Raw genomic sequence first — 54854 nt, forward strand, 5'->3', positions numbered from 1 at the left:
GTGCGCGCCGTCTGGTGCCTGAACTCCGAAGCGATCGGGCCGGTTCCGAACACGAACACCAAAAGCCAAGCACTGAGGGGGAGTTGCATGGCAATTGCGTTGAACTGCAGTGTCTCGACAAGCCGGGCGACATCGACGAAGGGCTGACCTCCTCCCTCCGGCTCGACGGCCTCCATCGGGAGCAGCACGCCGTTGAGCAGAGCCAGAACGGTCAGCGCCCCCAGCACCGCCCAGGTCGAGCGCAGGCCCTTCAACCTCAGCCATTCGAAGTTCAGAGCCCGTTTGAGCGCGGTCCCGGCCGGGGGGACGACCGGGACCGCGCGGTCATGGGAGGCGGTGTCCGCCTCGTCGGTCATCAGGGACCTCATCGACTCTCGAACTCCTGATCGGTGACGGACAGGTAGAACTCCTCCAACGAGGTCAGTCGTTCGTCCAACCAGTGCAACGGCACCGAGTGTTCGGCCGCCAGGTCCCCGACCTGGAACCTCGACAACCCTGTGATGCCGGCGGCACCGGGACCGGTGACATGGAGGGTCCCGCCTCGCTGCTCGACCAGTTGAGTCAACTTGTCCAGCGCGGGGCTCTGAACGCCGACTCGTCCGTGAGCGATCCTGGAGAGCTCTGCCATGGACGTGTCGGCGACGACTCGGCCTCTCGCCAGGACGACGACCTCGTCGGCCAACTGCTCCATCTCGGCCAGCTGATGGCTCGACACCAGAACGGCACGACCGTCGTCGGCGAAGTCCCGGAGGAAGCCACGCAGCCAACGCACGGAGTGAGGGTCGAGTCCGTTGGTCGGCTCGTCAAGGATCAGGGCACGGGGATCGCCGAGGAGTGCCTGCGCGATCGCCACGCGCTGACCCATGCCGAGGGAAAGACGCCCGAGGCGCAGCCCGGCGGCCTCCTGCATGCCGACCATGCTCAGGACCTCGCCCTCGCGTGTACCTGGAACGCCGATGCCGGCGGCCACCATCCTCAAGTGCGTCCGCACCGAGTGCTCGGGGTGTCCGGCGACGCCGCCGAGAACCGCGCCGACCACCTCGGCCGGAGCGCGCCACTGAGCGAGGGAGCGCCCCATGAACAGCGTTTCGCCGCTCCCCGGCAACAGGCCGAGCATCATCCGGATGGCCGTGGTCTTTCCCGCCCCGTTCGCCCCGAGGAATCCGGTCACCCGGTGCGGGGATAATTGCAGGGAAACACCGGAAAGTACTCGGCGTCCGCGGAAATTTTTGGTCAGGCCCTGGGAAATGACCAAAGGTGACGGGGCTGTCAGGTCAGCCATGGTTCAACCAGAAGAGAAACCCGGATACGATGAGCAGGGTGAATGAAAACAGGGCACCGACACCGAGCCTTTCCCGTCGTACCAGACACCAGAGGCTCATGCTCACGGGCGGAATCCAGCCGCAGCAGTAGAGGACCCAGCCGACCGTTCTTGCGTTCTCGGTGCGGATGAAAACAAACAAAATGAAAGAAGCGCAGACGAACAACGCCGCCATTCCCCACATGTTGTCCGCGACTTTCTGTCCGATCGGCTTCTTCATACGTTCCTCCCCCTCATGGAGCGGGGCTCCTCCCGGAGACCCGGGAGGAGCCCCGCTCAGTTCGATCAGATGACCTGTTGGGCCAGCCAGGCGATCAGCTCAGTGATGACGTAGCTCGGCGACGCCTTGATCGCCCACTTCACAGGATTGAGGTTCGAAAGGCTGTTGACCCACCTGTCGAAGGCGGCCTTCCCCTTCTTCGCGGCCTTCACGGCTTCCTTGAACAGCGGCTTGCTCTTCTTGAGCAGCTCCTTGAGCGCGCTGAGCTTGCCCTGCGCGACCCGCTCCCCCTCCGCACGGGCCAAGGCCTCGGAGCTGAGCTCGACCTCGGGATACACCTCCACCGCGGCCGACGGCGCGGCGACACCGTGCGACGACGCGACAGTGGCGACGGTCCGATGAGTGGAAACGGCCGACGCTGCGGGTGCAGCCACACCCAGAGCCACAGCGGCGACCACCGAAGCGGCGACCGCGCGTGTCTTCTTGTGCATAGTCCCTCCCCTTAATTCCATTGAGGCGCCCAAGGCGGGTCGCCCGGCCGGCCTGTCCGGCCGACGGGAATAAAGGTGCCGCACAGCAGAATGTTCTGCCCATTGGACCTTGGGGCATAGCCCTTAAGGGCACTTCTCCAGGGAGCGGTTGCCTTCGCTGTGCAGATTGGAGATCAGGGCTGCTTCGAGCCGCGTTTGGATGCCCAGTTTTCGCATCAGGTTTGTCAGGTGCGCTTTCACGGTGCGTTCCGCTATGCCGAGCCGTCTGGCGATCACGCGATTGGACGGGCCGTCAGCGAGGAGCGCGAGGACCTGGCGCTCCCGGTCCGTCAGTTGATCGAAGTCGAAATCCTGTGAGGCGCGGAGACGGCCTGCCGTTCCCTGGGCCGTTCCGGCGCCGCTGGGCGCGACGGTGCTCTTCGTCCTGTGGTCCTCCTCGGAAGAAATTTCGAAGCCAGATTTGCTGGCCGAATTTTTGGCATCCCACCTGGTCACAGTGGTTTCCCCTCCCCGTGGCACGTCGGTGCAGCGACTGTCGCCGTGGTCGCGGCGGCGCTAGATGCCCGACGGAATCCCTGAGTGATCACCAACCATCGCACCGCCACGTGCCCGGACGCCACCCTCATCTTGTTGCAATGAGGTATTCAGTGGGGGTTGATATGCGGTGATTAACATGCCGAAAAGGGGTGCCCGTGTGGCCGAGTCGTGTTGCGGAGCCGGGGGCGGCCGCGCATAGTGGCGCATCGGAAAGTGGCGGACCAGGGGGTGGGACGGGGCGATGGCCGGGCACGGGACGGACGAGCATCCGCACGGTGCTGACCGGCTGTGCGACTTCGGGGACCGCGTGTACTCCCGGGCCGTACGGCGCGGACGGGTGCCGCGCCGGGACGCGGAGCCGGTGCCCTGTCTGCTGGACCTGGCCCTGCTGCACCCGGACCCCGACGACATGGACTGGCTGGTGCCGACCGCCCCGCAGGAGGTCATGACCCGGCTGCTGCGCGGGATGCACGAGGAGGTCAGTGCGAGCCAGCGCCGGGTCGGTTCGGTCGTCGCGGCGTTCGAGTGGTACACCGGCCTGGGCCACCAGCCGCCCGTCTCCTCCTCGGCCAGGGAGGGCCCGGCGATCAGGGTGCTGGACGGGCTGGCCCGTATCCAGGCCGCGATGGACGAGGCGACGCAGGCGTGCACCACCGAGGTGCTCACGGTCCAGCCCGGCGGTATCCGGCGCGAGGCGGAGCTCTCGGAGGGCCTGCACCGGGCGACGGCGCTGCGCGGACGCGGGGTGCGGATGCGGGACCTCTACACGCATGTGGCCCGGCACGGCCAGGGCCTGCACACCTACCTGGAGCTGATGGGCGAGGCGGTGGAGGCACGGACGCTGGACGAGGTGATCGAGCGCCTCATCCTCTTCGACCGCACGGTCGCGTTCATCCCCGCCAACGCCGAGCGCACGATGGCGCTGGAGCTGCGGCACCCGGCGCTGGTGGAGTACCTGGGCACGGTCTTCGAGCGGCTGTGGCGGCTCGCCATCCCGCTGACCGCCCCGCTGCCCGACACCGGCATCGAGGGCATCTCGCACCGGGAGCGGTCCATCGCGGCGCTGCTGGCGGAGGGGCACCAGGACGCGGTGATCGCGGAACGGCTGGGCATCAGCGTCCGTACCTGCCGGGCGCACATCGCCCGCCTCTCGGAGACGCTGGGCGCGGCGAGCCGTACGCAGCTGGGGGTGCGGATCGCGCAGGTCGGCTTGGACGGGTCGCGGGGGCCGGCGGTCAGTCTGCCCGGTCGAGAATCCCCGAGCGTGCGATGAGGAACCCGAGCTGAGCGCGGCTGCCGCTGCCGAGGGTGGAGGCGAGCTTGGCGATGTGCACGCGGGCGGTGCGGACGTTCAAGCCGAGGCGGTCGGCCACGACGGCGTCGGTGTGGCCTTCGACGAGGAGCGCGGCGATGGCGCGCTGACGCGGCGTGATGCCGTTCAGCGTGGGCTGCCGGACCGCCCGGGGGTACATCGGAGTGGCGAGGCGCCAGAAGCGGTCGAAGGTGGTGGCGAGGTACCCCACGAGCGCCGGGTGGCGGACCTCCAGGGCCGAGGTGCGGTCGGCGTCGGCGGGGATGAACGCGACGGTGCGGTCGACGACGATGAGGCGTTCGGTGATCTCGTCCAGCGTCCGGGCCTCGACGTCACCGGTCAGCCGTTCGTAGCGGGCGGTGAGCGAGGGCACGTGGCGCAGGGTGTGCTGGTAGAGGGCGCGGATGCGGCCACCGCGGCGGAGCAGGGCCTGGTCGCGCCGGATCGCGGCCTCGTGGAAGTCCGGCTTGGGGTGTGTGTAGCTCTTGTGCGGCTGGACGGCCAGGAGTTCACGGGCATCGGCCATGGCCTCGTCGATGACCCGGCCGATGCGTTCCTTGTTGCTGTGGAGCGTGAGCAGGGGCGTCGTCGGGACGCCATCGTGCCGGCTCGCCCGCAGCAGCGGCTCTAACACCTCGACCAGCCGCTCCTCCCGCCGCCGTTCCCCGGCGATCCGGTCGGTCGAGGCCCGCAGGAGCCGGTGCAGGACGATGTGCGGCGCGACGAGCTCCCACCGGTTCGGGTCGTCGAGGGCGGGTTGCAGGAGGCCGAGGCCGGCAAGGTGCGCGGCCTCATCGGGCCTGTCGGCAAATACGCGCCCCTGGCGCAGTGCACAGGCGTACAGGTCCAGGTCCCCCTCGCACGGCTCCGCCGGTGCGTCATCGTGCGCGTTCCCGTTCATGCGCGGCCCGCCCCCCGACTCGGCTTGTCCTGTTCGAGGATCCCCGACTGGGCGATCAGGTAGCCCAGTTGGGCACGGCTGCCGCTGCCGAGGGTGGAGGCGAGTTTCGCTATGTGGGCCCGGCACGTGCGGACGTTCATGCCCAGACGGCGCGCGATCGCCTCATCGACGTGCCCCTCCACGAGAAGTTTGGCGATGGAGTGCTGGATGTCCGTCAGGCCGTCCGGAGCGGTTTCGTAGGGAGTGCCCGCGCTCAGCGGGACCGCTCGGCCCCACATGAACTCGAACACCTTGACCAGGTAGCGGACCAGACCGGGGTGGCGGAGTTCCAGGGCGACCTGCCGGTCATCCCGCGTGGGGATGAAGGCGACCGTCTCGTCGCAGATGATGAGGCGTTCGACCAGTTCGTCGATGGTGCGGTACTCCACCTTGCCGTCGGGGAACTGTTCCACCCAGGCGATGCGCTCCGGGATGTACCTGGCCGTGTGCTGGTAGAGGGTCTTGATGCGGACCCCGCGTTCGATCAGCGGTCTATCGCGCTCCAGTGCCTTGACGAGGCGGTGCTCCGGGTGGCGGTGGCTCGGTTGGACGGTGAGCACCTCGTGTCGGCACTGGGAGGTCGCCAGGTCGAGCGCCTCGTTGATGCGGTCCAGCCCTTCCAGCACGGTGATCGAGTGGACGGACTCCGCCACCGGGGCGCTGAGTCCCATGAACGGCTCGAGGGCGTCCGCCAGTTCCATCGACAGCCGCCGACGTTCGGCGATCTCGCGTTCTATCGGGTCCAGCCGCTGGGCCAGCACGACCGACGGGGGAACCGGGCGCAGCAAGTTCGCGTCATCGGGGTCGGGATGGAGCAGGGAGAACTCCACCAGGCAGGGGGCGACCTCCACGTCGGCGCGGGCGATACGTCCCGTGCGGAGCGCGTTCGCGTAAAGACGACTCCCTTCCACGCACAACTCCGCCATGGCGTGGGGATGCGTCCCTTTGGTCCGATTTGATGGCAAATCTCCACCCCCCAGGGTCCTGAACATGCAGGAACATGATGCACCGATCGTGTGGCCATGACGTGCCCGAATGAGCCATCGTCTTACTTGACGGGGGAAGAGGGGACCTTCAAGTGAGGACGAAGCCGACTATGCGTAAGAGAATGCTTCGCTCGGTGCTTGCTGCCGCCTTCTCCGCCGGTGTGGCCTTCGGTGTGCTGAGTGGCCTCTCCGACGCGACGAACGACGTGCAGCAGGACACCGCCTGGTCGAGTGGGGCCGTTGGTGCGGCTGACGGTGACGACGCGGTCGTCGTCCCGGCGGACACCGCGTGGAGTTGACGTGACCACTCCACCCGATGACCGTTCGTTCCGCCGTGAGATGGCCACCGCCTACCGGTCCGGCTGGCACTTCATCGACCTGGTCACCGCCATCCCCCACAGCGGTGACTCGTTGATGGTGACCGTGTTCGGTGAGCCGGTCGTGGTCACGCGGGACGAGGACGGAGACGTGCGGGCGTACCGGTGCCTGCGGCGCCCTCGGGGGGCGCCGCAGCCCGTGCGATGTGCCATCCGGTACGGAATGATCTTTGTGAACCTTGACCAGCGGGACCATGAGCAGATGGAGTCCGACTCCCCTGCTCACCGGACCGTCTCGGCCACCCCCCGCAGTGCCTGACGCGATTCCCCCGTCGTAAAAAGATCGCGCAGGTGCTTCCCCCCGCAGCGGCGTCACCGTGACCTGAACACGGTGACGCCGCTGCAGTTTCCGGCAGTATTTCCGGGTATCGGATGATCGCCCGATGGCCGGAACCCGTCGCCCGGCGGTCCGAACGGCCCCCGCTCGCCCTATGTGCCCTACTCACCCCATCCGTGTCATCCGCGCCCCATCGCGCGGGTGAGCGTGATCTCGATGGCGACCCGGGACGGGTTCGGCGACGGCTGCCGTCCGTAGCGTTCCGCGTACCGCCGCTCCGCCTCCTCGACGTGCTCCCGCTCGGTGCGGACCACGGCCCGCCCTTCCAGCGTCGCCCACCGCCGGCCGTCCACCTGGCAGACCGCGACGGCCGCGCCCTCCGGCCCCGCCGCCAGTACATGGCGCACCTTCGCGCTCGCCTCGTTCGTGATCACCCGAGCAAGTCGTGCCCCGGGGTCGTATGTCACTCCGACGGGTACCAGATGCGGGGTGCCGTCCGGACGGATGGTGGTCAGCGTGCACAGGTGCCGTTCGCGCCAGAAGCTGAGATACGGGGCGTCCGGATCGCCCGGATCCACCGAGTACGAGTGGTTCATGACCCCGGAACCTAGCCCCCGCCGTACTCCCGTCCTCACCTTGAGTGGAATAGACTCAAGTTTGTGTACGCTGACCGAGTCAGCCAGGCCGGGCTGCCGAGCCGGCCATGAGGGCCGCTGTACGGTCGTCGCAAGGAGGAGAACGGACACGTGGACGCCGAGCTGACCAACCGGAGCCGGGACGCGATCAACGCCGCCGGAAACCGGGCCGTGACCGAGGGACACCCCGACCTCACCCCCGCCCATCTGCTCCTGGCCCTGCTGCAGGGACAGGACAACGAGAACATCACGGACCTGCTCGCCGCGGTCGACGCCGACCAGGCGGCCGTACGCGCCGGAGCCGAGCGCGTCCTCGCCGGCCTGCCGAGCGTCACCGGGTCCACCGTCGCGCCGCCCCAGCCGAACCGCGAACTGCTCGCCGTCATCGCCGACGCCCAGACCCGCGCGCGTGACCTGGGGGACGAGTACCTCTCCACCGAGCACCTGCTCCTCGGCATCGCCGCGAAGGGCGGCGCCGCCGGCGAGGTGCTGGCGGGGCAGGGCGCCACCGCGAAGAAGCTGCAGGATGCCTTTCAGCAGGCGAGAGGAGCACGCCGGGTGACGACAGCCGACCCCGAGGGCCAGTACAAGGCCCTGGAGAAGTTCGGGACCGACCTCACGGAATCCGCCCGCGAGGGCAGGCTCGACCCGGTCATCGGACGGGACCAGGAGATCCGGCGGGTCGTGCAGGTGCTGTCCCGCCGCACCAAGAACAACCCGGTCCTCATCGGTGAGCCCGGCGTCGGCAAGACCGCCGTCGTCGAGGGGCTCGCCCAGCGGATCGTCAAGGGCGACGTGCCCGAGTCGCTGAAGGACAAGCGGCTCGTCGCGCTCGACCTGGGCGCGATGGTCGCCGGGGCCAAGTACCGCGGAGAGTTCGAGGAGCGGCTGAAGACCGTCCTCGCGGAGATCAAGGAATCCGACGGGCAGATCATCACCTTCATCGACGAGCTGCACACGGTGGTCGGCGCCGGGGCCGGCGGCGACTCCGCCATGGACGCCGGCAACATGCTCAAGCCGATGCTCGCCCGCGGTGAGCTGCGCATGGTCGGCGCCACCACCCTCGACGAGTACCGCGAGCGGATCGAGAAGGACCCGGCGCTGGAGCGGCGCTTCCAGCAGGTGCTGGTCGCCGAACCGTCCGTCGAGGACTCCATCGCCATCCTGCGCGGCCTGAAGGGCCGCTACGAGGCCCACCACAAGGTGCAGATCGCCGACAGCGCCCTGGTGGCCGCCGCCACCCTCTCCGACCGCTACATCACCTCCCGCTTCCTGCCCGACAAGGCCATCGACCTCGTCGACGAGGCCGCTTCCCGCCTCCGTATGGAGATCGACTCCTCGCCCGTCGAGATCGACGAACTCCAGCGCGCCGTCGACCGGTTGAGGATGGAGGAGCTGGCGATCGGCAAGGAGACCGACGCCGCCTCCCGCGAGCGCCTGGAGAAGCTGCGCCGCGACCTCGCCGACAAGGAGGAGGAACTGCGCCACCTCACCGCCCGCTGGGAGAAGGAGAAGCAGTCCCTCAACCGCGTCGGCGAACTGAAGGAGAAACTCGACGACCTGCGCGGCCAGGCCGAACGGGCCCAGCGCGAAGGCGACTTCGACACCGCCTCCAAGCTCCTCTACGGCGAGATCCCGGCCCTGGAACGCGACCTGGAGGCCGCCTCCGAGGCCGAGGAGGAGGTAGCCAAGGACACCATGGTCAAGGAGGAGGTCGGCGCCGACGACATCGCCGACGTCGTCGCCTCCTGGACCGGTATCCCCGCCGGCCGCCTGCTGGAGGGCGAGACGCAGAAGCTGCTGCGCATGGAGGAGGAGCTGGGCAAGCGGCTCATCGGCCAGCTCGAGGCCGTACGGGCGGTGTCCGACGCCGTACGCCGCAGCCGCGCCGGGATCGCCGACCCCGACCGGCCCACCGGTTCCTTCCTCTTCCTCGGCCCCACCGGCGTCGGCAAGACCGAACTGGCCAAGGCGCTCGCCGACTTCCTCTTCGACGACGAGCGGGCGATGGTCCGCATCGACATGTCGGAGTACAGCGAGAAGCACAGCGTGGCCCGCCTGGTCGGCGCCCCGCCCGGCTACGTCGGCTACGAGGAGGGCGGCCAGCTCACCGAGGCCGTGCGCCGCCGCCCCTACAGCGTGGTGCTGCTCGACGAGGTGGAGAAGGCCCACCACGAGGTCTTCGACATCCTGCTCCAGGTCCTCGACGACGGACGGCTCACCGACGGCCAGGGCCGCACGGTCGACTTCCGCAACACGATCCTGGTGCTCACGTCCAACCTGGGCAGCCAGTTCCTGGTCGACCCGATCAGCACCGAGGAGCAGAAGAAGGAACAGGTCCTGGAAGTGGTCCGGTCCTCCTTCAAGCCGGAGTTCCTCAACCGGCTCGACGACCTGGTCGTCTTCTCCGCACTGACCAAGGCCGAGCTGGAGCGCATCGCCGCACTGCAGCTCGACCGGCTGACCAAGCGCCTCGCCGAACGCCGGCTCACCCTGGACATCACCCCCGAGGCGCTGGCCTGGCTGGCGGAGGAGGGCATGGACCCGGCCTACGGCGCCCGTCCGCTGCGCCGGCTGGTGCAGACCGCCATCGGGGACCGGCTCGCCAAGGAGATCCTCTCCGGCGAGATCAAGGACGGCGACACGGTCCGCGTGGACCGCTTCGGCGAGGGCCTCCTGGTGGGCCCGGCCACGGGCAAGACGCTGTAGTACGCCCGGGCGACGGTCTCCATGGTCACCGAGGTGTGATCATGGAGACCGGACCGTGGTGGAAGCCCATCGGCCAGGCAGGTTGCCCGGCACGGGCCAAGAGAGAGAGGGTGGGGAATACGTCTGGTCCCACATCCACGGCCGGACGCCAGACGACCGCAGGAGTGTCCCAGCATGTCCATCGACCCGTCCTCGATTCCCAATTTCGGGGGCCAGCCCGAGCCGCAGCCCCAAGGACCGGCGGGCCCCGTCGTCCCGGATCAGGACCTCGTGAAGCAGCTCCTCGACCAGATGGAGCTCAAGTACGTCGTCGACGACGAGGGTGACCTCGCGGCGCCGTGGGAGCAGTTCCGCACCTACTTCATGTTCCGTGGGGAGGACGACCAGCAGATCTTCTCCGTGCGGACCTTCTACGACCGCCCGCACCAGATCGAGGAGAAGCAGCAGCTGCTCGAGTCGATCGACGACTGGAACCGCCGCACTCTGTGGCCCAAGGTCTACACCCACACCCACGACGACGGCACCGTCCGTCTCATCGGTGAGGCCCAGATGCTGATCGGCATGGGCGTCAGCCTGGAGCACTTCGTCTCCTCGACGGTCAGCTGGGTGCGGGCCGCGATCGAGTTCGACAAGTGGCTCGTCGAGCAGCTGGGCCTGGAGCAGGAGATCAACGACGCGGAGAAGCCCGACGACGAGTAGGGAGCCCTTTTCCCACGCGCACGCGTGAAGGAGCCCGGCCCCGGAGCGACCCCACGGTCACCCGGAGCCGGGCTCCTCCGTTTCCCCTGACAGGCCGTGCTGTCCGACCGCCTCTCACCCGGGACGGCAGAGGGCGCGGTCGACGAGGTCGCGCAGGATGTCCTCCTGGCGGTCCGCCGTGTCCGGGTCTCCCGGGCGGCTGTGCGCGGAGGCGGTGACGCTGCGACGGCCGTCCGTCGTGGTGGCGGCCCGGACGAGGTAGCCGAATCCGCTTCCCCCGTGACCGAGGTAGCCGCCGCCGCAGGACAGGGGCGTGAAGAACAGTCCCAGGCCGCTTCGGGTGCCCGCGGGATGGCCACTGTCCTGGGGCATGGGGACGGTGGTCCGCATGGCGGCGAGGGTGGCGGGTTCCAGCAGCCGGCCGCGGACCAGGGCGGTGAAGAAGCGGTTGAGGTCGCGGGCCGTGCCGGTCATCGCTCCGTCGGCCCCGAGGTCGAAGGGACGGTAGGGGATCGTGGTGTCGACCATCGGACCGTCCGGGGTGAACTGCTGGTGGTTGGCCGCGTGCGGCTGCGGCAGGAAGGGCCGGGTGCCGGGGATGTCCGTGTGCCGCAGCCCGAGGGGGCGCAGGACGCGGTCGCGGACCTCCTGCTCCCAGGGGCGGCCGGTGACCTTCTCGATGATCATCCCGGCGAGGACGTAGTTCGTGTTGGAGTACTTCCAGTCCGTTCCCGGTGGGAAGGCGGGCTCGTGGCGCATGGCCAGGGCGACCAGCTGTGCGGGCCGGTAGGCGTGCCACCGATGGGCGTAGTACGTCTCGGCGCCCGGGTCGGGGTACACGTCGGCCGTGTAGTCGTACAGCCCGCTGGTGTGCTGCAGCAGGTCGCGGAGCGTGATCGCACGGCCGTCGTTGCCGGCGCCGGTCACCACCCCGGGCAGTAATCGCTCCACCGTCCGGTCGAGCGACAGCCGTCCTTCTTCCACCAGCTGCAGCACGACGGTCGCGACGAACGTCTTGGTGACACTGCCCAGACGCAGATGGCCGTCCTCGGGAACCGGGCGGCCACCGACCAGGTCCCCCACACCGGAGCGGGCGGTGACGGTCCCCCGGGGAGTTTCCAGACGGACCGAGACCCCCGTGACCCCGGCATCACGCAGCGCGTCGGCGTCCTGCTGCACGGACCGGTCCACGGCGGAAGGACGCGGCGCGGGTGGCGAGGCCGCGGCGGGCGGGACGGCCGACACGGCCAGCGCCAGGACAGCGGCGGACAAGGACAATCGACGAAGAACCATGCCCCGAGGCTAGGAACAACCCGCCCCACCGCCCATCCGGCCGACCCCCCCCCCGCCGCATCGGGGGCCACCGGGATGGACACGTGCCCGGAAGGAACCAGAGCCGTCCTGTCCCGGAACCCGAAGGCCGTTGCAGCCAGGGCTGCTGCTCCGGGGTGTCCGCGCGTCACACACCGGGACGCGCCCGACACGGTGTCGACCACGGCCGTACACGCGGAGTGCGCCGAGGGGAATCCGACCACCGCGTCCCGGCTGCTTCCGGCTCTGATGACGCAGGCGGACGGCGCCAGGTCGCTTCTGCTCGCGCTGTCCGACGCCGCTGCACCGGGCGCCAGGGAGGCTGTGCACCGGGCGATCGTTTCGTGGCGGGCGACTGCCCGCATCGACGCCGACCCCGACCAGCTCGGGGCAGCACTCCGCCCGCTCGGTGATGTGGACTTCGGCCCGGCCGAGGTGTGCGAGTGAATTCAGGAAGGGCGACCGGGTGAGCGTCCCGCCGCTGAGTGGCTGGAATGTCATCCGCTGTCGCGTGTCAACCGGAACCGTCAACACCAGATGTGCGGCAGGCATGCGACCAAGGAACGGAAGGGATTCGAACCGGAGTAGTGGGAACATGAAATCATCAGTGGGGGCCGGGGTCGCTATTTGGTCAGCCCGGAGACCTCGACCGTAATCCTGGTGTACGCCTTCACGCGACATCCGATGGACACCGAATGGCCTCCGGTGCTTCACGTTTACCGGAAGGCGGAGTGATATCGGGCGGCCCTGCCCGACGCCCACCGATGACGGGATCTGCACTACGAAGCCCCACCGTGCTCCATCCCGGTCCGTATCCGGCGGCATCGCGTCCGCGATGCCGAGCGGAACCGACTCCAGCCCGGTGGTCTCGGTGAAAGTTGAACGGAGTGCCGATCGGAAATGGTCGACGCGGCGGCCCCGCGGCCTGACACGAGGAAGACCTCTAAGGGAAACGCCCCCGGAATCCCGTCGAAAGCCGCAGGTGGAGATCGTCCATACCTCATGGCAGGTCCGGTGCTCATGGGTTTGGAAATACCGGCGATTCGGCCATGCGACATATCTCGTCCAGCCACTTATCGAAGTACCGATCACATCGGCTGCGGCTGCGGTACTGTGCAGTCGACCGCAAAACAAAAAGGGGAAAAGCATGTCTCGAATCGGAAGCACCTCCTCGCGCTTATGGACCGCCGCTGCGGCCCTGGCACTCACCGCGGGAACCGCCTTCCTGACCGCGAGTCCGGCGGCAGCCGACTCCAGCCAGTGCCCGTCCGGGTCCTTCTGTGTGTGGGAGCAGTCCAGCTACCGGGGCGACTTCAGGCACTACACCTCGTCGAACCCCAATGTGGGCGACTACATGAACGACCGCATGACCTCGTACTGGAACCGCACCGGTAAGACGGTCAGCGTCTACGAGCACTCCAACTACGTCGGGTGCATGTTCACGATCGCGCCGGGCAAGTCCGAAGCGGCCGTGGCCTCGCACTTCAACGACAAGATGACTTCCCTTCGCGTCGGCAGCGGCTGCTGACACCACCCGGAGGACGGCGGTGTTCACGGAACCGAAGCAGTGAGCGCCCCGTGAGCCCAACGCGCCCCCAGCCCGAACCGGGCTGGGGGCGTACTTTCCATGGAGTGGCGGGAGCGTCCGCCCCGCCGTCAGCTCCGCGACGTACGGCGAACAGCGGCCGGAGGAACTGCCGGAGAAGCGGCTGGGCAAGCCGCTCCGGCACGGCTCCGAAGTGGCGTCCCGGTTCGGACAGCCCGTTCCGGAGCTGCCCGCGCTCGACCCGGGGCCGGCGGTAGTCCAGGGCAATGCCCTGACGGGTGCGGCGGATCGCCGCGCTGGAGACCTGACCGGCCTGCCTGCTCGGCCCGGTGGTGGTGGCTGCCGTCTCGGCGTTGCTCCTGCTCCTGCTCAACCGGGATGCGGAGTCCCTTCACCGTACAGACCGGTGAAATCCCCATTCGGGGCGAAAGGGGCGTGATTTCAGGGCGCCAGGTGTCGCAGGCGGCTGGTGGCCTCGTGGAGGACGTCGTCCCTCTTGCAGAAGGCGAAGCGGACCTGGCTGCGGCCGGCTTGTGGGTCGTCGTAGAAGACGGAGTTGGGGACGGCGACGACGCCGCAGCGTTCGGGGAGGGCGCGGCAGAAGGCGTAGGCGTCCTTCTCGCCGAAGGGGGCGATGTCGGTGGTGATGAAGTACGTGCCCCGGGGTTGGTAGACCTCGAAGCCGGCCGCGCGCAGGCCGTCGCCGAGCAGGTCGCGCTTGCGCTGGTGGTCGGCGCGGAAGGCGTCGAAGTACGCGTCCGGCAGGGCGAGGGCCTCGGCGACGGCGTACTGGAAGGGGCCCGCGGAGACGTAGGTCAGGAACTGCTTGGCCGAGCGGACCGCGGTGACCAGTGCGGGCGTGCCCGTCACCCAGCCGACCTTCCAGCCGGTGAAGGAGAACGTCTTGCCCGCGCTGGAGATGGTCACCGTGCGCTCCCGCATGCCGGGGAAGGTGGCCAGGGGGATGTGTTCGGCGTCGTCGAAGACCAGGTGCTCGTAGACCTCGTCCGTGACCACCAGCAGGTCGCGCTCCACCGCCAGCGCGGCGATCGCGGACAGCTCCTCGCGGGTGAGGACGGTGCCGGTCGGGTTGTGCGGGGTGTTGACCAGCAGCAGGCGGGTGCGGTCGGTGACGGCGTCGCGCAGCTCGTCGAGGTCGAGGCGGAAACGGCCCTCGCGCGGGCGCAGGGTGACCGGCACGCGGGTGGCGCCCGCCATGGCGATGCAGGCCGCGTACGAGTCGTAGTACGGCTCCAGGGCGATCACCTCGTCGCCGGGTTCCAACAGCGCGAGCAGCGCGGCGGCGATCGCCTCGGTGGCGCCGGCGGTGACCAGGACCTCCGTGTCGGGGTCGTACGACAGGCCGTAGCGGCGCTGCTGGTGCGCGGCGATCGCGGTGCGCAGCTCGGGGACGCCGGGGCCGGGCGGGTACTGGTTGCCGCGGCCGTCCCGCAGCGCCCGCACCGCCGCCTCCCGGACCTCCTCGGGGCCGTCGGTGTCGGGGAAACCCTGACCGAGGTTGATGGAACCGGTCCGCAGTGCCAGGGCGGACATCTCCGCGAAGATCGTGGTCCCGAACTCGGCGAGCCGGCGGTTCAGGAGGGGGCGCGCGCTGGAGGTCATGCCGGTCATCCTGCGCCGAACCTCTGGAGTTCCTCAAGTCTGCTTTGGCTCGCGCGGGCAGCGGGCATCTCCCGTCCACACGCGTGAGCGAGGCACCCACGGGGGGCTGCTTCGGGGGATTCACGGGGGACGAAAGGACGGTGACGTCATGGTCATCGGCATCACCTTGGTTCTGCTCTTCGCGCTGGTCTTCGTGCTGTACAAGGCGTTCGCGGTGGCACCGGGACGCCCTTCCGGCCGCCGGGCGGGGGCGTCCGGGCGGCGGCGCGACAGCTGGTGGGCCGGGGATTCAGGGGGGAGTTCCGGCGGGGCAGGGGGGAGTCACGGCGGGGTGTCCTGCGGAAGTGACTCGTCCTCCGGCGGCTCGTCCTGCGGGGGCGGGTCGTCGTGCGGGGGCGGCGGCGGATGCGGTGGAGGCAGCTGACGGGGGGCGGCCCGCCTCCGTACGGGGGTGACGCGTCCGCGACGGTGGGGTCCGCGCCCAGGTGCGGGCCCCACCGTGCAGTGCGCCCGCGTACGCGCCCGCGTATGTGCCAGGTGTGCGCTGGGTTGAACAGGTGATCTGGAGAGCCCCCGAGGGGATGGAAAGCTCACGAAGTTGGGTAAAAACGCTGTGGCAGCACCACAGTTCGTGATTCCCTCTAAATCACCGACACAGCCCTCGGACTCCCCGCGGATCCCCTTTCCGGCCGGCCGGGGCTGACGGGCCGAACTCCCCGGCGTGACCGGGGTGCGGCGGTCCCTCCATCTCCCTCTCCTGCCCCTCCTTGTCCGCTTGCGGAGCCGATTCATGCTCACGACTCTGACCACCTCCTACACCGACACGCGCGCGGCCGACCTCGCCTGGGCCCTGGGGCGCGAGCCGCTCCCCGCGCTGGCCACGCTCGACCTCGAACTGACCGGGGCAAAGGTCCAGTTGAGGCTCCTCGGCGCGTCCCACCAGGTGCTGCTGGAAGAGGATCGGGGCATCTGTTCGGAGACGGTGGCCTGCCTTCCGGGCAGCAGTACGCCCCTTCCGCTGGGCGTCGCCAAACAGGTGGGCGACTGGGAGTACGAGTTCGCCGCCCGTGTGGAGATGCTCTCCCCCGGTTCCTTCGGGGGCCGCGCACAGGAGTTGCTCGCCCTGGTCTCCGACCATCCGCACGGTCTCGCCGGGGTGTTCCCCGGGAGTCCGCACGCGTTCACCGCGATGCTCGCCCAGCGCCACGAGAACCAGGTCCACTGGCGGACCTGGCACGCCTATCCCCAGGACGGCCAGTTGGTGATGACCCGGACGAGGGTGGGCGTACGGGTGAAGGCGGCCGTCTGAGGGGCATTGCGAGGGCTCCGTCAGCGTGAAACAAACACCACACGTGTGGGTGACGGTCCGCACCGGAGGCGTAACGTAACGTCGCAGGGGTGATCGAATCGCAGGCCCCCGGCCCCGTCCCGCCCCGCGCAACCCCGGGGCAGGCCGGGCGGCAACGGCGGCAGCCCCTCGGACAGCTCGCTGAAGCTGCCGGTGCGGCAGGGCACCGGCCGGTTCCTGGTCCTCGCCGGCGTGTTCGTCTGCGCCGCCTGCGGACTCGTGTACGAGCTCGAACTCGTGGCGCTCGCCTCGTACCTGATGGGCGACTCGGTGACCCAGGCGTCCGTCGTGCTGTCCGTCATGGTCTTCGCCATGGGGATCGGCTCGCTGGCCGCCAAGCGGCTGTGCCGGCACGCGGCGGCCGGTTTCGGCGCCGTCGAGGCCGCGCTCGCCCTGGTCGGCGGATGCAGCGCGATGGCCCTGTACGCCGTCTTCGCCTGGACCGGTTCCTGGGGCGGGCCGTGGGCCCACGGCCCGCACGTTCTGCTGGTCGCCTTCTCCCTCGCCGTCGGCCTGCTGATCGGGGCCGAGGTACCGCTGCTGATGGAGCTGATCCAGCGGATCCGCCGCCAGGACGCGGGCGGCGCGGTGGCCGACCTGTTCGCCGCGGACTACGTCGGCGCTCTCGTCGGCGGACTCGCCTTCCCCTTCCTCCTCCTGCCGTTCCTGGGCCAGTTGACGGGGACGCTGATCACCGGCGCGGTCAACACGGTGGTCGGCGGCGCGCTGGTGCTCGGCCTCTTCCGACAGGATCTGACCCGCCGTGCCCGCCGGCTGCTGCTGATCGCCAACCTCTGCGTGCTGGCCGTCCTCGCCTCGGCCGTTTTCCTCGTCGACCACTTCGAACGGGCCGCCCGCCACGCCATGTACGGCTCGGACGTCCGGGTCGCCCTGCAGACCGACGTGCAGGAAGTGGTGCTCACCGGCGGCCTCGACGGCCGGCCCCTGGACCTGTTCCTCGACGGCCGGCTGCGGACCGGCAGCCGGGACGAACTCCGCTACCACGAGGCGCTCACGTACCCCGCGATGACCGGTCCGCACACGCGCGTGCTCGTCCTCGGCGGCGGCGACGGACTGGCCGCCCGCGAGGTGCTGCGCCACCGCGACGTGCGGCGGGTCGACGTCGTCGCGCTCGACGCGGGCGTCGTGCGGCTGGCCCGCCGTGACCCGGCTCTGTCCGCGCTGAACGACCACGCCCTCGACGACCCGCGCGTACGCGTCAGCACCGCGGACGCCTTCGACTGGCTGCGCCGGGCGCCCCCGGCGGCGTACGACGTGGTGGTCTGCGACCTGCCGCGCCCGGAGGCCACCGAGAGCACCAAGCTGTACTCGCAGGAGTTCTACGGCCTGGCCCGGCGCGTCCTGGCGCCCGACGGGCGGCTCGTGGTGCACGCCGGGCCGGTGGTGTCCCGGCCCCGGACGTTCTGGACGGTGGAGTCGACGGTCCGCTCGGCCGGCTTCCGCACCAGCCCGTACAGCAGGGGCGACCGGGGCTTCGTCCTGGCCGCCCGCACCGTCCCCGAACTGCGCCTGGACCCGTCCGGCCCTCGTCCGCGCACCCTCACCGACCGCTCCCTCGCGGCCGGTGCGCGAGCCGCCGCACGCACCCGTGTCCCCGGCCTGCCGCCGTCGACGCTGCTGCACCCCAGGTACGCCCGCTGAGCCGGCTCGCCCCGGACGTACCGCTGTACCGCTCTTTCGCGCCGACGGGGATACAGCCCGGCGTCGCCATGGGTAGGCTCCGCAGTCATGGAGCACGAGGTGTTCGTTCCGGTTCCGGTGGAGCGGCTCAGGGAGGCGCTGGACGACCCCGCGCGGGTCGCCCGCGCCGTGCCGGGGCTCCAGCACGACGCCGGTGCGGATCCGGTCGCCGGCCGGCTGAAGCTCCGCGTCGGCAGCCACTCCATCACCTACCGGGGCTCCGTACGGGTGTCCCGGCGCGAGGACGGTTCCTACGCCGTCGAGGGCGACGCCGTCGAGACGCGCGGCACCGGCGCGGTGAAACTGGCGCTGCGGCTGCGCCCGCTGGCCACGGAGGGCGGCGCCACGCTCACCGTCGACGGCACGGCGACGGCCGACGGCCGGGTCACGGAGCTTCCGGCGGACGCGGTGGCGTCGGCGGTGGCCCGCCTGCTGAACCGTTTCGTGGAGAACCTGGGAACGGCGGCGGGGGAGCCCTTCGCACCCGAGTCGCCCGCGGACGTGCCCCCGGCCCCCGCACCGGCCCCCGCACCGGCCCCCGTCTCCGACACGGAGGGCCCCCTGCCGTCCCTCGACCCCGAGATCCAGGACGAGGCCGGGGACGACGCGGGTGATGCGGGTGATGTGGACGACACAGATCTCACGGACGTGACAGACGACGTGGACGAGGTCGACGGTGTTGACGAGATCGACGACATCGACGGCGCCGACGACACCGTCGCCGAGGCGGCGCACGCGCGGCGCACGATGATCGGCCGCAGCGCCGAGGAAGTGGACCACGCCCCGCCCCGGGGCCGTTACGCCCCCGTCCCCGCCCCGCAGACCGTCTCCACGGCGGCCCCCCTGCGCTGGGCCGCCCCGGCGGCCGCCCTGGCGGTGGCCTCGGCGATCGTCGCCGTACGGGCACTGCGCAGACGCCGCTGACCCCGCCCCGGGGCGCGCGGGCCCGGCCCGAACCTCGGGAGGCCCTCTTGATCACCCCAGTAGGGTCGTCCCGTGAGCAACAAGGACATCACTCTGACCGCGGGCGACGCGGAGGTCACCGTGCGGCCGGAAAACGGCGGGCGGGTCTCGGGACTGCGGGTCGGGGGCGTCGAGCTGCTGCGCCAGGGCGACCGCTACGGGTGCTTCCCGATGGTTCCCTGGTGCGGGCGGATCCGGGACGGCCGGTTCCGGAACGGCGCCACCGTCCACCAGATGCCGCTGAGCGCCCCGCCGAACGCCATCCACGGCACCGCCCGTGACACCGCCTGGCGTACCGCCCGCGCGAGCGAGAACGAGGCCGTGATCACGTACGACCTCGGGGAGCCGTGGCCGTACTCCGGGCGGGTGACGCAGGTGATCACGCTCGGCGCGGACTCCCTGACCCTGGCCATGGCCGTCGAGACGTACGAGTCCTCCTTCCCGGCGCAGATCGGCTGGCACCCCTGGTTCAACCGCGCCCTCGACGGCACGGACGCGGCGGACGCAGCGGGCGTACGCATCGACTTCACCCCCGCCTGGCAGGAGGAGCGCGGCGACGACCACCTGCCCACCGGCAACCGGATCGACCCGGAGCCCGGCCCCTGGGACGACTGCTTCGGCATGCCGGACGGCGCCGACGTCACCCTCACCTGGCCGGGGCGGCTGGAGCTGAAGGTGACCAGCCGCGAGGAGTGGGTGGTGGTCTACGACGAGCAGCGCGAGGCCGTCTGCGTGGAACCGCAGACCGGCCCGCCCGACGGGCTGAACACCCACCCGCGCCTGGTCACCCCACTGGAGCCGCTGGAGGCCACGACCACCTGGACCTGGCGCAGGCTCTGAGGCCGTCTACCCTGGCTGGCATGAGCGAGGTACGTAGCGCACTGCTGCAGCAGATCAAGGACAAGGCCGTGGTGCACGGCAAGGTGACCCTCTCCTCGGGTCTCGAGGCCGACTACTACGTCGATCTGCGCCGCGTCACCCTGGACGGCGAGGCCGCCCCGCTGGTCGGCCAGGTGCTGCTGGACCTCACCGACGGGCTGGAGTTCGACGCGGTCGGCGGGCTGACCATGGGCGCCGACCCGGTGGCCGCCGCCATGCTGCACGCCGCCGCCGCGCGCGGCCGGAGGCTGGACGCCTTCGTGGTCCGCAAGGCGGCCAAGGCGCACGGCCTGCAGCGGCGCGTGGAGGGCCCGGACATCAGGGGCCGCCGGGTCCTGGTCGTCGAGGACACCTCCACCACCGGCGGCTCCCCGCTCACCGCCGTCGAGGCCGTGCGTGAGGCCGGCGCCGAGGTCGTGGCCGTCGCGACCATCGTCGACCGGGCGACCGGCGCCGCCGAGAAGATCCAGGAGGGCGCCGGGGTGCCGTACCTGTTCGCCTTCGGCAAGGACCAGCTCGGCCTGGACTGAGGTCGCGACCGACGTCTCGACCGACCGGCCGGTTCTCCGCCCGACATCATCCGACATAACGACTTGACCTGCGCCGTCGGCCAGCCGGGCAAGTCTGGGAGGATGGGGCCGACAACGACGTCGCATCCAAGGTTCCAGGTCAGGGCCGACAGCACCCAGTACGCCACACCGCACGCATAAGGAGCGGACAGATGCCCATCGCAACTCCCGAGGTCTACAACGAGATGCTGGACCGGGCGAAGGCAGGAAAGTTCGCCTACCCGGCCATCAACGTCACCTCGTCCCAGACCCTGCACGCGGCACTGCGCGGCTTCGCCGAGGCGGAGAGCGACGGCATCGTCCAGATCTCCACGGGCGGCGCCGAGTTCCTGGGCGGCCAGCACAAGAAGGAGATGGTGACCGGCGCGGTCGCCCTGGCCGAGTTCGCGCACATCGTCGCCGAGAAGTACGACGTCAACATCGCCCTGCACACGGACCACTGCCCGAAGGACAAGCTCGACGGGTACGTCCGTCCGCTGCTCGCCGTCTCGGAGGAGCGGGTCAAGGCCGGCCGCAACCCGCTGTTCCAGTCGCACATGTGGGACGGCTCCGCCGAGACGCTCGCCGACAACCTGAGCATCGCCCAGGAGCTGCTGGAGCGCGCCCGCGCCGCGAAGATCATCCTTGAGGTCGAGATCACCCCGACCGGCGGCGAGGAGGACGGCGTCTCGCACGAGATCAACGACTCCCTCTACACCACGGTCGACGACGCGATCCGTACGGCGGAGGCGCTCGGTCTCGGTGAGAAGGGCCGCTACCTGCTGGCCGCGTCCTTCGGCAACGTGCACGGTGTGTACAAGCCGGGCAACGTGGTCCTCCGTCCCGAGCTGCTGAAGGAGCTCAACGAGGGCACCGCCGCCAAGTACGGCAAGCCGGCCGGCTCGCAGCCGTTCGACTTCGTCTTCCACGGCGGCTCGGGCTCCAGCGAGCAGGAGATCCTGACCGCGCTGGAGAACGGCGTGGTCAAGATGAACATCGACACGGACACGCAGTACGCCTTCACGCGTCCGGTCGTCGACCACATGTTCAAGAACTACGACGGTGTCCTGAAGGTCGACGGCGAGGTCGGCTCCAAGAAGACCTACGACCCGCGCACCTGGGGCAAGCTGGCCGAGGCGTCGATGTCCGCCCGCATCGTCGAGGCCTGCCGGAACCTGCGCTCCACGGGCACCCGGATCAAGTAATCCGCTCGTACGCGTCGAGCCCGGCACCTGCTCAGGTGCCGGGCTCTTCCGTATGCTCCCCGTATGCCCGATGTCCGGTTGGCCTCCCCGCAGGGCAAGTGGATTCTGCTCACCACGGTGCTCGGTTCCAGCATGGCCCTGCTGGACTCCACCGTCGTCAACGTCGCCCTTCCGCGCATCGGCCGCGATCTCGACGCGAGCCTCGCCGCCCTGCAGTGGACGGTCAACGCGTACATGGTCACGCTGGCCGGGCTGATCCTGCTGGGCGGTGCGCTGGGGGACCGGTTCGGCCGCCGGAAGGTGTTCGTCGTCGGGGTGCTGTGGTTCGCGACGGCCTCCCTGCTGTGCGGTATCGCCCCGAACGCCGGTGTGCTGATCGCCGCCCGCGCACTGCAGGGCGTCGGCGGCGCGCTGCTCACGCCCGGCTCGCTCGCCCTGATCCAGGCGTCCTTCCATCCCGACGACCGGGGCCGGGCGGTGGGCCTGTGGTCCGGCTTCGGCGGGATCGGCGCGGCGGTCGGCCCGTTCCTCGGCGGCTGGCTGGTGGACGGGCCGGGCTGGCGCTGGGTGTTCCTGATCAACGTGCCGCTGGCCGTGGTGTGCGCCCCGATCGCCGTACGCCACGTACCGGAGTCGGACGGCGGGGCACAGGCCGCCGGCCGCTTCGACGTGCTCGGCGCGGTCCTCGGCGCGCTCGCCCTCGCCCTGGTGACGTACGCGCTGATCGAGGCCGGTGGGGGCTCCCCGGTGGTCGCGGTCGCCGCCGTCGCCGGACTGGCCGCCGCCGTCGCCTTCGTGCTCGTCGAGAAACACCGCGAACACCCGATGATGCCGCTGGACGTCTTCGCCTCCCGCCAGTTCACGGCGGTCAACGGCGTCACGCTGTGCGTGTACGCGGCCTTCGGCGGCTTCTTCTTCCTCGCCGCGCTCCAGCTCCAGGTCGCCGTCGGCTGGTCCGCGCTCGCCGCCGGTACGGCCCTGCTGCCCACGACCGCGATGATGCTGCTGCTCTCCGCCCGCTCCGGCGAACTCGGCGAGCGCATCGGGCCGCGCATCCCGCTCACCGTCGGACCGCTGCTGTGTGCCGCCGGGATGCTGCTGATGACGCGGGTGGGGCCGGGCGCCTCGTATCTCACCGATGTGCTGCCGGCGCTGCTGGTGCTGGGCCTCGGCATGGTCACCCTGGTGGCGCCGCTGACCGCGACCGTCCTCGCCGCCGTGGACACCGCGCGGGCGGGCCTGGCCAGCGGCATCAACAACGCGGCGGCCCGCGCGGCCGGCCTGGTGGCGGTGGCCGCGCTGCCGCTGCTGGTCGGGATGGGGCCGGAGGCGTACCGGGAGCCGGATGCCTTCAACGACGCGTTCCGGCGGGCGATGGTGCTGTGCGCCGGGGTCCTGGTGGTCGGCTCGGCCCTCGCCTTCGCGACCGTACGGCGTCCCGCGCCGGGCTGCCGGCGCCCGGAATGCCGCACTCACGGCAGCGTGACCGTGCCCCCGCTGGAAGCCGAGACCGAACTCGAGCCCGAGCTGGGGCGGAAAGGTGGTGTTTCACGTGAAACACCACCGCCGCCCGGGCCCCGGGAGTCCGGAGCCTAAGCCCGCTTCAGCTCCTCGTAGGCCTCGGCGCTGCTGTCCTGGAGGAACTGGCGGCACCGCTCCGCCTCGTCCTTCTCGTCGATCGACTCGGCGGCGCGGGCGAGGGCGGCGAGGCAGCGCAGGAAGCCGCGGTTGGCGCGGTGGCTCCACGGGATCGGGCCGTGGCCCTTCCAGCCGGACCGGCGCAGCGCGTCGAGACCCCGGTGGTAACCCGTCCGGGCGTACGCGTACGACTCCACCACTCGCCCCGCCTCGAAGGCGTCGTCGGCGAGCATGGCCCAGGCCAGCGAGAACGTGGGGAACTTCGCCACCACCTCGGCCGGCGGCAGGGAGTCCTCGGCGAGCAGGCGGTACGCCTCCTCGTTCTCCGGCAGATGTGTCGGGTCAGGGCCGCCGAGCAGGTTCTTCTGAGTGGTCATGCCGCCAGTCTGCCACCTATGGCGAGGCGTCCTTCCGGGGCCGTGCGGTGGAGCCGGAGGCGTCCCGTGCGGTGGAGAGCGGCGCGTCCGACGCGGTGGCGCCCGACGCGTCCACACCGGTGGGCGCGGGCGGGTCCAGGGTGACGGCGAAGAGGGCGGCGTCGTCCTGCAGACGCCCTCCGGTGTGCCGGAGGGCGGCGTCGAGGACGGTGCCGAGGACCGCGTCCGGATCGGGCGGGAGAGGCCGGGACAGCGCCGGAACGGGGTCGAAGAAGACCCCGTCCGCGTCGCGGGCTTCGTTGATGCCGTCGGTGTACAGCACCAGCGTGGCGCCGACGGGCAGGTCGAACCGGTCGACCGGGACCTCGTCGTCGGCGCTGAGAACGCCGAGGCCCAGCGGCAGCGCCGGTGTGGTCGGTTCCAGCGGGATCACCTTGCCGTCGTGGACCAGCAGGGGCGCCTCGTGGCCCCGGTTGGCGATGCGGAGCACGGAGTAGTCGTCAGGCAGCTCCGCGATGACGGCCGTGGCGAACGACTCGGCTCCTTCTCCACTCGCCTGTCTGATGCCTGCCTGCATCCGGCCCTCCAGCTGCCGGACGACGCCGGTCAGGTCCGGTCGGTGGTCGCTGGCCTCATGGAACGAGCCGAGCAGGGCGTTGACCGTACGGGCCGCCTCGATCCCCTTGCCGCGCACATCGGCGATGAGCATCCGGATGCCGTGGGGCGTCTCGTGGATCGCGAAGAGGTCACCGCCGATGTCGGCCTCCTTGTGGGCGACCTCGTACCGGGTGGCCACCGCCAGCCGTCCCACCCGGCCGGGCAGGTCCGGGAGCACCGCCCGCTGCAGCACCGCCGCCACCTCGCGGCTCGTTCTCAACTCCGCCCGGTCACGAGCCAGCAGCACGTTGAGGAACGCCGCGACGACGGTGAGAATGATCAGGCTGCTGAACGGGACGAGCTCGTCGACGGTCGGCTCTCTTCTCAGAAGCACGAGGCCGAGTCCCACGAGGTTCGCCGCCACGCCGGTGGCGATCGTCCCGCGCAGGGAAAGCAGCGGTGCGGCCACTACCGGGGCGGCCACGAGCAAGGGGAACGTGTTGAGGCTCCCCCGGGTGAAGAAGCTGAGGACGAGCGCGGCCACGATCATCGCGGCCGGCAGCCACCGCAGCCGACGCCGCCGCAGTTCCCCTTCCATCGGCTCCTTGTGACCGTCACGCATTCCGCGGCCCATGACCCGATCGTCTCAGGGAATCGGACCCCCGGCAGGCCCGACGGGGCTCACACCGGGCGGACCTTGCGGTTGTGGGGGACCATGAGCAGGATGCACCGTGGGGACCGGGGCCCCCGTGTCGGTAACGGCAGGGGCGGACCGCTACCCGGAGTACATTTCAGGAGACAGCGATGTCCCACGAGGCTTTTGAGCCGGAGACCCCGCATCTCGACTTCGAGGGCACGACCCCCTACGAGGACTACGTCAGGGCGGATGTCCTCACCCACCTCCAGCACACCCTCTCCGACGATCCCGGAGAGATGGTCTTCCTGGTCACGACCCAGGTGATGGAGCTGTGGTTCACCGTCATCGTGCACGAGTGGGAGACGGCGGCGAACGCGCTGCGGGGTGACGACGTACCGACCGCGATCGACGCGCTGAAGCGGTCCGTGCGGGAACTGGAGGCGCTGAACGCCTCCTGGAAGCCGCTCGGACAGCTCACCCCCGCGCAGTTCAACGCCTACCGCGGCGCGCTCGGCGAGGGCTCCGGCTTCCAGTCGGCGATGTACCGGCGCCTGGAGTTCCTGCTCGGCGACAAGTCCGCGTCCATGCTGGTCCCGCACCGGGGCGCGCCCCGGGCACACGCCGAGCTGGAGAAGGCGCTGCACGAGCCGAGCCTGTACGACGAGGCGTTGCGGTTGCTCGCGCGGCGCGGGCACGCGATTCCCGAGGACGTGCTGCGGCGCGACGTGTCCAGGCGGTACGAGCCGTCGCCGGAGGTGGAGGCGGTCTGGACGGCCGTCTACTCGGGTGACGAACGGGACGAGGTGGCCCGCCTCGGCGAGGCGCTGACCGATGTCGCCGAACTGGTGTGGCGCTGGCGCAACGACCACCTGGTCGCCACCCGCCGCGCGATGGGCGCCAAGGCGGGCACCGGAGGCTCCGCCGGGGTGGCCTGGCTGGAGAAGCGGGCGCAGAAGAACGTGTTCCCCGAGCTGTGGACGGCGCGATCCCATGTCTGAACTGGTGGCGAAGGCGGAGAAACTGGACGCGGCCGACGAACTGGCCGTCAAGCGGTCCGAGTTCGTGTGGGAGGAGGGTGACGACACCGTCTACCTCGACGGCAACTCGCTGGGCGCGCTGCCCGCCGCCGTCCCCGGCCGGATCGAGGACGTGGTCCGCCGGGAGTGGGGCGAGCTGCGCATCCGGTCCTGGACGGAAGAAGGCTGGTGGACGGCGCCCGAGCGGATCGGCGACCGCATCGCGCCGCTGGTCGGCGCGGCGGCCGGGCAGATCGTGGTCGGCGACTCCACCAGCGTCAACGTGTTCAAGGCACTGGTGGCCGCCGTGCGGATGGCGCGACTGACGGACCCGGGGCGGGACGAGATCGTGGTCGACGCGACCACGTTCCCCACGGACGGCTACATCGCAGAGTCGGCGGCCCGGATGACCGGCTGCACCCTGCGTCCGGTGGTGCCGGCCGAGGTTCCGGGCGCGCTCGGCGCCCGTACCGCCGCCGTACTGCTCAACCACGTCGACTACCGCACTGGCCGGCTGCACGACCTGCCCGCGCTCACGGTCGCCGTGCACATGGCGGGGGCGTACGTCGTCTGGGACCTGTGCCACAGCGCGGGCGCGCTGCCGGTCGGGCTGGACGCGCACGGCGTGGACCTGGCGGTCGGCTGCACCTACAAGTACCTGAACGGCGGACCCGGTTCCCCGGCGTTCCTCTACGTGCGCGAGGACCTGCAGCACCTCTTCGACTCCCCGCTGCCCGGCTGGAACTCCCACGCGGATCCCTTCGGGATGCGCCCGGACTACGAACCGGCGCCGGGCGCGCTGCGCGGGCGGGTCGGCACCCCGGACATCCTCTCCATGCTCGCCCTGGAGGCGGCGCTGGAGGTCTGGGACGGCGTCACGGTCGAGGCGGTGCGGGCCAAGTCCCTCGCGCTGACGGACTTCTTCCTGGAGTGCGTCGAGACGTACGTCCCCGAGGGCAGGGTCGAGTGCGTGACCCCGCGTGCGCACCGGGAGCGGGGCAGCCAGATCGCCCTGCGCTGCCCGGACGCCGGTGACGTGATGAAGCGGCTGATCGAGCGCGGCGTCGTCGGCGACTTCCGCCGACCGGACGTGCTCCGCTTCGGCTTCACCCCGCTGTACGTCGGCTTCGCGGACGTGGAGCGGGCGGCGCGGGTACTGGCTGACGTCCTGGCGGAGCCCGGGACCTAGGCGACGGCCGGCCGGGACGGTGCCCGCGCGGTGCGGGTGTGGACGGAGGCGGATGTCGGTGGGACACGGTGTGCTGCCGAACCACTCCGCAGGGTGTTCACCGAGCGTGATATCCCCATGTCCATGCCTGTCGTCGGGCTGATACCGTCCCGGCCAACGGCCGAAGTCTTCTCTCGTCCGCCAAGTACGTTTCATCGCTGAGAGGTTGGAGCATGTCGGACGACTCCGCAGCCGCCCGGGCCGCCGCCGAGGAGGAGTCGGCCTTCTCCCACCCGCCCGTCGAACCCGACGCCACCGCGGCCTACGGCGACCACCCGGACCAGCTGATCGACTTCTACGCGCCGCGCGGCGAGGGCGGACCCGCGCCGGTTGTCGTCGTCCTGCACGGTGGTGCCTGGCGCGCACCCTACGACCGTCGCCACATCAGCCCGTTCGCCGCGTTCCTGGCCGGCCGGGGTTTCGCCGTGGCCAGTGTCGAATACCGGCGCGGTGCGGGGGAGTCCGGCGGCGGGGACCCGGTCGCGGGCCGGTGGCCCGACACCTTCGACGACGTCTGCGCGGCGCTGGACGCGCTGCCCGAGCTGGCCCGCCGGCACCTGCCGGCGGCCGACCCGCGCCGCACGGTGCTCACCGGCCACTCGGCCGGCGGCCATCTGGCGCTGTGGGCCGCCGCCCGGCACCTCCTGCCCGCCGACGCGCCGTGGCGCACCGACCGTCCCGCCCCGCTGCGCGGGGTCGTCGCGCTCGCCCCGATCGCCGACCTCGCGGTCGCCGACAAGCTGGACGTCTGCGGCGGCGCGACCCGCCAACTCCTCGGCGGTGACCAGGGGTTCGCGGAGCGTCAACCGTACGCGGATCCGGCGCTGCTGCTGCCCACCGGTATCGCCACGGTCCTCGTCCAGGGCCGGGACGACGTCGACGTCCCGCAGGCGGTCGCCGAGTCCTACGCGGAAGCGGCGGCGAAGGCCGGCGAGGTGGTCGGGCTGACGCTGCTGGCGGACGCCGGTCACTTCCCGCTGATCGACCCGGCGACGGGCGCGTGCGCGGTGGTGGCGGAGGAGATCGCCCAACTCGCCTGGTGACCCGGGCCGCTGGGTGCCCGGTCGTACCCGTTGGCCCCGTCATACCCGTGATACCCGAGAGCTACGTCCCAGGTGAGTCCCCCGGTGGGACGCGGACTACCTGCTCCGATCCGTAACTTCCTTCCCTGACAAGCCCGATGACCCGGGCGAACAGGGAGGGAGGACGACCATGGGGCTCCGGTGGCGCCGTACCGCACTCGCCGTTCTCATCGCCTCGGCCGTGACCCTGCCCGTGGCCGGTGCGGCCCGGCCCCAGGTTCCCGCCCCGGCCCCCGCCAGGCTCGCCCCGCCGAGCGCGGCCACCCTCGACGCCGCCTACGCCGCCAACCGTGCCAACGCGGAGAAGGCGGCGCGGATGGCCGCCCACCACGGCGACCGGCGGCACGCGGCGGCCGACCGCGCCCTGGCAGGTCCCGCCCGGCAACTGCTCGCCTTCGACGGCCGCGGCCCCGGGCGGGTCACCGAGGTGCTCGGCGACCTCGCGCACGCCGACCGCGTCGCCGTCCTGGTCCCCGGTTCCGACACCGGCCTCGACACCTACGGCCGGTTCCGCGCCGCCGCCGAGGCCCTGCACGCGCGGCTCACCCGGGAGGCCCCGGCGGGTGTCCGGACGGCGGTCGTCGCCTGGCTCGGCTACGAGACGCCCGGCACGGTCGGCGCCACCACCGACCGGGCCGACCGGGCCGCTCCCGAACTGCGCTCTCTCGTCGATGACCTGCGCACCGTCTCCGGTCCGCGCGCCCACCTCTCCCTGTTCTGCCACTCCTACGGCTCGGTCGTGTGCGCCGGTGCCGCCGCAGGACTGGACGTCGACGACATCGCGGTCGTCGGCAGCCCGGGCACCGGCGTCGACACCGCCGCCGCGCTGCGCACCCGGGCCCGGGTCTGGGCGGCTCGGGGTGCCGACGACTGGGTGGCGAACGTCCCGCACCTCAGCGCCGATCTGTTCGGCACCACCGTCGGCTTCGGCACCGACCCCGTCGCGCCGGAGTTCGGCGCCCGGGTCTTCGCGGCCGGCGACGGCGGCCACAGCGACTACCTCACACCCGGCTCCACCTCCCTCATCGAGGTGATCGGCCAGGCGGTGGACGGGCTGGACGCGATCGCCCAGGTCGCCGAACTCACCCCGGACGTCGTCCTGATGGACATCCGCATGCCCGAACTCGGTGGCATCGAGGCCACCCGCCGCATCACCACGGCCACACCGCACATCCGTGTGCTGGTGCTGACCACCTTCGACCTCGACGAGTACGTGTACGAGGCGCTGCGCGCCGGCGCCTCCGGCTTCCTGCTGAAGGACGCCTCCTCCGACCAACTCGCCGAGGCGGTACGGGTGGTGGCGGCCGGAGACGCGTTGCTCGCGCCCGGTATCACCCGGCGGCTGATAGCCGAGTTCTCCCGGCTGGACGCCCGGCCCCGCCCCCCGCTCAGGGACCGCGTGGGCGATCTCACCGAGCGGGAGACGGAGGTGCTGTCGCTGATCGCGCAGGGCCTGTCGAACGCGGAGATCGCGTTGCGGCTGGTGGTCGCCGAGCAGACCGTGAAGACCCATGTGGGCCGCATCCTGGTGAAACTGGGCCTGCGGGACCGCACCCAGGCGGCGGTCTTCGCCTACGAGTCGGGCCTGGTCCGTCCCTCCGGATACTGATCCCGCCGAGCCCCGCCGAGCCCCGCCGAGCCCCGCCGAGTCCCTCCGGGTATGGATCCCTCCGGGGCCGGGCGTCCGTCCGCGCGGCCCGCGTAGTACCTGAGACGGACGCCCGGGAACCCGTCTCGGCGGGGACGACCGCGGTCACCCGGGCGGCCTACCGTGTGAGCGTGACCGAGACGACGACTCACCTGAAGCCGCCGACCGTGGGCGAGGCCGGGACATCACGCAGCCCGGAGTACCGGCTGGCCCAGAAAGTCCTGGGCGGGCTGTACCAGGACCTGTTTCGCAACGCCTTCGCCTACCGTCCGCTGCCGCGCACGAACGCGTCCGGGCCGATCGCCCGCCGACTGCCCGGCCGGCTGCGGTCCGCCGCGGAGCAGCTTCCGCACACGGTGGTGGCCCTGGCCGCCCTGTTCGTCCTGTGGGCCGGTATGGCGGGCGGCGACACCGACACCGGTCCGCTGGCCCTGCTGACCGGCCTGATCTGCGCGCTCCCCGTGCTGGCCACCCTGATCCGGCCGGTCGGCGCGTTCTGGCTGTCGATGGCGGCGACCCCCGTGACCGCGGTACTGAACGGAGGCTGGGGCGACTGGCCGTGGATGCCCGGCGCGTTCATCGGCCACCTGGTGGTGCTGGTCGTCGTGGCGCTCCGCACCCGGCCCCGCACCGCCGCCTGGATGTGGGTCCTGACCGCCCTGTACGCCTTCCTCGCGGACGTCGTGTTCGGCGGCCCGTACTACGACAAGAACAGCGCGCCCATGACGGTGACCTCCGCCATCGCCCTGCTCGTGGTCTCCCTCTGGCACGTCCGCCACACCGCCCAGCAGGAGGTGACCGCCCAGCAGACGGTCACCGCGCACGAGCGCTCCCGGCGCACGCTGCTGGAGGAGCGCACCACCATCGCCCGCGAGCTGCACGATGTGGTGGCCCACCACATGTCGGTCGTCGCCATCCAGGCCGAGGCCGCCCCCTACCGGGTGGAGAACCCGCCGCCCGAGCTGGAGCGCGCCTTCGCCACCATCCGGGAGAACGCGGTGGCCGCACTCACCGAGCTGCGCCGGGTCCTCGGCGTGGTCCGCGCTGAGGACTACGAGGCCCCCGACGCCCCGCAGCCCACCCTCGCCGACCTGGACGCCCTGCTCGCCAATGTGCGGGACACCGGTCTGGACGTGGAGAAGGTGGTGACCGGCGCGGTGCGCGAGCTGCCACAGGGCGTGGAGCTGTCGGCGTACCGGATCGTGCAGGAGGCCCTGAGCAACAGCCTGCGGCACGCGCCCGGCGCGAGCGCCCGGGTCGAGATCGGGTACGTCCTCGGCGGCCTCGGTCTGCGCGTGGTCAACGGCCCGGTCCCCGCACCGAACCTGGTGAAGCCCTCGCCCGGGGCGGGACACGGCGTCACCGGTATGCGCGAGCGGGTCACCATGCTGGACGGCGAGATGACGGCCGGCCCGACCGATGACGGCGGCTACGAGGTCGCGGTGTTCCTGCCGGTCGCCTCGGTGAACGAGGGAGAGGCATGAGCGACGGCGACCGCAGCATCCGCGTCCTGATCGCGGACGACCAGATGATGGTGCGCGAGGGCTTCTCGGTCCTGCTGAACGCGATGCCGGGCATCGAGGTCGTCGGCGAGGCCGTCAACGGCCGGGAGGCGGTGGACCGGGTCCGCGAACTCGCCCCCGACGTCGTCCTGATGGACATCCGCATGCCCGAGCTGAACGGCATCGAGGCGACCCGCGAGATCGTCGCCGCCGACGGCGCCGCGAAGGTGCTGGTGCTGACCACCTTCGACCTCGACGAGTACGTCTACCAGGCGCTGCGCGCGGGCGCCTCCGGCTTCCTCCTCAAGGACGCCTCGGCCCGCCAACTCGCCGACGGGGTAAGGATCGTCGCGTCCGGAGAGGCGCTGCTCGCCCCCACGGTGACCAGACGGCTGATCACCGAGTTCTCCAAACTGTCCGAGGCCCCGCGCCTGATGCCGTCCGCGCACGCGGCCTACGGCGACCTGACCGAGCGGGAGACGGAGGTCCTGGTGCTCATCGCGCAGGGCCTGTCGAACGCGGAGATCGCCGGACGGCTGGTGGTCGCCGAGTCGACGATCAAGACCCATGTGAGCCGCATCCTGGTGAAGTTGGGCCTCCGCGACCGCACCCAGGCAGCCGTCTTCGCCTACGAGGCCCGGCTGGTGACACCGGGCTGACCGGGCTGACCGGAGAGCTCGCACCACACGTACTTGCCCCGGTTGCCGAACCTGGAGAGCGGATGCCAGCCCCACAGGTCGGAGCAGGCCCTGACCAGGGCAAGCCCCCGGCCGTCCTCCTCGGTGACGCCACCGTCCAACCCGGCGGGAGCGAGCGGTGGTTCGGGGTCCGCGTCCCACGCGCCGATCCGCAGCACGCCGGCCGACCACCGCACCCGCAGCGCGGCGGGCCCCTTGGTGTGCAGCACCGCGTTGGTGATCAGCTCCGTCGCCAGCAGTTCGGCGGTGTCGACCAGGCGGATCAGGCCGTGCATCGTGAGGATCAGACGAAGGGTGCGACGACTGATGGTGACGGCGCGCGGGTCGTTCGGGATGTACAGGGAGTACTCCCAGGGTTCGTCTTCGGGCATGCGTCGACTCCGTTCGGTGAGGTGAGGGGGCGTCGCAGCCACCGGGCGGTGTCATTGCCGCAGCCGTCATGACAGGACGAAGCGGTGCGCTTCCGGCGCCCCGGTGTTTCGCAGCGTGTGCGTCGCGTCACTGACGGTAGAGGAGTAATTTCTCCTCTCGCAAGCTGTTGCCATAATTTGGCACTCGAACGTGGCACGTACGCAGAAGCGTTGGGGACGGAGAACGTATGGCGCCGAGAAGTAATCCCACCGCTCGGCAGGTGCGGCTGGGGACTGAGTTGCGCAAGCTGCGCGAGGCGACGGGCATGAAGGCGCGCGAGGTGGCGGCGTTCCTGAACTCGACTTCGGCGCAGATGAGTCAGGTGGAGCTGGGCATCTCAGGCGTCAGCGCGGAGCGCGTTCGCCGGCTGGCAGCTCATTACGGCTGTGGGGACGAGGCGTTCGTCGACGCTCTGGCGTCCTTGGCCAGTGAGCGGTCACACGGCTGGTGGGACGACTACCGAGGAGTCCTGCCGCAGGTGAACATGGATGTGGCCGAGGCGGAACATCACGCGACCTTCCTGCGGGAGGTCGTGATCACGCACGTTCCCGGGCTTCTCCAGACCCCGGACTACGCTCGGGCGGTCTTCAGGTACATGCGCCCTGATCTGCCCGATAGTGAACTGGCGCCGCGCGTGGAGCACAGGATGAGACGGCGCAAGGCGATCGAGGGTGACAGGCCGACCCCGTACGAGACGGTGATTCACGAGTTCGCCCTGCGTATTCGTGTGGCCGACCGCCGGACGGCCGTGTCTCAGCTTCGGCTCATCCTGGACGAGATCGAAGAGGGCCACGCCACCGTGCGGATCATCCCGGTCGACCGGGACGGCTTCGCTGGTGCTGACGCATCGATGATGTATCTGGGTGGGCTGGTGCCCAAGTTGGACACGGGGCTCCTCGACTCACCCACGGGCACCCTGTTCATCGATGCGGCAGCCCACTTGGATCGGCTCCGAACGCTTTTCTGCACGGTGAAGAAGTCGTCGCTGAACCCCTCGGAGTCACGGGACTTCGTTCACCGCTTGACGAAGGAGCTTTGATGAACTGGCGGAAGTCCACCTACTCCGGCGGCGGCGAAGGCAACACCTGTGTCGAGATCGCTGCCCTCTCCACTCACATAGCCATCCGCGACTCCAAGGCCCCCGCCCGCGCCACTCTCTCCTTCCCCGTCCGCTCCTTCAGCGCCTTCATCGAGTCGGTCAAGAGGCCGCGCGGATAGGCGGGTGGGCGGGGGCAGGCCAACCGCGGTGTGGGTGGTGTGGCGGCCTGTGAGTCAGACCCGCTCCAGAGGCCGGTGCGGTCCGCTGGGAAGCTCCGCTTCGATCGCGTCGCCCGGGCGCACCACGCCACCCTCCTGCACGATGCTCGTGATTCCGGCCTTGCGCACGAGGTTCCCGGCTTCGTCGCGGCCGACGACCTGCTTCAGCAGCCCGTCCTGGAAGATGTCGATCTGCAGGCAGGGATTGCGCGGGCCGGTCACCTCCAGCACCGCGTCGTCGCCGATGCGCAGCAGCGTGCCGACCGGCAGACCGAGCAGATCGATGCCCCGGGTGGTGATGTTCTCGCCGAGGTCACCGGGCACCACCTTGAATCCCTCCGCACCGACCTCGGCGAAGAGCTCTTCGTGGATGAGGTGGACCTGGCGCAGGTTCGGCTGGGTGGGGTCCTGCGCGACCCGCGAGCGGTGCTTGACCGTGACGCCGGCGTGTACGTCCCCCTCGACACCGAGCCCGGCGAGCAGCGTGATGCTGCCCCGGTTCGGCTTGGTGAACGAGTACTCGCCGTTGCTGCTGACGGCCGTGACTATTCCGTGCATCCTTGGATCCCACCCCCGTGGCAATGCTCGGATGCGACCCTAACTCCTGGGCCACACACCACGACAGCCAGCCGCAATCGTGGGTGAGGCCGTGATCCAGATCGGTCAATCGCCTTCGGAAGCAGATGTGTTGAGGGAACTGGTCTGCGTTGCTCCCGAGGCTGGGGAGCGGCTCGTCGTCCGGTTCGGAGCCGAAGTGCTCGCTTGGTGTGATGAGTTGCCCGACCTCGTCAGTGAACTCGCTGTTCGTTGGGATCTGGAGCCGGTCGCGGCGGGTGGCGGGGGCACCTCGCGGGTGTTCCGCTGCGTGAGACGTGGCGCCGGTGCCTCGGGGTGGCTGAAGCTCACGCCGGAGTCCGCGCTTGCCCGCGAGGAGGCCGAAGCGCTGCGGGCCTGGACAGGGATGCCGTCGGTCGTCACGCTGCTGGCAGAAGACGTGGCCGCCGGGGCCCTGCTGCTGGAGCACGTGGAGCCGGGAGTGCCCGTGCGGCAGCCGGCTTGGAATCTGCCCGAGGTCGCGGCCCTGCTGAGGGACTTGCGGGTCTCGCCTCCTGGGCCGGGGGAGCGCTCGGTAGTGCGGCCTCTCTCGCACCGGATCGGCTTTCTGTTCGACTTGACCGACCGCAGGTTTTGTTGGCTGACGGCGGCCCGCGTGAACGGCCTGGTTGATGCCGCGCTGCTCGGGCAGGCCCGAGCGGCGGCCCTGGAACTTTCCGCAAGCGGACCCGTGGCACTCGTGCACGGTGATCTCCATCCGGCCAACGTGCTGTCCGGTCCGGGCGCCCGCATGGTGGCGATCGACCCGAGGCCGGCGTGGGGCGACCCGGACTTCGACGCCGTGGACTGGGTGCTCGACGGGGTTGCGGATCCAGCCGTGCTGGAGCGGAGGGTCGAGAGGCTGGCGGCGCTGGTTCCCGGCATGTCCCCTGAGCGCCTGCTGGGTTGGTGCGGGGCCCTGTCCGCCCTCGTCGCGGTTCCCCGAGTGTGCGCGGGGAGGGACGACGCGGAAACCCGGTTCCTCATGACCCTGGCCGGCGGCTGATCCGCCCGCCGGCTGTGGCAGTCCCCGTACCGCCGTCCGGGGAAGCCGCTTTCGAGGGGGCTCTGGGCACGGGGCCGGTCGGCGGCCTATGGTCCGGGCATGATGGCTGAAACCGACCTCGCGTTCGACCCCTGGGACCCGGCGTTCGTCGCCGATCCGTATGCCGGCTATGCCGAGCTGCGGGAGCGGGGGCGGGTGCACTGGTTCGAGCCGACGAACCAGTGGCTGGTGCCGCACCACGCGGACGTCTCGGCGCTGCTGCGCGACCGGCGGCTGGGGCGGACGTACCAGCACCGCTTCACCCACGAGGAGTTCGGCCGGACGGCCCCGCCGCCCGAGCAGGAGCCGTTCCACACCCTCAACGACCACGGGATGCTCGACCTGGAGCCGCCGGACCACACCCGGATCCGGCGCCTGGTGTCGAAGGCGTTCACCCCGCGCACGGTGGAGCGGCTGAAGCCGTACGTCGAAGGGCTGGCGGCGGACCTGGTGGCCGCACTGGTCGACGCCGGCGGCGGTGACCTGCTGACGGACGTCGCCGAACCGCTGCCGGTCGCGGTGATCGCCGAGATGCTGGGCATCCCGGAGTCCGACCGGGCTCCGCTGCGCCCCTGGTCGGCGGACATCTGCGGGATGTACGAGCTGAACCCGTCGGGGGAGTCGGCGGAGAAGGCCGTCAGGGCGTCGGTCGAGTTCTCGGAGTACCTCCGCGAGCTGATCGCCGAGCGTCGCGCGAAGCCCGGCGACGACCTGATCTCGGGGCTGATCGCGGCCCACGACGAGGACGACGACCGGCTCACCGAGCAGGAGATGATCTCCACCTGCGTGCTGCTGCTGAACGCGGGCCACGAGGCGACGGTGAACTCCACGGTCAACGGCTGGTGGGCGCTGTTCCGGAACCCGGACCAGCTGGCCGCCCTCCGCGCGGACCACTCCCTGGTCCCCACGGCAGTGGAGGAGCTGATGCGCTACGACACCCCGCTCCAGCTCTTCGAACGCTGGGTCCTGGACGACATCGAGATCGACGGCACGGTGATCCCCAGAGGCGCGGAGATCGCCATGCTCTTCGGCTCCGCCAACCACGACCCGGCCGTGTTCGCCGACCCCGCCCGCCTGGACCTCACCCGCGCGGACAACCCGCACATCTCCTTCAGCGCCGGCATCCACTACTGCATCGGCGCACCCCTGGCCCGTATCGAACTCGCCGCGTCCATGACGGCGTTGCTGGAGCAGGCCCCGACCCTCGCCCTGGCGGAGGAGCCGAAGCGCAAGCCGAACTTCGTGATCCGGGGTCTGGAAGGGCTGGCGGTCGAGGTCTGAGTCCGCCGCCCGAACCGCGTCACCCCTGAGCGGGCGGGGTACCGGGCCCGTTCCGCAAGGGGGACCTCCGCGGTCCCGGGGTCGTGGGGCCGGAGACGGGTGCCGTACGGAAAACCGTGAGCAGTCGGCGGGCATGTGTCACTCAAGCGCTCAAACGAGCGGCATCAGGACAGTAGTGGCCGAAGTGCTCACGGTTTTGGAACGGTGTGTCTCCCCGGGGCGTGGAGGCATGTCCCGGCATCGCCCACGTCGAGGCCCCGCACCCCACCGGGCGGTCGCGGGAAACCGTCCGCACGAGTGGCTGACCGCCCCGACGGGGCCGGATGCGCCGTCACTCGATCTCCCGCCCGCCGAGCAGCGTGACCGGCCCCGACCCGCGACGGCCCTGCCCGGCGAGGGTGCGTCCCCGTCGGGCAGGGAGCCGCGGCGCGGTTACTTCGTCTCCAGGTCCCGTCGGCGGAAGCCCTCCAGGCCCAGCCACACCAGGCCGGTGGCGACGAGGGACAGCAGGAGCAGGGGGAGCCAGTCCATGTCCGCGGCGGGGAGCCGGGGGACGTGGCCGAAGGGGGAGAGGTTGTTCATCCAGCCCGGGAACTGGAGGATCTGGCCGAGGTAGCCGACCACGAAGGCGTACACCGGCACGATCCAGGCCGCCTGGCTCGCCCGGGGGAACCAGCCGAAGAGCACCACGGCCACGCCGGCCGTGACCCACAGGGCGGGTGCGTAGGCGAGGGCCGCCCCCGCCAGCTTCGGGAGCAGCGAGCCGTCCCCGGTCGAGGCCGCGCCCGCGACGCCGAAGCCGAGCCCGGCCAGCAGCAGCACGAACGTACCGCCGCCCATGGCCACGGCCAGATGGCCGCCGACCCAGCGGGTGCGCGAGAGGCCGGTGGCGAGGAGGGGTTCGGCGCGGCCCGCCGTCTCCTCGGAGCGGGGCCGCAGCGCCGCCATGACGACGTACACCGCCGCCACGACCGTGAGGACGACCATGACCATGGAGGCGAAGGACTCGGCGATGCCCGCCCCGCCGATGCGGTCCAGGGCCTCCTGGATCTCGTCGATGCCCTTCAGCATCTCCTCGGCGTCCCCGAGGATCGACCCGTACATCGCGCCCATCAGGAACAGGCCCGCGCCGAAGCCGATCAGCGTGCCGCGGTGCAGTCGCAGGGCGAGGCCGAGCGGTGTGGCGAGCGCGTCGGAGGCCGTGGGGCTGCCCAGCTTCTCCGGACGCAGGCCCGCGCCCACGTCGCGGCGGGTGGAGAGCACGAAACCCGCCGCCGCGCACACCACCGCGAACACCAGGCAGAGCAGCAGCGGCCACCAGCGGTCGTCGACGTACGGGTAGCTGCGCTGCACCCAGCCGATCGGGGAGAGCCAGGACAGGGTGCCGTTCCCGCCGCCGTCGCCGGCGGCGCGCAGCACGTAGGCGACGCCGATGACCGCGAGGGCCATGCCGGACGCGCCGCGCGTGTGCGCGGTGAACTGGACGGTGACCGCGGCGACGGCGGCGAAGACGAGACCGACGGCGGCGTGGGCGAAGCCGTAGAGCAGCGAGCCCGCCGTGCCGCCGTCCCCGAGCCCCATGCCGGCCAGGCCGAAGGCCAGCAGCAGCGCCAGGGCGAGGTTGGCCAGGACCGCTACGGACAGGGCGGCGGCGAGGTGGGCGTGGCGGCCCACCACCGTCGAGCGCACCAGCTCGGCGCGTCCGGTCTCCTCCTCGGCGCGGGTGTGCCGGGTGATGATCAGCACGCTCATGAGGCCGACCAGGACGGCCGTGAAGCCGAGCATCTGGTGGCTCAGCATGGAGCCGAAGTCGTAGTCGTCGAGGTAGTGACGGGGGCCGGACATGGCGAGGCCGGCCGGGCTGTCCAGGCTCCGGACGGCGTTCGCCCGGTCCTCCGGGTCGCTGTAGAGCGTCTTGAAGTTGCCCGCCGTGGCGAGCGTGCCGAGGAACAGGGCCAGGATCCACACCGGGAGCCGGACACGGTCGCGGCGCAGGGCGAAGCGGATCAGCGTCCGGGTCCCGGCCAGCGCGTTGCCGCCCGCGACCGGTCCGGCGGGGGCCGGCGCCTCGGTGGCGGCGGTCATCGCGGGTCTCCGTTCGCGCCCTGCTCGGCCTGCCCCGCCTGCCCGGTGCCGTGCCCGTTGGCGGCGAGCTCGCTGCCGTAGTGGCGGAGCATCAGCTCCTCCAGGGTCGGCGGGTGGCTGATGAGGCTGCGGATGCCGAACTCGGTGAGCTTGCGGACCGCTCCGTCGACCCGGCCGCCGTCGACGGCGAAACGGACCCGGCCGGTGGCCTCGTCGAGGGTCTGCAGGCCGTGCACGCCGGGCAGCTCGGCGAGGCCGGTGGCGGGTCGCTCGGTCTCCGCCTCGATGGTGGTGCGGGTCAGGTGGCGCAGCTCGCCGAGGGTGCCGGACTGGACGGTGCGGCCCAACCGGATGATGCTCACCCGGTCGGCGAGCTTCTCCACCTGGGCCAGGATGTGGCTGGAGAGCAGGACGGTCTTGCCGGCCGCCTTGGCCTCGCCGATGACGTCCTGGAAGACGACCTCCATGAGCGGGTCCAGTCCCGCGGTCGGCTCGTCGAGCAGCAGCAGCTCGGCGTCGGAGGCGAGCGCGGCGACGATGGCGACCTTCTGCCGGTTGCCCTTGGAGTAGGCGCGGCCCTTCTTGGTCGGGTCCAGGTCGAAGCGCTCGATGAGCTCGGTGCGCCGCTTCCTGTCCAGGCCGCCGCGCAGCCGCGCCAGCAGGTCGATGGCCTCGCCGCCGGTCAGGCCCGGCCACAGTTCGACGTCGCCGGGGACGTAGGCGAGGCGGCGGTGCAGCTCCACGGCGTCCGCCCACGGATCGCGGCCGAGCACCCGGGCGGTGCCCGAGTCGGCACGCAGCAGGCCGAGCAGGACGCGGATGGTGGTGGACTTGCCGGAGCCGTTCGGGCCCAGGAAGCCGTGGACCTCGCCGGACTCGACGTCCAGGTCGAGACCGTCGAGTGCGCGCGTGCGACCGAACGACTTGTGGAGCCCGGACACGGTGATGGCCTTCGTCATGCTTCGGAACGTACGCTTCTTTCACAAATTTGTGAAGTTAAGGAAGTGTATGAATCCCGCGTAGACTCGCCCTTCGTGAGGACGGACCCCTTCGTGAGGGCGGACCAGGGGAGATGAGCCAGGCATGACGGAGTCGCGGGCGGCGGGACGGGACCCGGAGGCGGTCTCCCGGTTCGTGGAGCGCTTCGCGGCCCAGTTGGTGGAGGCCGGGCTGCCGCGGATGCCCGCCCGTGTCTTCGGGGCCCTGCTCGCCTCGGACACCGGCATCCGGACCTCCGCCGAGTTGGGGGAGCAGCTCAGGATCTCGCCGGCCGCGGTCTCCGGCGCGGTGCGCTACCTGGCGCAGCAGCACATGGTCTCCCGCGAGCGCGAGCCCGGCTCACGCCGGGAGCGGTACCGGGTCCACGGCGACCAGTGGTACGAGGCCCTGACCAACCGTGAGGCCGTCATCCGGCGCTGGGAGGACGCCCTGCGCGAGGGCGTCACCAGCCTGGGGCCCGACACCCCGGCGGGCCGCCGGCTGGCGGAGACCCTGGCCTTCTTCGAGTTCGTCGAGAGGGAGATCGAGCCGATGATGGCCCGCTGGCGGACCCACCGCGAGGAGCACTTCGGGCGGGGTGAGGCATAGCCGCAGAAGTTGGTCACACGCGTGTGAGTGATCAGCCACGCTGACGCCGTTCGACTGCGTGCTGGACACGACCGGTTTCAAGGCCCCCTGAGCCGGTCGGTCAACTCCTCGGCAGAGTCAGCCCCAGAGCCCCCTCCAGCACCACCCACGTCCGGGTCCGTACCGGCCCCGACACCACCGCGTCCGCGCGGTAGCGGAAGTGCGCGCCCGACACCGTGACCGCGCGCCCCTCCGCCAGCAGCGGGGACGCCTCCGCGCCCACCGACGCCGGACGCACTTCGACCCTGGCCGTCCCGGAGGCGCCCGGGACGACCGACACGGCCTCCACCGGCTGATGCAGGTCGACCAGGGTCTCTCCGTCGACCTCCACCCGCAGCCGGGAGGGGTGCGCCTCGGTGACGGGAGCGATCTCGGACGGCCGGGCCGGCACCAGGGTCCGTACCAGGGACCGGCACGTCTGCAGCCAGGGGCGCCCCACCCCGCCGACCGTCTCCCGTACCGGCGTCACACCCCCGACCGGCGGAATCCGCACCGCGCCGAGCACCACCCCGTCGCTGTCGTCCACCAGCAGGTCCATCCGCCGCTCGGCGCCGTCCAGCACGGCCCGCGCCGCCGCCACCGTCCCCGTGGGCACCCCCAGCGACCGGGCGAGGGACAGCGGGCCGCCGACCGGCACCAGGGACAGCGCGCAGCCGGTCAGCTCGCGCTGCCGGTGCAGCACCCCCACCGCCCGCATCAGGGCCCGGTCGTCGCCGATCACCACCGGCCGCCTCGAACCCCGCCGGGCCAGCGCGCGGGCGAACTCCTCCGGCCCGTCCGGCAGGCAGACCTTCGTCGTCGCACCCCCGCTGAGCACGTCTTTCGCGATGCGCACGGACTCGCCGTCCCTGCGGCGGGCGACCGGATCGATGACCACCAGGAGCTGATCGGACGTCGGGGAAGTCGCCACCTCGGCCATGCCTCGCTTCCTCGGGTAGCATCTTTGTGCAAGAGCCCCTTTGCACTTTTGCGCAGGGGCTTCGTCTATTCCGGGGCACCCGGTCCGACGGTTGGCGGCCAACGGTGGTCGCGGTGCACGCGGCGGAGATCCACCGCGTACGCCCCTGACCCTGGACATGCCCCGCCCGGAAGGGGTGTACGCGCGTGCCCGCACTTGTGCTGCTCGGTGCTCAGTGGGGTGACGAAGGCAAGGGAAAGGCGACGGACCTGCTCGGAGGTTCCGTCGACTACGTGGTGCGTTACCAAGGCGGCAACAACGCCGGCCACACGGTAGTCGTGGGTGATCAGAAGTACGCACTCCACCTGCTCCCTTCCGGAATCCTGTCCCCCGGCTGCACTCCGGTCATCGGCAACGGCGTCGTTGTCGACCCCTCCGTCCTGCTCTCCGAGCTGAGCGGGCTGAACGAGCGGGGCGTCGACACGTCCAAGCTCCTGCTCAGCGGCAACGCGCACATCATCACGCCGTACAACGTGACCGTCGACAAGGTGACGGAACGCTTCCTCGGCAAGCGCAAGATCGGGACGACCGGTCGCGGCATCGGCCCGACCTACGCCGACAAGATCAACCGCGTCGGCATCCGGGTCCAGGACCTGTACGACGAGTCGATCCTCACCCAGAAGGTCGAGGCGGCGCTCGACTTCAAGAACCAGATGCTCACCAAGTTCTACAACCGGCGCGCGATCGCCGTGGACCAGGTGGTCGAGGAGCTGCTGGGCTACGCCGACAAGCTGGCGCCCTACGTCACCGACACCGTCCTGGTCCTCAACCAGGCGCTCGACCAGGACAAGGTGGTCCTCTTCGAGGGCGGCCAGGGCACCCTGCTCGACATCGACCACGGCACGTACCCCTTCGTCACCTCGTCCAACCCGACCGCGGGCGGCGCCTGCACGGGCGCCGGCGTGGGCCCGACGAAGATCAGCCGGGTCATCGGCATCCTCAAGGCGTACACCACCCGCGTCGGCGCCGGCCCCTTCCCGACCGAGCTGTTCGACAAGGACGGCGAGGCGCTGCGCACCATCGGCGGCGAGCGGGGCGTCACCACCGGCCGTGACCGCCGCTGCGGCTGGTTCGACGCGGTCATCGCCCGCTACGCGACCCGCGTGAACGGCCTGACCGACTTCTTCCTCACCAAGCTCGACGTCCTCACCGGCTGGGAGCAGATCCCGGTCTGCGTGGCCTACGAGATCGACGGCAGGCGCGTCGAGGAGCTCCCCTACTCCCAGACGGACTTCCACCACGCGAAGCCGGTCTACGAGATGCTCCCCGGCTGGTCCGAGGACATCACCGGGGCGAAGTCCTTCTCCGACCTCCCGAAGAACGCCCAGGCCTACGTCAAGGCGCTGGAGGAGATGTCCGGCGCCCCGATCTCCGCGATCGGAGTGGGCCCGGGCCGCGACGAGACGATCGAGATCAACTCGTTCCTGTAGGGCCGGCCCCGCCGCACCCCGATGTCCCGGTGACCCGTCCAGGGTCACCGGGACGTTCACGTCTCCGGGGCGTTCGGACGAGCCCGTGCCCGCCCGGGGGTCAGCTGAAGACGATCATCGAGCCCTGGGCCAGGCTTCGGGTCGCCGCCGCGTGCAGGCCGAGCCAGACGTGGCGTTCACGGGCGAAGGGGCTGGGGTCGTACGGGGGCGGGACGGCGGGTTCCTCCAGCTCGGTCGGTCCCTGCGGGGGATCCGGCGTGGCCGGGGGGTTCGCGGGGTCGATGCCGAGGGCCGGGGCGACGAGTTCCAGTTCCCGCAGCAGCGCGTGGGAGGAGCCCAGCGGGCCGCCGCCGGTGAGGAGTTCGTCGCTGGAGAGCGGGGTCGGGAAGTCCACGGGGACGTACGCCCCGGCGTGGTCGTAGTGCCAGACCAGGTGCGACTGCTGGGCCGTCGCCTCGAACATCTCCAGCAACTGCTCGTAGTCACCGCCCAGTTCGCCCACCGGCGTGACCGGCAGCCCGGACACCTGGAGCAGATACGTGCGCCGCAGGAAGTGCAGCGCGTCGTAGTCGAAGCCCGCGACCGGGGCGACCTCACCGGACAGTCCCGGCATGTACTGGTACACCGGCACCGGCGGCAGCCCGGCCTCGGCGAGCACCTTGTTGTACTGCGCGAGTTCCTCGGCGAACGGATTGTCGGGCGTGTGGCACAACACGTCGACGAGCGGTACCAGCCACAGGTCACAGGCCAAGAGAGCTCCTCGCACAGCACGTAGGTCGAAGACACGTAGGTCGTCAGAGAAGGGTATCGGCGCGGGGCGGGGGCGGCTCCCCTCGTGCAGGTCCCCTGTCCCATACGAACACGGACGACGCGGGCGCCGTGCCCCGGACCCCATGCCCGGGGCTCCGGTCGGTCCGGTCAGTCCGGTCGGTCCGGTCGGTCCGGTCGGTTCGGGGGGAGCCGCTCGATGAGGCTCAGGGAGTGGGCGTTGTACGACTCGATGATCGCGCGAGCGGAATCGGTGTCGCGGCGCGACAGGGAATCGACCAGATCGGTGTGTTCGGACCACAGCCGTCCCCGTAGATCGGGCAGCCGACGCAGATGCTGCACCGCGCACACCCAGGTCTGCACCCGGAGCCGGTGCAGGAAGGCGGTGAGGTAGGGGTTGCCGAACAGGGCCCCGAGTTCGCGCCAGAAGCGCAGGTCGTAGCCGATCAGGACGCTGAGGTCCCCGGCGAGGGCCGACCGCTGCGCCTCCTCGCCGCGCCGCCGGACCCCGGCGAGCGCGGCGGCGACCCGGGGCTCCTCGGGCCGCAGAGAGGCCAGGCGTCCGTCGGGGTCGGTCAGGGCGTGGAACATCCCGTCGACCACCAGGCCGCGGGCCTCGATCATGCCGCGGAAGTCGTCGACGGAGTACTCGTGCACCCGGAACCCCCGGTGCTGGTCGGCGTCGAGCAGTCCCTGCGCCGACAGGTCGACCAGCGCCTCCCGCACCGGGGTCGCGGACACCCCGTACTGGTCGGCGATCTCCTTGACGGTGAACTCCTGCCCCGGCTGGAGCCGCCCGGCCAGCACCTCGTCACGGAGCGCGTCGGCGATCTGCTGCCGCAGCGTGCTGCGGGTCACCACACCGTTGCCGCTGGTGCCGGGCATGGTCGGGAGTCTCCCTCATCGCGTTCGAATGACGTGCACACATCTGTCCACGGTGCCGCCACCTTACGCGTTCACCCTTTACGAGCCTGTTCGAGTGCCCGCCGGGGGCCGGCAGCCCCCGGCGGGCCCCGGCGGGCACGGGGCGCCGGGTCACTCCACGTACTCGTCCGCCACCGACAGGGCCGAGTCCAGTGCCGCCAGGCCCTCCTTCAGCTCGGCCTCGGTCGTGTTGCACGGCGGCACCACATGGGTGCGGTTCATGTTCACGAAGGGCCACAGCCCGCCCGCCTTCGCGGCCGCCGCGAACGCGGCCATGGGGGCGTTCGCCTCGCCGGCCGCGTTGTACGGCACCAGCGGCTCCCGGGTCTCCCGGTTCCGCACCAGTTCCAGCGCCCAGAACATGCCGACCCCGCGGACCTCGCCCACACTGGGGTGCCGCTCCGCGAGCTCGTGCAGCGCGGGTCCGACCACCGACGTGCCGAGCCGCGAGGCGTTCTCGACGACGCCCTCCTCGGCCATGACGTCGATCGTCGCGACGGCCGCGGCGCAGGCCAGCGGATGCCCGGAGTACGTCAGCCCACCCGGGTACGGCCGCTTCCCGAACGTGTCGGCGATCGCCCCGGAGATCGCGACGCCGCCGAGCGGCACATACCCGGAGTTCACGCCCTTCGCGAAGGTCATCAGGTCCGGCACGACGTCGTACAGGTCCGCCGCGAACCACGTGCCGGTCCGGCCGAACCCGGCCATGACCTCGTCCAGGACGAAGACGATGCCGTACGTGTCGCACAGCTCGCGGACCCCGGCGAGGTAGCCGGGCGGCGGCGGCATGATCCCCGCCGTGCCCGGAACGGTCTCCAGGATGATCGCCGCGATCGTCGACGGCCCCTCGAAGGTGATCGTCGCCTCCAGGTGCTCGAGCGCCCGCGCGCACTCCTGCTCCTCGGTCTCGGCGTAGAAGCGGGAGCGGTACAGGAAGGGCGCCCAGAAGTGCACGACCCCGGCCGTGCCGCTGTCGGAGGCCCAGCGGCGCGGGTCACCGGTGAGGTTCACGGCCTGCTGGGTGCCGCCGTGGTACGAGCGGTACGCGGAGAGCACCTTGGGCCGCCCGGTGTGCAGCCGCGCCATGCGCACGGCGTGCTCGACGGCGTCCGCGCCCCCGTTGGTGAAGAAGATCTTGTCGAGGTCCCCCGGCGTCCGCTCGGCGATCAGCCGCGCCGCCTCCGACCGCGCCTCGACGGCGAACGCGGGCGCGAACGTCGTCATCCGCGCGGCCTGCTCCTGGATCGCGGCGACGACCTTCGGGTGCTGGTAGCCGATGTTGGTGTAGACGAGGCCGCTGGTGAAGTCGAGGTAGCGCCGGCCGTCGTAGTCCCAGAAGTACGACCCCTCCGCCCCGGCGACGGCGAGCGGGTCGATGAGCTCCTGCGCGGACCAGGAGTGGAAGACGTGCGCACGGTCGGCGGCCTTCACGGCGGCCCCGACCTCGGGGTTCGGCTGAGGAGTCATGGGGCCGAGGGTAGGTCGTGGCACCGGACGCGCGACATCGGCGGCCTGTCTGCGGTCCGCCGCTTTCCGCGACAGAGTGTCGACAGCCGTCGCGACGGGGAAGCCCGTCACCGGCGACCGGCGACCGGCGACCGGCGACCGGCGACCGGCGACCGACGACCGAAGACCGGCGACCGACGACCGACGACCGGCGAAGGCGTCGGGTGAGGCGGGGTTCGCACAGGCGGTCCACGCGCTGGAACGCCTGTCCGCGGTGTGTGACGAACCGGGCCCGCCTGTTACGGAACCGTGGACGAAGCCCTGGTCACTCCGGCCCCGGCCCGGTCTATCCTCGGGCTGTTGCTCACTGTGGGGGGAAGGCGGCGCAACGATGGAGATGCACGGGCCGGGGGGCGACGCGATGGGGGCGCCGGGCGACCGGCACCCGGGGAGAATCGGCGCGTACCGGCTGCTCGCGCGGCTCGGGGCCGGCGGAATGGGGTACGTCTACCTGGCCCGTTCCGACCGGGGACGCACCGTCGCCGTCAAGCTGGTCCGTGAGGAGCTGGCCCAACAGGAGGAGTTCCGGGCCCGTTTCCGCCAGGAGGTGCAGGCCGCACGGCAGGTCGGCGGCGCCTGGACCGCGCCGGTGCTGGACGCGGACACCGAGGCCCCGGTGCCGTGGGTCGCCACCGGGTACGTCGCGGGGCCCAGCCTCCAGCAGGTGGTCGGGCAGGACCACGGCGCGCTGCCCGAGCGCTCGGTGCGCATTCTCGCCGCCGGTCTCGCGCACGCGCTGAAGGACATCCACGCCGCCGGCATCGTGCACCGCGACCTCAAGCCGTCCAATGTGCTCGTCACCATCGACGGGCCGCGCGTCATCGACTTCGGGATCGCGCGGGCGATGGAGACCGTGACCGACGGCGGACTCACCCGCACCGGCGCGCTCGTCGGCTCGCCCGGGTTCATGGCGCCGGAGCAGGTGCGCGGCGACCGCATCACCTCCGCCTGCGACGTCTTCTGCCTCGGCTCGGTGCTCGCCTACGCGGCCACCGGCGAGCTTCCCTTCGGCACCGCCAACAGCGGGGTGCACGCCCTGATGTTCCGCATCGCCCAGGAGGAACCCGACCTCGGCCGGGTCCCCGAGGGCCTCGCCGACCTGGTGAAGGACTGCCTGAAGAAGGACCCCGCCCAGCGGCCCACGCTCGACCGGATCCTGGAGCGCACCGGCGCCGAGGACACCGTCGTCGACGGCCGCTCCCGCGAGCCCTGGCTGCCGAGCGCCCTGGTCGCCCAGCTCGGCCGGCATGCCGTGCGGCTGCTGGACACGGAGGACCCGGAGACACCACCCTCGGCAGCGGCGGCGGCAGGGGCCGCCGGGCAGCCCGCACCGGCCATGCCACCCGCACCACCCGCACCGCCCGCACTCCCCGCACCGGACGGCTCCGCGCCCGCCGCCACCCCCGAACACGCCCCCGCCCCCGACGGCTCCGCCCCACCGGAGCCTCCGCCCCACGCACCCGCCCCGCCCGCGCCGGGCACCCCCGGTGACGGTACGCCGGTGAACCACCTGCCCACCCTGGTCGTCGGCCAGAGCACCACACCGCCCCCGGGCCCCACCCCGGGCGGCCCGGCGGCAGGGCAGGCCCCCGCCGCATACGGCCATCCCCAGCCGCACGCCCAGCCGCACCCCCAGTCCCCCGGCTACGGCTACCCGTACAACGCCTACGGGGCCGCCGGCTCCACCCCGCCCTACGGCCCGCCGCCCCTCGGCCCGAACCCGCCCCCGTACGGCCCGGCGCGGACACCGCGGAGCGACCGTTCCACCACGCTGCTCGTCGTCATCGCCCTGGTCGTCGCGATCGCCGCCGGCGGCACGGTGTACGCGCTCATGAGCAGCAACGACGGTGGCAACAGCGCCGGCGGCGATCCCACGGCCACGGCGACCGACGACACGTCCCGGGGCACCGACCCGACCGCCGACGGCAAGGCCTCGACCGGGCCGGACGGACCAGGCGGTGCAGGTGGCACAGGAGGCGCGGGCGACCCGACCCGGTCCGGCACCCCCGCGCCGACGGACGGGGCGGTCCCGACCGGCTACCTGGGCAGCTGGTCCACGACCATCGACAACGCGAGCGGCCGGCACACCCGCAGACTGACCATCCAGCAGGGCGAGGTGGGGGACCCGGTCATGTCCCTCGTCGCCGACGGGCCCACCGGCAACGGCACCTACCACTGCGTGTTCGAGGGCAGCCTCTCCGACGCCCCGGGCTCCGGCGACCGGCTGCGGATCGGCCCGTCCAGCGTGACGGTCGGCCAGCCGCGCAGCGCCTGCACCCCGGGGTCCGCCACCGAGATCACCCTCCGCCCCGACGGTTCCCTCCAGCGCGTGAACACCAGCAACGGCGAGCAGCTCGTCTACACCCGGGACTGAGACACCCCGCCGCCCCGCCTACCTCGGCTCCGGGGGGCGCTGCCGGGGCATGTTCGGCCGGGCAGCGCCCGATGGGGCGGGGAAACGGCCGTGCGGCGCGGCCGCATCGGGACGGCCCGTGCCGGCCGCGGCCCCCCGGACGCCCAGCGGCACGATCCCGCCGCGGAAGTCCGTCATCCAGTCCTCCGTCTCGGCCCGCACCAGCTCGCTCACGTCCTCCGAGAACCGCCGCAGCACCGACAGGCACCGCTCGGCCGCCTCGCTCGCGGTGCCCTCGGCCGGGCCCAGCACCTCGCGGACGCACTCCGACGCCCAGTCGAACTGGAACGCCTGGAGCCGCCGCTGCACCGCCTGCGCGGTCGCCACGTCCCGCATCCAGCCGGACGTCACCCCGAAGAACCGGTCGGCGACCGCACACGCCACCGCCAGCAGCAGCGCCAGGTACCCCCAGGGAGTGGCCCCGACGGCCACCCGGGTCAGATCCAGCAGCAGCAGCGCCGCCCCGGCGACCGCCCCCGCCGCGGTCCCGGCGCGCAGGGCCCGCGCGCAGCGCCGCTTCCACACCCGGTCCGCGAGGTACCAGGCGGCGGTGTCCAACGCCCCCTGTTCCACCCACCGGTACAGCTCGTCCAGCCGGAGCGCGGGCTCGCCCCAGTCCCCGAGCGGAAACACCCGCCCGGCCAGATCGCCGGGCCGCAGCCCGGCCGCCCCCTCGCCGGGACCGTCCTGCGGACGGCCCTCGGGCTGCATCTCCGGCTGACCCACCCCGTACTCCCTACTGACCTGACCCCTGCCGACTCCTGCTCGACGTCTGCGCGACGTCTGCTTGACGGTTGGCGCGGACGTGCCCGGCCCTTCCTACCGCCCGACGGGTGGGGCGCGCCGGGGGTTCGGCCGCTCTTCCGCCCGAAAGAGGGCCGTGATCAGGTAGAGGGCCCGACCGGGACTCACTCGAAAGAGTGCTGGGGCGACGGCCGCCCGGACCACGTAGGCTCGTGCCGAACGGGAAAATCCCGTACGGACGGACCGACCAAGGAGCTGAATCGTGATCCCCGGTGGTGGCCAGCCCAACATGCAGCAGTTGCTCCAGCAGGCCCAGAAGATGCAGCAGGACCTGGCCAAGGCGCAGGAGGAACTCGCGCGCATGGAGGTCGACGGCAAGGCGGGCGGTGGCCTGGTCACGGCGACCGTCACCGGCGGTGGCGAGCTCCGGGCGCTGAAGATCGACCCGAAGGCGGTGGACCCCGAGGACACCGAGACCCTCGCGGACCTGATCGTCGCGGCCGTCCAGGCGGCCAACGAGAACGCTCAGACCCTCCAGCAGCAGAAGCTCGGCCCGCTGGCCCAGGGCCTGGGCGGCGGCGGTATTCCAGGTCTGCCCTTCTAAGACGGGGCGCGGGCCTCTACGGTACGTACTGAAGAAAACCCAGGAAGGACGGCAGTCCGTTGTACGAAGGCGTGGTGCAGGATCTCATCGACGAACTCGGGCGGCTGCCCGGCGTCGGTCCGAAGAGCGCCCAGCGGATCGCCTTCCACATCCTCCAGGCGGAGCCGACGGACGTACGGCGTCTCGCCCACGCCCTGATGGAAGTGAAGGCGAAGGTCCGCTTCTGCGCGACCTGCGGCAATGTGGCGCAGGAGGAGTTCTGCAACATCTGCCGTGACACCCGCCGCGACCGCGCGGTCATCTGTGTCGTGGAGGAACCCAAGGACGTCGTGGCCATCGAGCGCACCCGCGAGTTCCGGGGCCGCTACCACGTCCTGGGCGGTGCGATCAGCCCGATCGACGGGGTGGGCCCCGACGATCTGCGCATCCGTGAACTGCTGGCCCGGCTGGCCGACGGCTCGGTCACCGAGCTGATCCTGGCCACGGACCCGAATCTGGAGGGCGAGGCCACGGCCACGTACCTCGCCCGCATGATCAAGCCCATGGGCCTGAAGGTCACCCGTCTGGCCAGCGGCCTCCCGGTGGGCGGTGACCTGGAGTACGCGGACGAGGTCACCCTCGGTCGCGCCTTCGAGGGGAGACGACTCCTAGATGTCTGATGCCACGCTGCACGCGATCGACCGGGACCCGGACGACTTCTCGGTCCAGATCGCGGATCAGATCGAGAGCTTCCTGGTCGCCGTCACGGAGGTCGCCAAGGGCGACGAGCCCGACTCGGCGGTTCCCTTCCTCCTGCTGGAGGTCTCCCAGCTCATGCTGGCCGGCGGCCGGCTGGGCGCCCACGAGGACATCGTCCCCGAGGAACGGTACGAGCCCGACCCGGGCCCGGAGGCCGACGTGGACGCACTCCGCGAGAACCTCGCCCGGCTGCTGGAGCCGATCGACGTCTACTCCGAGGTCTTCGACCCCTACGAGCCCCGCACGGCGCCCGTCCCGGCCCGGATCTCCGACGACCTCACCGACGTCATCAGCGACCTCCATCACGGCATGGTCCACTACCGGGCCGGCCGCACCACGGAAGCGCTGTGGTGGTGGCAGTTCTCCTACTTCTCCAACTGGGGCCCCACCGCGTCGGCGACCCTGCGCGCCCTCCAGTCCGTCGTCGCCCACGTCCGCCTCAACCAGCCCCTGCCCGCCCTCGACGGCCTCGACACCGACCAGAGCATGGGCGACGACACCCTCGAATTCGAGGCGGGCAAGGTCATGGCGGAAGAAATCGGCACCCCCCTGGGCATGCGCCCGGTCACGTAACGGGACCGGCGTTCCCGAAACGGCGGCCGGGAGGAGGGCCCCCTTTGCTGAAGACGTGAGCAGTCGGTGAGGAAGTGTCACTTCGGCGCTCGGATGAGTTCCATATGGACAGTTCCGGTCGAAGTGCTCACGTCTTGCAGCGGGTGTGCGGCATGGACGACTGCGTGTACGTCGGCAACGCGGGCGAGGACGCGGCGCTGGACCGGGGTTGGATCCTCGGGCACTTCAAGGACCTCGACGATCCGCGCCACAGCGAGGCCGTGGAGATCAAGTGGGGCGTCCACCCCCGTGGCGACGAGCGAGCGCAGTGGGTGCGGGGCGAGGAACGCACAGCTCTCCTGGTTCTCATCAGCGGCCGTTTCCGAGTGGAACTTCCCGGCCGCAACGCCCTGCTGGAGGAGCAGGGCGACTACGTCGTGTGGGGACCGGGAGTCGACCGTTCCTGGTTCGCGGAGGAGGAGTCGGTGGTACTGACCGTCCGCTGGCCGTCCGTCCCCGGCTACGCAGTGGCAGAGGAGGGGGAGGCGGGGCCAGGATCACGGTGACGATCGAGTACCGCGACCGAACGGCGGGTGCGGCCTGACCGGGGTGCGGAGCAGCGGGAGCAGTGCCTCGGGCTCGACGTGGGGTGCGGTCATCGTCGGCACGCTGTACCAGCGGAGCGGCCAGGTGTTGCCGTCCAGCGCGGGGATGCCGATGTAGCTGACCGTGCGGTCGCCCCGGCAGCCGAGCCGCTGCACTCCGAGCGGCCAGTCGTACCGCTGCACGGCTCCGGGCGGAAGCAGGAAGTACACCCATCGCCCCCGGGCCGCCTCGGCCACGATCGGCCCGGCGTCCTCCTCGGCCGCCTCGACCAGATGGTCGGCGACCAACTCCCCGAGCAGCCCTTCGATCCGCACGGCGTCGAAGTGGACACCGGTGACGTGCAGTCGGTGGCCGATCAGGGGGACCCACTCGGGCCGGTGAATCGCGTTCGTCATGGTCACACGGTGACGAGCATCACGCTACGTTCGGTAGCGACTGAGGAGATACACGCCGGGGTGTATCCAACGGAGGTGCGTGCCGTGTCGGGTCAGAACAACTCCCAGCCGCCCGTCGCCTGGCGCTACAGCGGCAACCAGCTGAAACGCTGGCGCACCAAGGCGAGCGTCAGCCGCGAGCAGCTCGCCGAGGCCGCCAACTACTCGCCGGACACCATCAAGTCGATGGAGCAGGGGGTCCGGACGCCGACCCCGCGCGTACTCGACGTCGCCGACGAACTGTGCCGGGCCGAAGGCTTGTTGAGCGCCGCGAAGGACTACTTGCAGCGCGAGAAGTTCCCGGCACGGGCACAGGACTTCATGGAGCGGGAGAGGGAGGCGATCAGTCGCTGGTCGTACGAGGCGACGCTGGTTTCCGGCCTGTCGCAGACGGAGGCGTACGCGCGGACTTTGTTTGAGAACCGCTATCCGCCTTTGGGCGAGGAGCTTGTGGAGCAGCGGATCGCCGCACGCGTGGAGAGGCAGGCCATCCTTACCAGGCCCAACCCGCCGGTTGGGTTGAGTTTTGTCCTCTACGAGGCAGTCCTGCGCAGCCCTCAGGTGGATATCGAACAGTTGCACCGCCTGCTGGAGGTGTCGCGTCTGCGGAATGTTGTGTTGCAGGTGCTCCCGTTCGAGCGGGCGGTTCCTGTGGCGCTCATGGGGCCGATGGTGTTGTTGGAGACTCGGGCGCACGAGCGATTCGCCTTTACGGAGGGGCCGTTCGCGAGTGAGTTGTCGGCTGATCCTGGGGTTGTCAACCGCGTGACCGAGCGGATTAGCATGATCCGCACACAGGCTCTCAGCCCCGCTGAGTCGGCCCGCTTCATCGAGGGGATGGTGGATCGGCAATGAGCGATCAGCTGGATTGGTTCAAGTCGAGCTACAGCGATGACGAAGGCGGCGACTGCGTCGAAGTCGCCCTCGCCCCCACCATCCACGTCCGCGACTCCAAGGCGGCCCCCAATGGCCCCGAACTCCACGTCTCCGCACCCGCCTGGTCGGCGTTCATCGCCGCAGTTCGGCCCGGAGCTTGAGCCCCGGGATTCGAGCTCTTCCCATGGGTTTTCTGGGTTTCTGGTTTGGTTGAAATACCCAACCAACCAATTCTGAAGGCCAGTTGAGGCGTCGTACCTCGAATGGGTGACGTTCCGTGATCGGCTTGCGGCGGAGCGTGAAACGGCTCTAGGTTCGCGGCAAACGAGCAAACAGCTCGGCCCCGGTCGGTGCGCAAACACCGGCTCCGGGGCCTGACCTCCGGAACGAATCGAGACTTCGCCCGTGGCTTACGCCCACCCTAGCCCCGCCCTGCCCTCCCCGTCCCACCCCATGGCCAAAACGGGCTACGGGAAGCGCCTTGCAGGTGACGAAGACCCGCATGCGGACGCCGACTTCGCACATCTGCTCCCCCGCGAGGCCGAGGTCGCCGTCTTCATCGACCACCTCGACACCGGCCACTCGATGGCCCACAAGGTCCTCGCGGCGGAGCACCCGCGCTACGGCCAGCAGGCGATGCGCACGTCGCTGACCCGCATCACCGAGGCCGGCCACCTGCGCTGGATCAAGGAACACATCACCGTCGAGGACAACACCATGCGGTGGGTCACGCGCACCTACTGGTCGCGTACCCGCAGGTCACCCGAGTGGTGGGCGCAGTTCGCGAGGGAGCGCCACGGCAAGGACGTGACCCGGGACCACCAGCCCGGCCTGGCTCGCGTCGAGGACGTGGTGACCACCGACGTACCGGCTGCCCGCGAGCCCGAGCCCGAGCCGGAGGTCGAGCCCGAACGCGAGGGCGACACCGAGCTCGAGGCCGAGCCGGACAGCGCCGCGTACCGCGTCCTCACCGGGCTGCGTGCCGCCGACACCCGTCTGCCGCTCACCGAAGGCGACTGCCGCTCCCTCGAAGCCCTCGCCGAGGAGTGGCTGGCCCGGGGCGCGACGCCGCTCGACATCACCCGAGCCCTGACCGAGGGGCTCCCACCCACTGTCAGCAACCCGGGCGGATTCGCCCGCCGACGACTGGAGTCGAAGATGCCTCCGCAGCAGAGCGAACCGCGCGCCCGCGTAACCCGCGTGATCATGGCCTGCGCCACCTGTGACCAGGACGAACGCACGGTGAAGATCGACCGGGGCATCTGCGAGAACTGCCGCGAGGAGGACGCGGCCAACCCGATGACCGACGCGGACATCATCAAGGGGTTCGAGGAGATCGCCCACCTGGGCACCACCTCGGCGTACTTCCTCAGGAAGAAGCTGGAACGCGGCACGGGCGGTCCCGTGCCCGACACGTTCCGCCCCGTGCCCATCGAGGACCGCGTCTTCTACCACTACCGGGACAACCGCGACCGCATCGCGAACGGCCTCCCGTCGAGGCGCTGGAACCCGTGACCACGATGCCCCGAGCGCTCGCCCGCGCGCTTCCGCGCGCCCGTGGCGCCGACGAAGACGGTGGATTACGTTCGTAATATGGCAGAGAAGGTGAAGCTCAGCGTGAGTATTGACGCCGAGCTCGGGACGGCACTGCGGCAGTACGCCGCCGCCGAGGACGAGCAGATCTCGGCGGTGATCAGCCGGGCGCTGGAGCAGTACCTGGACGACCGTCGCCTGATCCGCGCCGGCCTGCGGGCGATGGCGGACTACGAGGCGGAGTACGGGTCGTTCTCCGAGCAGGAGATGGCCGAGGCGGATGCCTGGGCGGCGGACCTCTTCGCGCCGCGGCCCGGCGAGGAGCGGCGCAGCGCATGAGCCATGTCGTGTACGACAGCGGTGCGCTCATTGCCGCTGCGAAGAGCGACCGTCGGTTCCTCGGTCGGCACAAGACGCT

The 54854-nt window shown here is 71.0% G+C and carries 57 protein-coding genes and 2 pseudogenes (2 of these 59 running past the window's edge); 37 read left to right on the top strand and 22 right to left on the bottom strand.

Annotated elements, in window-relative coordinates; all coding sequences use genetic code 11:
- From ACVW19_RS18045 to ACVW19_RS18065, 5 genes are all read right to left on the bottom strand, one after another.
- Positions 1-356: the start of a hypothetical protein gene (locus ACVW19_RS18045; protein ID WP_457460381.1), read on the bottom strand. It extends 529 nt beyond the left edge of the window; only the first 356 of its 885 coding nucleotides appear in the window; the start codon lies at positions 354-356; the stop codon falls past the left edge of the window.
- An 8-nt stretch (positions 357-364) separates the two neighbouring features.
- A complete protein-coding gene (locus tag ACVW19_RS18050; RefSeq protein WP_457460382.1) occupies positions 365-1282 on the bottom strand; it encodes an ABC transporter ATP-binding protein in 918 nt (305 codons plus the stop codon).
- Complete coding sequence (locus ACVW19_RS18055; protein WP_457460383.1) at positions 1275-1541, bottom strand: hypothetical protein; 267 nt, start codon at positions 1539-1541, stop codon at positions 1275-1277. Before ACVW19_RS18055 ends, ACVW19_RS18050 begins: the two co-directional genes overlap by 8 nt.
- A gap of 65 nt (positions 1542-1606) precedes the next feature.
- Positions 1607-2032, bottom strand: a complete 426-nt coding sequence (locus tag ACVW19_RS18060; protein WP_457460384.1) for a hypothetical protein — start codon at positions 2030-2032, stop codon at positions 1607-1609.
- A 123-nt stretch (positions 2033-2155) separates the two neighbouring features.
- On the bottom strand, positions 2156-2527 hold the full coding sequence (locus tag ACVW19_RS18065; RefSeq protein ID WP_457460385.1) for a helix-turn-helix domain-containing protein: 372 nt from the start codon (positions 2525-2527) through the stop codon (positions 2156-2158).
- A 283-nt stretch (positions 2528-2810) separates the two neighbouring features.
- Here ACVW19_RS18065 and ACVW19_RS18070 point away from each other — a divergent pair, with 283 nt between their 5' ends.
- Entirely contained in the window at positions 2811-3842 is a 1032-nt protein-coding gene (locus ACVW19_RS18070; protein ID WP_457460386.1) for a LuxR C-terminal-related transcriptional regulator, read from the top strand.
- On the opposite strand, the gene ACVW19_RS18075 is transcribed toward ACVW19_RS18070, so the two are convergent.
- Together ACVW19_RS18075 and ACVW19_RS18080 are read right to left on the bottom strand one after the other, a co-directional pair.
- Entirely contained in the window at positions 3805-4782 is a 978-nt protein-coding gene (locus ACVW19_RS18075; protein ID WP_457460387.1) for a LuxR C-terminal-related transcriptional regulator, read from the bottom strand. The two genes, ACVW19_RS18070 and ACVW19_RS18075, sit on opposite strands and share 38 nt — an antisense overlap.
- Entirely contained in the window at positions 4779-5747 is a 969-nt protein-coding gene (locus ACVW19_RS18080) for a helix-turn-helix transcriptional regulator (RefSeq protein WP_457460388.1), read from the bottom strand. The genes ACVW19_RS18075 and ACVW19_RS18080 overlap by 4 nt, the downstream gene beginning before the upstream one ends.
- 170 nt (positions 5748-5917) lie before the next feature.
- Here ACVW19_RS18080 and ACVW19_RS18085 point away from each other — a divergent pair, with 170 nt between their 5' ends.
- Positions 5918-6106 (top strand): hypothetical protein, encoded by a 189-nt coding sequence (locus tag ACVW19_RS18085; RefSeq protein ID WP_457460389.1) that lies wholly within the window; start codon positions 5918-5920, stop codon positions 6104-6106.
- Position 6107: 1 nt separating this feature from the next.
- Entirely contained in the window at positions 6108-6443 is a 336-nt protein-coding gene (locus ACVW19_RS18090; RefSeq protein WP_279334803.1) for a hypothetical protein, read from the top strand.
- A gap of 197 nt (positions 6444-6640) precedes the next feature.
- On the opposite strand, the gene ACVW19_RS18095 is transcribed toward ACVW19_RS18090, so the two are convergent.
- Entirely contained in the window at positions 6641-7057 is a 417-nt protein-coding gene (locus tag ACVW19_RS18095) for a pyridoxamine 5'-phosphate oxidase family protein (protein WP_457460390.1), read from the bottom strand.
- 150 nt (positions 7058-7207) lie between these two features.
- Here ACVW19_RS18095 and clpB point away from each other — a divergent pair, with 150 nt between their 5' ends.
- The gene (gene clpB, locus ACVW19_RS18100) at positions 7208-9805 is read left to right on the top strand and encodes an ATP-dependent chaperone ClpB (protein WP_457460391.1); all 2598 of its coding nucleotides are present in this window, start codon (positions 7208-7210) and stop codon (positions 9803-9805) included.
- A gap of 174 nt (positions 9806-9979) precedes the next feature.
- Positions 9980-10504, top strand: coding sequence for a type III secretion system chaperone family protein (locus ACVW19_RS18105; RefSeq protein WP_202279999.1), 525 nt, complete (start codon positions 9980-9982; stop codon positions 10502-10504).
- A 114-nt stretch (positions 10505-10618) separates the two neighbouring features.
- Here ACVW19_RS18105 and ACVW19_RS18110 read toward each other — a convergent pair whose 3' ends face one another.
- Positions 10619-11797: a serine hydrolase domain-containing protein gene (locus ACVW19_RS18110; RefSeq protein ID WP_457460392.1), complete on the bottom strand. Its 1179-nt coding sequence runs from the start codon at positions 11795-11797 to the stop codon at positions 10619-10621.
- A gap of 192 nt (positions 11798-11989) precedes the next feature.
- On the opposite strand from ACVW19_RS18110, the gene ACVW19_RS18115 reads away from it, so the two are divergent.
- Both ACVW19_RS18115 and ACVW19_RS18120 read left to right on the top strand, forming a co-directional pair.
- Complete coding sequence (locus ACVW19_RS18115) at positions 11990-12262, top strand: prevent-host-death family protein (RefSeq protein WP_457460393.1); 273 nt, start codon at positions 11990-11992, stop codon at positions 12260-12262.
- Between the two features lie 700 nt (positions 12263-12962).
- A complete protein-coding gene (locus tag ACVW19_RS18120; RefSeq protein WP_457460394.1) occupies positions 12963-13343 on the top strand; it encodes a peptidase inhibitor family I36 protein in 381 nt (126 codons plus the stop codon).
- 459 nt (positions 13344-13802) lie between these two features.
- On the opposite strand, the gene ACVW19_RS18125 is transcribed toward ACVW19_RS18120, so the two are convergent.
- The gene (locus ACVW19_RS18125) at positions 13803-14993 is read right to left on the bottom strand and encodes a pyridoxal phosphate-dependent aminotransferase (protein ID WP_457460395.1); all 1191 of its coding nucleotides are present in this window, start codon (positions 14991-14993) and stop codon (positions 13803-13805) included.
- A gap of 781 nt (positions 14994-15774) precedes the next feature.
- Between ACVW19_RS18125 and ACVW19_RS18130 the strand changes: the two genes are divergently transcribed.
- The 7 genes from ACVW19_RS18130 (at position 15775) to ACVW19_RS18160 (ending at position 23224) form a co-directional block, all read left to right on the top strand.
- A complete protein-coding gene (locus ACVW19_RS18130; RefSeq protein WP_457460396.1) occupies positions 15775-16293 on the top strand; it encodes a DUF2617 family protein in 519 nt (172 codons plus the stop codon).
- 180 nt (positions 16294-16473) lie between these two features.
- Positions 16474-17994 carry a polyamine aminopropyltransferase gene (locus tag ACVW19_RS18135; protein ID WP_457464656.1) on the top strand — a complete coding sequence of 507 codons (1521 nt, stop codon included), beginning with the start codon at positions 16474-16476 and terminating at the stop codon, positions 17992-17994.
- An 87-nt stretch (positions 17995-18081) separates the two neighbouring features.
- Positions 18082-18957 carry an SRPBCC domain-containing protein gene (locus ACVW19_RS18140; protein ID WP_457460397.1) on the top strand — a complete coding sequence of 292 codons (876 nt, stop codon included), beginning with the start codon at positions 18082-18084 and terminating at the stop codon, positions 18955-18957.
- Between the two features lie 72 nt (positions 18958-19029).
- Positions 19030-19836, top strand: a complete 807-nt coding sequence (locus ACVW19_RS18145; RefSeq protein ID WP_457460398.1) for an aldose epimerase family protein — start codon at positions 19030-19032, stop codon at positions 19834-19836.
- Positions 19837-19856: 20 nt separating this feature from the next.
- A complete protein-coding gene (gene pyrE, locus ACVW19_RS18150) occupies positions 19857-20405 on the top strand; it encodes an orotate phosphoribosyltransferase (RefSeq protein ID WP_384206954.1) in 549 nt (182 codons plus the stop codon).
- 191 nt (positions 20406-20596) lie between these two features.
- Positions 20597-21628 (top strand): class II fructose-bisphosphate aldolase, encoded by a 1032-nt coding sequence (gene fbaA / locus ACVW19_RS18155; RefSeq protein ID WP_361454707.1) that lies wholly within the window; start codon positions 20597-20599, stop codon positions 21626-21628.
- Between the two features lie 63 nt (positions 21629-21691).
- Positions 21692-23224 carry an MFS transporter gene (locus tag ACVW19_RS18160; RefSeq protein WP_457460399.1) on the top strand — a complete coding sequence of 511 codons (1533 nt, stop codon included), beginning with the start codon at positions 21692-21694 and terminating at the stop codon, positions 23222-23224.
- Here the strand turns inward: ACVW19_RS18160 and ACVW19_RS18165 are convergent.
- Positions 23221-23643 carry a DUF3151 domain-containing protein gene (locus ACVW19_RS18165; protein ID WP_457460400.1) on the bottom strand — a complete coding sequence of 141 codons (423 nt, stop codon included), beginning with the start codon at positions 23641-23643 and terminating at the stop codon, positions 23221-23223. The genes ACVW19_RS18160 and ACVW19_RS18165 overlap by 4 nt on opposite strands.
- A 16-nt stretch (positions 23644-23659) precedes the next feature.
- A complete protein-coding gene (locus tag ACVW19_RS18170) occupies positions 23660-24874 on the bottom strand; it encodes a PP2C family protein-serine/threonine phosphatase (RefSeq protein ID WP_457460401.1) in 1215 nt (404 codons plus the stop codon).
- A gap of 170 nt (positions 24875-25044) precedes the next feature.
- On the opposite strand from ACVW19_RS18170, the gene ACVW19_RS18175 reads away from it, so the two are divergent.
- The 7 genes and pseudogenes from ACVW19_RS18175 (at position 25045) to ACVW19_RS18205 (ending at position 32012) form a co-directional block, all read left to right on the top strand.
- Positions 25045-25875, top strand: a complete 831-nt coding sequence (locus ACVW19_RS18175; protein ID WP_457460402.1) for a tryptophan 2,3-dioxygenase family protein — start codon at positions 25045-25047, stop codon at positions 25873-25875.
- Positions 25868-27082, top strand: coding sequence for a kynureninase (gene kynU, locus ACVW19_RS18180; protein ID WP_457460403.1), 1215 nt, complete (start codon positions 25868-25870; stop codon positions 27080-27082). The genes ACVW19_RS18175 and kynU overlap by 8 nt, the downstream gene beginning before the upstream one ends.
- Positions 27083-27294: 212 nt before the next feature.
- Positions 27295-28164, top strand: a complete 870-nt coding sequence (locus ACVW19_RS18185; RefSeq protein ID WP_457460404.1) for an alpha/beta hydrolase — start codon at positions 27295-27297, stop codon at positions 28162-28164.
- Between the two features lie 355 nt (positions 28165-28519).
- Positions 28520-29089 (top strand): annotated as a pseudogene (locus ACVW19_RS18190) (alpha/beta hydrolase); the annotation flags it as partial.
- 138 nt (positions 29090-29227) lie between these two features.
- Positions 29228-29812 (top strand): annotated as a pseudogene (locus tag ACVW19_RS18195) (response regulator); the annotation flags it as partial.
- A 170-nt stretch (positions 29813-29982) separates the two neighbouring features.
- On the top strand, positions 29983-31335 hold the full coding sequence (locus ACVW19_RS18200) for a sensor histidine kinase (protein WP_457460405.1): 1353 nt from the start codon (positions 29983-29985) through the stop codon (positions 31333-31335).
- Complete coding sequence (locus ACVW19_RS18205) at positions 31332-32012, top strand: response regulator (RefSeq protein ID WP_457460406.1); 681 nt, start codon at positions 31332-31334, stop codon at positions 32010-32012. Before ACVW19_RS18200 ends, ACVW19_RS18205 begins: the two co-directional genes overlap by 4 nt.
- Here the strand turns inward: ACVW19_RS18205 and ACVW19_RS18210 are convergent.
- Positions 31982-32422, bottom strand: coding sequence for an ATP-binding protein (locus tag ACVW19_RS18210; protein WP_457460407.1), 441 nt, complete (start codon positions 32420-32422; stop codon positions 31982-31984). The genes ACVW19_RS18205 and ACVW19_RS18210 overlap by 31 nt on opposite strands.
- Positions 32423-32649: 227 nt before the next feature.
- Here ACVW19_RS18210 and ACVW19_RS18215 point away from each other — a divergent pair, with 227 nt between their 5' ends.
- Together ACVW19_RS18215 and ACVW19_RS18220 are read left to right on the top strand one after the other, a co-directional pair.
- Positions 32650-33501, top strand: coding sequence for a helix-turn-helix domain-containing protein (locus ACVW19_RS18215; protein ID WP_457460408.1), 852 nt, complete (start codon positions 32650-32652; stop codon positions 33499-33501).
- Entirely contained in the window at positions 33501-33680 is a 180-nt protein-coding gene (locus ACVW19_RS18220) for a DUF397 domain-containing protein (protein ID WP_457460409.1), read from the top strand. The genes ACVW19_RS18215 and ACVW19_RS18220 overlap by 1 nt, the downstream gene beginning before the upstream one ends.
- A 54-nt stretch (positions 33681-33734) precedes the next feature.
- On the opposite strand, the gene ACVW19_RS18225 is transcribed toward ACVW19_RS18220, so the two are convergent.
- Positions 33735-34277, bottom strand: a complete 543-nt coding sequence (locus tag ACVW19_RS18225; RefSeq protein ID WP_457460410.1) for an MOSC domain-containing protein — start codon at positions 34275-34277, stop codon at positions 33735-33737.
- A gap of 91 nt (positions 34278-34368) precedes the next feature.
- Here ACVW19_RS18225 and ACVW19_RS18230 point away from each other — a divergent pair, with 91 nt between their 5' ends.
- A complete protein-coding gene (locus ACVW19_RS18230; protein WP_457460411.1) occupies positions 34369-35319 on the top strand; it encodes an aminoglycoside phosphotransferase family protein in 951 nt (316 codons plus the stop codon).
- Positions 35320-35418: 99 nt separating this feature from the next.
- On the top strand, positions 35419-36639 hold the full coding sequence (locus ACVW19_RS18235; protein WP_457460412.1) for a cytochrome P450: 1221 nt from the start codon (positions 35419-35421) through the stop codon (positions 36637-36639).
- Between the two features lie 432 nt (positions 36640-37071).
- Here ACVW19_RS18235 and ACVW19_RS18240 read toward each other — a convergent pair whose 3' ends face one another.
- Both ACVW19_RS18240 and ACVW19_RS18245 read right to left on the bottom strand, forming a co-directional pair.
- Complete coding sequence (locus ACVW19_RS18240) at positions 37072-38724, bottom strand: ABC transporter permease (RefSeq protein WP_457460413.1); 1653 nt, start codon at positions 38722-38724, stop codon at positions 37072-37074.
- The gene (locus ACVW19_RS18245; RefSeq protein WP_457460414.1) at positions 38721-39683 is read right to left on the bottom strand and encodes an ABC transporter ATP-binding protein; all 963 of its coding nucleotides are present in this window, start codon (positions 39681-39683) and stop codon (positions 38721-38723) included. The genes ACVW19_RS18240 and ACVW19_RS18245 overlap by 4 nt, the downstream gene beginning before the upstream one ends.
- A gap of 124 nt (positions 39684-39807) precedes the next feature.
- Here ACVW19_RS18245 and ACVW19_RS18250 point away from each other — a divergent pair, with 124 nt between their 5' ends.
- Positions 39808-40311, top strand: a complete 504-nt coding sequence (locus ACVW19_RS18250; RefSeq protein ID WP_457460415.1) for a GbsR/MarR family transcriptional regulator — start codon at positions 39808-39810, stop codon at positions 40309-40311.
- A 100-nt stretch (positions 40312-40411) separates the two neighbouring features.
- On the opposite strand, the gene ACVW19_RS18255 is transcribed toward ACVW19_RS18250, so the two are convergent.
- Positions 40412-41269, bottom strand: coding sequence for a diacylglycerol kinase (locus ACVW19_RS18255; protein WP_457460416.1), 858 nt, complete (start codon positions 41267-41269; stop codon positions 40412-40414).
- Between the two features lie 185 nt (positions 41270-41454).
- On the opposite strand from ACVW19_RS18255, the gene ACVW19_RS18260 reads away from it, so the two are divergent.
- On the top strand, positions 41455-42738 hold the full coding sequence (locus tag ACVW19_RS18260; RefSeq protein ID WP_457460417.1) for an adenylosuccinate synthase: 1284 nt from the start codon (positions 41455-41457) through the stop codon (positions 42736-42738).
- A 100-nt stretch (positions 42739-42838) separates the two neighbouring features.
- On the opposite strand, the gene ACVW19_RS18265 is transcribed toward ACVW19_RS18260, so the two are convergent.
- The 3 genes from ACVW19_RS18265 to ACVW19_RS18275 form a co-directional block, all read right to left on the bottom strand.
- Positions 42839-43489, bottom strand: a complete 651-nt coding sequence (locus tag ACVW19_RS18265) for a hypothetical protein (protein ID WP_457460418.1) — start codon at positions 43487-43489, stop codon at positions 42839-42841.
- A gap of 167 nt (positions 43490-43656) precedes the next feature.
- A complete protein-coding gene (locus ACVW19_RS18270) occupies positions 43657-44391 on the bottom strand; it encodes a GntR family transcriptional regulator (protein WP_457460419.1) in 735 nt (244 codons plus the stop codon).
- A gap of 150 nt (positions 44392-44541) precedes the next feature.
- Positions 44542-45897 carry an aminotransferase class III-fold pyridoxal phosphate-dependent enzyme gene (locus ACVW19_RS18275; protein ID WP_457460420.1) on the bottom strand — a complete coding sequence of 452 codons (1356 nt, stop codon included), beginning with the start codon at positions 45895-45897 and terminating at the stop codon, positions 44542-44544.
- A gap of 400 nt (positions 45898-46297) precedes the next feature.
- On the opposite strand from ACVW19_RS18275, the gene ACVW19_RS18280 reads away from it, so the two are divergent.
- Positions 46298-48310 (top strand): serine/threonine-protein kinase, encoded by a 2013-nt coding sequence (locus ACVW19_RS18280; protein WP_457464657.1) that lies wholly within the window; start codon positions 46298-46300, stop codon positions 48308-48310.
- Between the two features lie 18 nt (positions 48311-48328).
- On the opposite strand, the gene ACVW19_RS18285 is transcribed toward ACVW19_RS18280, so the two are convergent.
- On the bottom strand, positions 48329-49075 hold the full coding sequence (locus tag ACVW19_RS18285) for an SLATT domain-containing protein (protein WP_457460421.1): 747 nt from the start codon (positions 49073-49075) through the stop codon (positions 48329-48331).
- Between the two features lie 280 nt (positions 49076-49355).
- On the opposite strand from ACVW19_RS18285, the gene ACVW19_RS18290 reads away from it, so the two are divergent.
- From ACVW19_RS18290 to ACVW19_RS18305, 4 genes are all read left to right on the top strand, one after another.
- The gene (locus tag ACVW19_RS18290; protein WP_457460422.1) at positions 49356-49697 is read left to right on the top strand and encodes a YbaB/EbfC family nucleoid-associated protein; all 342 of its coding nucleotides are present in this window, start codon (positions 49356-49358) and stop codon (positions 49695-49697) included.
- Between the two features lie 59 nt (positions 49698-49756).
- A complete protein-coding gene (recR, locus tag ACVW19_RS18295; protein ID WP_457460423.1) occupies positions 49757-50356 on the top strand; it encodes a recombination mediator RecR in 600 nt (199 codons plus the stop codon).
- Positions 50349-51008 (top strand): DUF5063 domain-containing protein, encoded by a 660-nt coding sequence (locus tag ACVW19_RS18300; protein ID WP_457460424.1) that lies wholly within the window; start codon positions 50349-50351, stop codon positions 51006-51008. Before recR ends, ACVW19_RS18300 begins: the two co-directional genes overlap by 8 nt.
- Positions 51009-51160: 152 nt before the next feature.
- Positions 51161-51553: a signal peptidase I gene (locus tag ACVW19_RS18305; protein WP_457460425.1), complete on the top strand. Its 393-nt coding sequence runs from the start codon at positions 51161-51163 to the stop codon at positions 51551-51553.
- Here ACVW19_RS18305 and ACVW19_RS18310 read toward each other — a convergent pair.
- Positions 51545-51988: a hypothetical protein gene (locus ACVW19_RS18310; RefSeq protein ID WP_457460426.1), complete on the bottom strand. Its 444-nt coding sequence runs from the start codon at positions 51986-51988 to the stop codon at positions 51545-51547. The genes ACVW19_RS18305 and ACVW19_RS18310 overlap by 9 nt on opposite strands.
- A gap of 84 nt (positions 51989-52072) precedes the next feature.
- Here ACVW19_RS18310 and ACVW19_RS18315 point away from each other — a divergent pair, with 84 nt between their 5' ends.
- The 5 genes from ACVW19_RS18315 to ACVW19_RS18335 all read left to right on the top strand — a co-directional run.
- Complete coding sequence (locus ACVW19_RS18315) at positions 52073-52882, top strand: helix-turn-helix domain-containing protein (protein ID WP_457460427.1); 810 nt, start codon at positions 52073-52075, stop codon at positions 52880-52882.
- Entirely contained in the window at positions 52879-53064 is a 186-nt protein-coding gene (locus ACVW19_RS18320; protein WP_457460428.1) for a DUF397 domain-containing protein, read from the top strand. The genes ACVW19_RS18315 and ACVW19_RS18320 overlap by 4 nt, the downstream gene beginning before the upstream one ends.
- A 244-nt stretch (positions 53065-53308) precedes the next feature.
- Positions 53309-54418 (top strand): hypothetical protein, encoded by a 1110-nt coding sequence (locus ACVW19_RS18325; RefSeq protein ID WP_457460429.1) that lies wholly within the window; start codon positions 53309-53311, stop codon positions 54416-54418.
- Positions 54419-54496: 78 nt separating this feature from the next.
- Complete coding sequence (locus ACVW19_RS18330; RefSeq protein WP_457460430.1) at positions 54497-54775, top strand: hypothetical protein; 279 nt, start codon at positions 54497-54499, stop codon at positions 54773-54775.
- Positions 54772-54854: the start of a twitching motility protein PilT gene (locus tag ACVW19_RS18335; RefSeq protein ID WP_457460431.1), read on the top strand. The gene runs 307 nt beyond the window's last position; only the first 83 of its 390 coding nucleotides appear in the window; the start codon lies at positions 54772-54774; its stop codon lies beyond the right edge, outside the window. The genes ACVW19_RS18330 and ACVW19_RS18335 overlap by 4 nt, the downstream gene beginning before the upstream one ends.

The organism is Streptomyces sp. TE5632, assembly GCF_054061295.1.

What these genes read in the sequence shown, in the direction of transcription:
- ACVW19_RS18050 (WP_457460382.1), bottom strand. Translation starts at nt 1,282, where the DNA reads ATGGCTGACCTGACAGCCCCGTCACCTTTGGTCATTTCCCAGGGCCTG.
- ACVW19_RS18055 (WP_457460383.1), bottom strand. Translation starts at nt 1,541, where the DNA reads ATGAAGAAGCCGATCGGACAGAAAGTCGCGGACAACATGTGGGGAATG.
- ACVW19_RS18060 (WP_457460384.1), bottom strand. Translation starts at nt 2,032, where the DNA reads ATGCACAAGAAGACACGCGCGGTCGCCGCTTCGGTGGTCGCCGCTGTG.
- ACVW19_RS18070 (WP_457460386.1), top strand. Translation starts at nt 2,811, where the DNA reads ATGGCCGGGCACGGGACGGACGAGCATCCGCACGGTGCTGACCGGCTG.
- ACVW19_RS18075 (WP_457460387.1), bottom strand. Translation starts at nt 4,782, where the DNA reads ATGAACGGGAACGCGCACGATGACGCACCGGCGGAGCCGTGCGAGGGG.
- ACVW19_RS18080 (WP_457460388.1), bottom strand. Translation starts at nt 5,747, where the DNA reads ATGGCGGAGTTGTGCGTGGAAGGGAGTCGTCTTTACGCGAACGCGCTC.
- ACVW19_RS18085 (WP_457460389.1), top strand. Translation starts at nt 5,918, where the DNA reads ATGCGTAAGAGAATGCTTCGCTCGGTGCTTGCTGCCGCCTTCTCCGCC.
- ACVW19_RS18095 (WP_457460390.1), bottom strand. Translation starts at nt 7,057, where the DNA reads ATGAACCACTCGTACTCGGTGGATCCGGGCGATCCGGACGCCCCGTAT.
- ACVW19_RS18105 (WP_202279999.1), top strand. Translation starts at nt 9,980, where the DNA reads ATGTCCATCGACCCGTCCTCGATTCCCAATTTCGGGGGCCAGCCCGAG.
- ACVW19_RS18110 (WP_457460392.1), bottom strand. Translation starts at nt 11,797, where the DNA reads ATGGTTCTTCGTCGATTGTCCTTGTCCGCCGCTGTCCTGGCGCTGGCC.
- ACVW19_RS18120 (WP_457460394.1), top strand. Translation starts at nt 12,963, where the DNA reads ATGTCTCGAATCGGAAGCACCTCCTCGCGCTTATGGACCGCCGCTGCG.
- ACVW19_RS18125 (WP_457460395.1), bottom strand. Translation starts at nt 14,993, where the DNA reads ATGACCGGCATGACCTCCAGCGCGCGCCCCCTCCTGAACCGCCGGCTC.
- ACVW19_RS18130 (WP_457460396.1), top strand. Translation starts at nt 15,775, where the DNA reads ATGCTCACGACTCTGACCACCTCCTACACCGACACGCGCGCGGCCGAC.
- ACVW19_RS18140 (WP_457460397.1), top strand. Translation starts at nt 18,082, where the DNA reads ATGGAGCACGAGGTGTTCGTTCCGGTTCCGGTGGAGCGGCTCAGGGAG.
- pyrE (WP_384206954.1), top strand. Translation starts at nt 19,857, where the DNA reads ATGAGCGAGGTACGTAGCGCACTGCTGCAGCAGATCAAGGACAAGGCC.
- fbaA (WP_361454707.1), top strand. Translation starts at nt 20,597, where the DNA reads ATGCCCATCGCAACTCCCGAGGTCTACAACGAGATGCTGGACCGGGCG.
- ACVW19_RS18160 (WP_457460399.1), top strand. Translation starts at nt 21,692, where the DNA reads ATGCCCGATGTCCGGTTGGCCTCCCCGCAGGGCAAGTGGATTCTGCTC.
- ACVW19_RS18165 (WP_457460400.1), bottom strand. Translation starts at nt 23,643, where the DNA reads ATGACCACTCAGAAGAACCTGCTCGGCGGCCCTGACCCGACACATCTG.
- ACVW19_RS18170 (WP_457460401.1), bottom strand. Translation starts at nt 24,874, where the DNA reads ATGGGCCGCGGAATGCGTGACGGTCACAAGGAGCCGATGGAAGGGGAA.
- ACVW19_RS18175 (WP_457460402.1), top strand. Translation starts at nt 25,045, where the DNA reads ATGTCCCACGAGGCTTTTGAGCCGGAGACCCCGCATCTCGACTTCGAG.
- kynU (WP_457460403.1), top strand. Translation starts at nt 25,868, where the DNA reads ATGTCTGAACTGGTGGCGAAGGCGGAGAAACTGGACGCGGCCGACGAA.
- ACVW19_RS18185 (WP_457460404.1), top strand. Translation starts at nt 27,295, where the DNA reads ATGTCGGACGACTCCGCAGCCGCCCGGGCCGCCGCCGAGGAGGAGTCG.
- ACVW19_RS18205 (WP_457460406.1), top strand. Translation starts at nt 31,332, where the DNA reads ATGAGCGACGGCGACCGCAGCATCCGCGTCCTGATCGCGGACGACCAG.
- ACVW19_RS18210 (WP_457460407.1), bottom strand. Translation starts at nt 32,422, where the DNA reads ATGCCCGAAGACGAACCCTGGGAGTACTCCCTGTACATCCCGAACGAC.
- ACVW19_RS18215 (WP_457460408.1), top strand. Translation starts at nt 32,650, where the DNA reads ATGGCGCCGAGAAGTAATCCCACCGCTCGGCAGGTGCGGCTGGGGACT.
- ACVW19_RS18220 (WP_457460409.1), top strand. Translation starts at nt 33,501, where the DNA reads ATGAACTGGCGGAAGTCCACCTACTCCGGCGGCGGCGAAGGCAACACC.
- ACVW19_RS18225 (WP_457460410.1), bottom strand. Translation starts at nt 34,277, where the DNA reads ATGCACGGAATAGTCACGGCCGTCAGCAGCAACGGCGAGTACTCGTTC.
- ACVW19_RS18235 (WP_457460412.1), top strand. Translation starts at nt 35,419, where the DNA reads ATGATGGCTGAAACCGACCTCGCGTTCGACCCCTGGGACCCGGCGTTC.
- ACVW19_RS18240 (WP_457460413.1), bottom strand. Translation starts at nt 38,724, where the DNA reads ATGACCGCCGCCACCGAGGCGCCGGCCCCCGCCGGACCGGTCGCGGGC.
- ACVW19_RS18245 (WP_457460414.1), bottom strand. Translation starts at nt 39,683, where the DNA reads ATGACGAAGGCCATCACCGTGTCCGGGCTCCACAAGTCGTTCGGTCGC.
- ACVW19_RS18250 (WP_457460415.1), top strand. Translation starts at nt 39,808, where the DNA reads ATGACGGAGTCGCGGGCGGCGGGACGGGACCCGGAGGCGGTCTCCCGG.
- ACVW19_RS18255 (WP_457460416.1), bottom strand. Translation starts at nt 41,269, where the DNA reads ATGGCCGAGGTGGCGACTTCCCCGACGTCCGATCAGCTCCTGGTGGTC.
- ACVW19_RS18270 (WP_457460419.1), bottom strand. Translation starts at nt 44,391, where the DNA reads ATGCCCGGCACCAGCGGCAACGGTGTGGTGACCCGCAGCACGCTGCGG.
- ACVW19_RS18275 (WP_457460420.1), bottom strand. Translation starts at nt 45,897, where the DNA reads ATGACTCCTCAGCCGAACCCCGAGGTCGGGGCCGCCGTGAAGGCCGCC.
- ACVW19_RS18280 (WP_457464657.1), top strand. Translation starts at nt 46,298, where the DNA reads ATGGGGGCGCCGGGCGACCGGCACCCGGGGAGAATCGGCGCGTACCGG.
- ACVW19_RS18300 (WP_457460424.1), top strand. Translation starts at nt 50,349, where the DNA reads ATGTCTGATGCCACGCTGCACGCGATCGACCGGGACCCGGACGACTTC.
- ACVW19_RS18305 (WP_457460425.1), top strand. Translation starts at nt 51,161, where the DNA reads ATGGACGACTGCGTGTACGTCGGCAACGCGGGCGAGGACGCGGCGCTG.
- ACVW19_RS18310 (WP_457460426.1), bottom strand. Translation starts at nt 51,988, where the DNA reads ATGACGAACGCGATTCACCGGCCCGAGTGGGTCCCCCTGATCGGCCAC.
- ACVW19_RS18320 (WP_457460428.1), top strand. Translation starts at nt 52,879, where the DNA reads ATGAGCGATCAGCTGGATTGGTTCAAGTCGAGCTACAGCGATGACGAA.
- ACVW19_RS18330 (WP_457460430.1), top strand. Translation starts at nt 54,497, where the DNA reads ATGGCAGAGAAGGTGAAGCTCAGCGTGAGTATTGACGCCGAGCTCGGG.